The 55,411-nt window shown below is 65.0% G+C and carries 45 protein-coding genes, 4 tRNA genes and 2 pseudogenes; 19 read left to right on the top strand and 32 right to left on the bottom strand.

Going from position 1 to position 55,411, the window contains the following annotated elements; genetic code table 11:
• The 3 genes and pseudogenes from AB5Y72_RS12110 to aguA form a co-directional block, all read right to left on the bottom strand.
• Window positions 1-132, bottom strand: a pseudogene (locus AB5Y72_RS12110) (IS481 family transposase); the annotation flags it as partial.
• 195 nt (window positions 133-327) lie between these two features.
• The gene (locus AB5Y72_RS12105) at window positions 328-2,031 is read right to left on the bottom strand and encodes an amidase (protein ID WP_368199046.1); all 1,704 of its coding nucleotides are present in this window, start codon (window positions 2,029-2,031) and stop codon (window positions 328-330) included.
• 136 nt (window positions 2,032-2,167) lie between these two features.
• Complete coding sequence (aguA, locus tag AB5Y72_RS12100; RefSeq protein ID WP_368199045.1) at window positions 2,168-3,265, bottom strand: agmatine deiminase; 1,098 nt, start codon at window positions 3,263-3,265, stop codon at window positions 2,168-2,170.
• 144 nt (window positions 3,266-3,409) lie between these two features.
• Here aguA and AB5Y72_RS12095 point away from each other — a divergent pair, with 144 nt between their 5' ends.
• A complete protein-coding gene (locus tag AB5Y72_RS12095; protein ID WP_368199044.1) occupies window positions 3,410-4,321 on the top strand; it encodes a LysR family transcriptional regulator in 912 nt (303 codons plus the stop codon).
• A 241-nt stretch (window positions 4,322-4,562) separates the two neighbouring features.
• On the opposite strand, the gene AB5Y72_RS12090 is transcribed toward AB5Y72_RS12095, so the two are convergent.
• Together AB5Y72_RS12090 and AB5Y72_RS12085 are read right to left on the bottom strand one after the other, a co-directional pair.
• Window positions 4,563-5,975 (bottom strand): DUF2252 domain-containing protein, encoded by a 1,413-nt coding sequence (locus AB5Y72_RS12090; protein ID WP_042077752.1) that lies wholly within the window; start codon window positions 5,973-5,975, stop codon window positions 4,563-4,565.
• A 102-nt stretch (window positions 5,976-6,077) separates the two neighbouring features.
• Entirely contained in the window at window positions 6,078-6,647 is a 570-nt protein-coding gene (locus AB5Y72_RS12085) for a TetR/AcrR family transcriptional regulator (RefSeq protein WP_209794694.1), read from the bottom strand.
• A gap of 164 nt (window positions 6,648-6,811) precedes the next feature.
• Here AB5Y72_RS12085 and AB5Y72_RS12080 point away from each other — a divergent pair, with 164 nt between their 5' ends.
• Together AB5Y72_RS12080 and AB5Y72_RS12075 are read left to right on the top strand one after the other, a co-directional pair.
• Entirely contained in the window at window positions 6,812-7,849 is a 1,038-nt protein-coding gene (locus AB5Y72_RS12080) for an alkene reductase (protein WP_368199043.1), read from the top strand.
• 265 nt (window positions 7,850-8,114) lie between these two features.
• Complete coding sequence (locus AB5Y72_RS12075; RefSeq protein ID WP_368199042.1) at window positions 8,115-9,026, top strand: GNAT family N-acetyltransferase; 912 nt, start codon at window positions 8,115-8,117, stop codon at window positions 9,024-9,026.
• Window positions 9,027-9,165: 139 nt separating this feature from the next.
• Here the strand turns inward: AB5Y72_RS12075 and AB5Y72_RS12070 are convergent, their stop codons facing one another.
• The 3 genes from AB5Y72_RS12070 to AB5Y72_RS12060 form a co-directional block, all read right to left on the bottom strand.
• Complete coding sequence (locus tag AB5Y72_RS12070; RefSeq protein WP_368199041.1) at window positions 9,166-9,504, bottom strand: nuclear transport factor 2 family protein; 339 nt, start codon at window positions 9,502-9,504, stop codon at window positions 9,166-9,168.
• A gap of 170 nt (window positions 9,505-9,674) precedes the next feature.
• A complete protein-coding gene (gene prfC / locus AB5Y72_RS12065; protein WP_219144403.1) occupies window positions 9,675-11,264 on the bottom strand; it encodes a peptide chain release factor 3 in 1,590 nt (529 codons plus the stop codon).
• A gap of 244 nt (window positions 11,265-11,508) precedes the next feature.
• On the bottom strand, window positions 11,509-13,383 hold the full coding sequence (locus AB5Y72_RS12060; protein ID WP_368199040.1) for a diguanylate cyclase: 1,875 nt from the start codon (window positions 13,381-13,383) through the stop codon (window positions 11,509-11,511).
• Between the two features lie 196 nt (window positions 13,384-13,579).
• Here AB5Y72_RS12060 and AB5Y72_RS12055 point away from each other — a divergent pair, with 196 nt between their 5' ends.
• A complete protein-coding gene (locus AB5Y72_RS12055) occupies window positions 13,580-14,584 on the top strand; it encodes a sensor domain-containing diguanylate cyclase (RefSeq protein ID WP_209794698.1) in 1,005 nt (334 codons plus the stop codon).
• Window positions 14,585-14,608: 24 nt separating this feature from the next.
• Here the strand turns inward: AB5Y72_RS12055 and viaA are convergent, their stop codons facing one another.
• Window positions 14,609-16,063 carry an ATPase RavA stimulator ViaA gene (gene viaA, locus AB5Y72_RS12050; protein ID WP_368199039.1) on the bottom strand — a complete coding sequence of 485 codons (1,455 nt, stop codon included), beginning with the start codon at window positions 16,061-16,063 and terminating at the stop codon, window positions 14,609-14,611.
• A gap of 85 nt (window positions 16,064-16,148) precedes the next feature.
• A complete protein-coding gene (locus AB5Y72_RS12045; protein WP_368199038.1) occupies window positions 16,149-17,756 on the bottom strand; it encodes an ATPase RavA domain-containing protein in 1,608 nt (535 codons plus the stop codon).
• A gap of 214 nt (window positions 17,757-17,970) precedes the next feature.
• Here AB5Y72_RS12045 and AB5Y72_RS12040 point away from each other — a divergent pair, with 214 nt between their 5' ends.
• Both AB5Y72_RS12040 and rimI read left to right on the top strand, forming a co-directional pair.
• Window positions 17,971-18,405 (top strand): hypothetical protein, encoded by a 435-nt coding sequence (locus AB5Y72_RS12040; RefSeq protein WP_368199037.1) that lies wholly within the window; start codon window positions 17,971-17,973, stop codon window positions 18,403-18,405.
• Window positions 18,406-18,492: 87 nt separating this feature from the next.
• Complete coding sequence (rimI, locus tag AB5Y72_RS12035; RefSeq protein WP_368199047.1) at window positions 18,493-18,942, top strand: ribosomal protein S18-alanine N-acetyltransferase; 450 nt, start codon at window positions 18,493-18,495, stop codon at window positions 18,940-18,942.
• A gap of 114 nt (window positions 18,943-19,056) precedes the next feature.
• Here rimI and AB5Y72_RS12030 read toward each other — a convergent pair whose 3' ends face one another.
• Entirely contained in the window at window positions 19,057-19,599 is a 543-nt protein-coding gene (locus AB5Y72_RS12030) for a hypothetical protein (protein WP_325783591.1), read from the bottom strand.
• A gap of 180 nt (window positions 19,600-19,779) precedes the next feature.
• On the opposite strand from AB5Y72_RS12030, the gene AB5Y72_RS12025 reads away from it, so the two are divergent.
• Window positions 19,780-21,570 (top strand): long-chain fatty acid--CoA ligase, encoded by a 1,791-nt coding sequence (locus AB5Y72_RS12025; RefSeq protein WP_368199036.1) that lies wholly within the window; start codon window positions 19,780-19,782, stop codon window positions 21,568-21,570.
• A 60-nt stretch (window positions 21,571-21,630) separates the two neighbouring features.
• Here the strand turns inward: AB5Y72_RS12025 and AB5Y72_RS12020 are convergent, their stop codons facing one another.
• The 4 genes from AB5Y72_RS12020 to AB5Y72_RS12005 form a co-directional block, all read right to left on the bottom strand.
• The gene (locus AB5Y72_RS12020) at window positions 21,631-22,845 is read right to left on the bottom strand and encodes an aldose 1-epimerase family protein (RefSeq protein WP_325783589.1); all 1,215 of its coding nucleotides are present in this window, start codon (window positions 22,843-22,845) and stop codon (window positions 21,631-21,633) included.
• A gap of 237 nt (window positions 22,846-23,082) precedes the next feature.
• On the bottom strand, window positions 23,083-23,775 hold the full coding sequence (locus AB5Y72_RS12015; RefSeq protein WP_325783588.1) for an aspartate/glutamate racemase family protein: 693 nt from the start codon (window positions 23,773-23,775) through the stop codon (window positions 23,083-23,085).
• Between the two features lie 81 nt (window positions 23,776-23,856).
• Window positions 23,857-24,447 (bottom strand): LysE family translocator, encoded by a 591-nt coding sequence (locus AB5Y72_RS12010; RefSeq protein WP_042074154.1) that lies wholly within the window; start codon window positions 24,445-24,447, stop codon window positions 23,857-23,859.
• Between the two features lie 102 nt (window positions 24,448-24,549).
• Entirely contained in the window at window positions 24,550-25,146 is a 597-nt protein-coding gene (locus AB5Y72_RS12005) for a LysE family translocator (protein ID WP_325783587.1), read from the bottom strand.
• A 116-nt stretch (window positions 25,147-25,262) separates the two neighbouring features.
• Between AB5Y72_RS12005 and AB5Y72_RS12000 the strand changes: the two genes are divergently transcribed.
• From AB5Y72_RS12000 to AB5Y72_RS11990, 3 genes are all read left to right on the top strand, one after another.
• Window positions 25,263-26,636, top strand: coding sequence for a PLP-dependent aminotransferase family protein (locus AB5Y72_RS12000; RefSeq protein ID WP_325783586.1), 1,374 nt, complete (start codon window positions 25,263-25,265; stop codon window positions 26,634-26,636).
• A 29-nt stretch (window positions 26,637-26,665) separates the two neighbouring features.
• Entirely contained in the window at window positions 26,666-27,130 is a 465-nt protein-coding gene (locus AB5Y72_RS11995; RefSeq protein ID WP_325783585.1) for a hypothetical protein, read from the top strand.
• 121 nt (window positions 27,131-27,251) lie between these two features.
• Window positions 27,252-28,880 (top strand): hypothetical protein, encoded by a 1,629-nt coding sequence (locus AB5Y72_RS11990; protein ID WP_325783584.1) that lies wholly within the window; start codon window positions 27,252-27,254, stop codon window positions 28,878-28,880.
• Between the two features lie 29 nt (window positions 28,881-28,909).
• On the opposite strand, the gene AB5Y72_RS11985 is transcribed toward AB5Y72_RS11990, so the two are convergent.
• The 3 genes from AB5Y72_RS11985 to AB5Y72_RS11975 form a co-directional block, all read right to left on the bottom strand.
• Window positions 28,910-30,223 (bottom strand): sodium-dependent transporter, encoded by a 1,314-nt coding sequence (locus AB5Y72_RS11985; protein WP_325783583.1) that lies wholly within the window; start codon window positions 30,221-30,223, stop codon window positions 28,910-28,912.
• A gap of 408 nt (window positions 30,224-30,631) precedes the next feature.
• A complete protein-coding gene (locus tag AB5Y72_RS11980) occupies window positions 30,632-31,945 on the bottom strand; it encodes a sodium-dependent transporter (protein ID WP_257711891.1) in 1,314 nt (437 codons plus the stop codon).
• A 208-nt stretch (window positions 31,946-32,153) separates the two neighbouring features.
• Window positions 32,154-32,993, bottom strand: coding sequence for an isopenicillin N synthase family oxygenase (locus AB5Y72_RS11975; RefSeq protein ID WP_042074143.1), 840 nt, complete (start codon window positions 32,991-32,993; stop codon window positions 32,154-32,156).
• 200 nt (window positions 32,994-33,193) lie between these two features.
• Between AB5Y72_RS11975 and AB5Y72_RS11970 the strand changes: the two genes are divergently transcribed.
• On the top strand, window positions 33,194-33,757 hold the full coding sequence (locus AB5Y72_RS11970) for a DUF2799 domain-containing protein (protein WP_209794708.1): 564 nt from the start codon (window positions 33,194-33,196) through the stop codon (window positions 33,755-33,757).
• 37 nt (window positions 33,758-33,794) lie between these two features.
• Here AB5Y72_RS11970 and AB5Y72_RS11965 read toward each other — a convergent pair whose 3' ends face one another.
• Window positions 33,795-34,616, bottom strand: coding sequence for a Cof-type HAD-IIB family hydrolase (locus AB5Y72_RS11965; RefSeq protein ID WP_368199035.1), 822 nt, complete (start codon window positions 34,614-34,616; stop codon window positions 33,795-33,797).
• 303 nt (window positions 34,617-34,919) lie between these two features.
• On the bottom strand, window positions 34,920-36,161 hold the full coding sequence (locus tag AB5Y72_RS11960) for an MFS transporter (protein WP_325783579.1): 1,242 nt from the start codon (window positions 36,159-36,161) through the stop codon (window positions 34,920-34,922).
• A 166-nt stretch (window positions 36,162-36,327) separates the two neighbouring features.
• Here AB5Y72_RS11960 and AB5Y72_RS11955 point away from each other — a divergent pair, with 166 nt between their 5' ends.
• Window positions 36,328-36,948 carry a metalloregulator ArsR/SmtB family transcription factor gene (locus AB5Y72_RS11955; RefSeq protein WP_257711886.1) on the top strand — a complete coding sequence of 207 codons (621 nt, stop codon included), beginning with the start codon at window positions 36,328-36,330 and terminating at the stop codon, window positions 36,946-36,948.
• Between the two features lie 308 nt (window positions 36,949-37,256).
• On the top strand, window positions 37,257-37,733 hold the full coding sequence (locus tag AB5Y72_RS11950; RefSeq protein ID WP_042074137.1) for an Lrp/AsnC family transcriptional regulator: 477 nt from the start codon (window positions 37,257-37,259) through the stop codon (window positions 37,731-37,733).
• A gap of 94 nt (window positions 37,734-37,827) precedes the next feature.
• Here the strand turns inward: AB5Y72_RS11950 and AB5Y72_RS11945 are convergent, their stop codons facing one another.
• From AB5Y72_RS11945 to AB5Y72_RS11935, 3 genes are all read right to left on the bottom strand, one after another.
• Entirely contained in the window at window positions 37,828-38,145 is a 318-nt protein-coding gene (locus AB5Y72_RS11945) for a hypothetical protein (RefSeq protein WP_042074135.1), read from the bottom strand.
• Window positions 38,146-38,293: 148 nt separating this feature from the next.
• Window positions 38,294-38,524 (bottom strand): hypothetical protein, encoded by a 231-nt coding sequence (locus AB5Y72_RS11940; protein WP_209794712.1) that lies wholly within the window; start codon window positions 38,522-38,524, stop codon window positions 38,294-38,296.
• Window positions 38,525-38,551: 27 nt separating this feature from the next.
• On the bottom strand, window positions 38,552-38,977 hold the full coding sequence (locus AB5Y72_RS11935) for a MarR family winged helix-turn-helix transcriptional regulator (protein ID WP_042074132.1): 426 nt from the start codon (window positions 38,975-38,977) through the stop codon (window positions 38,552-38,554).
• A 176-nt stretch (window positions 38,978-39,153) separates the two neighbouring features.
• On the opposite strand from AB5Y72_RS11935, the gene AB5Y72_RS11930 reads away from it, so the two are divergent.
• The 3 genes from AB5Y72_RS11930 (at window position 39,154) to chrA (ending at window position 42,102) form a co-directional block, all read left to right on the top strand.
• Window positions 39,154-40,152, top strand: coding sequence for an NADP-dependent oxidoreductase (locus tag AB5Y72_RS11930; RefSeq protein ID WP_325783578.1), 999 nt, complete (start codon window positions 39,154-39,156; stop codon window positions 40,150-40,152).
• 112 nt (window positions 40,153-40,264) lie between these two features.
• Window positions 40,265-40,708, top strand: coding sequence for an NUDIX hydrolase (locus tag AB5Y72_RS11925; protein WP_318162000.1), 444 nt, complete (start codon window positions 40,265-40,267; stop codon window positions 40,706-40,708).
• Between the two features lie 251 nt (window positions 40,709-40,959).
• Window positions 40,960-42,102 (top strand): chromate efflux transporter, encoded by a 1,143-nt coding sequence (gene chrA, locus AB5Y72_RS11920; protein ID WP_325783577.1) that lies wholly within the window; start codon window positions 40,960-40,962, stop codon window positions 42,100-42,102.
• Window positions 42,103-42,174: 72 nt separating this feature from the next.
• Here chrA and msrB read toward each other — a convergent pair whose 3' ends face one another.
• The 4 genes and pseudogenes from msrB to malQ form a co-directional block, all read right to left on the bottom strand.
• The gene (msrB, locus tag AB5Y72_RS11915; protein ID WP_042074125.1) at window positions 42,175-42,561 is read right to left on the bottom strand and encodes a peptide-methionine (R)-S-oxide reductase MsrB; all 387 of its coding nucleotides are present in this window, start codon (window positions 42,559-42,561) and stop codon (window positions 42,175-42,177) included.
• A gap of 145 nt (window positions 42,562-42,706) precedes the next feature.
• Window positions 42,707-44,847: pseudogene (gene glgX / locus AB5Y72_RS11910) on the bottom strand (glycogen debranching protein GlgX).
• On the bottom strand, window positions 44,847-47,024 hold the full coding sequence (gene glgB / locus AB5Y72_RS11905) for a 1,4-alpha-glucan branching protein GlgB (RefSeq protein WP_325783576.1): 2,178 nt from the start codon (window positions 47,022-47,024) through the stop codon (window positions 44,847-44,849). Before glgB ends, glgX begins: the two are co-directional and overlap by 1 nt.
• Window positions 47,025-47,106: 82 nt before the next feature.
• Window positions 47,107-49,296 (bottom strand): 4-alpha-glucanotransferase, encoded by a 2,190-nt coding sequence (malQ, locus tag AB5Y72_RS11900; RefSeq protein ID WP_209794718.1) that lies wholly within the window; start codon window positions 49,294-49,296, stop codon window positions 47,107-47,109.
• Window positions 49,297-49,641: 345 nt separating this feature from the next.
• Between malQ and gap the strand changes: the two genes are divergently transcribed.
• On the top strand, window positions 49,642-50,637 hold the full coding sequence (gene gap / locus AB5Y72_RS11895) for a type I glyceraldehyde-3-phosphate dehydrogenase (RefSeq protein WP_010672882.1): 996 nt from the start codon (window positions 49,642-49,644) through the stop codon (window positions 50,635-50,637).
• A 105-nt stretch (window positions 50,638-50,742) separates the two neighbouring features.
• Window positions 50,743-51,603 carry a D-hexose-6-phosphate mutarotase gene (locus AB5Y72_RS11890; protein WP_368199034.1) on the top strand — a complete coding sequence of 287 codons (861 nt, stop codon included), beginning with the start codon at window positions 50,743-50,745 and terminating at the stop codon, window positions 51,601-51,603.
• A gap of 70 nt (window positions 51,604-51,673) precedes the next feature.
• On the opposite strand, the gene nadA is transcribed toward AB5Y72_RS11890, so the two are convergent.
• Window positions 51,674-52,747 (bottom strand): quinolinate synthase NadA, encoded by a 1,074-nt coding sequence (gene nadA / locus AB5Y72_RS11885; RefSeq protein WP_368199033.1) that lies wholly within the window; start codon window positions 52,745-52,747, stop codon window positions 51,674-51,676.
• Window positions 52,748-52,888: 141 nt separating this feature from the next.
• Here nadA and AB5Y72_RS11880 point away from each other — a divergent pair, with 141 nt between their 5' ends.
• Window positions 52,889-54,994, top strand: coding sequence for a methyl-accepting chemotaxis protein (locus AB5Y72_RS11880; protein ID WP_325783575.1), 2,106 nt, complete (start codon window positions 52,889-52,891; stop codon window positions 54,992-54,994).
• Between the two features lie 47 nt (window positions 54,995-55,041).
• On the opposite strand, the gene AB5Y72_RS11875 is transcribed toward AB5Y72_RS11880, so the two are convergent.
• The 4 genes from AB5Y72_RS11875 to AB5Y72_RS11860 all read right to left on the bottom strand — a co-directional run bounded on the left by AB5Y72_RS11875 (window position 55,042) and on the right by AB5Y72_RS11860 (window position 55,400).
• Window positions 55,042-55,117: transfer RNA gene (locus AB5Y72_RS11875), tRNA-Val, on the bottom strand.
• A gap of 16 nt (window positions 55,118-55,133) precedes the next feature.
• Window positions 55,134-55,209: transfer RNA gene (locus tag AB5Y72_RS11870), tRNA-Lys, on the bottom strand.
• Window positions 55,210-55,231: 22 nt separating this feature from the next.
• A tRNA-Val gene (locus AB5Y72_RS11865) sits at window positions 55,232-55,307 on the bottom strand.
• Between the two features lie 17 nt (window positions 55,308-55,324).
• Window positions 55,325-55,400 (bottom strand) — tRNA-Lys (locus AB5Y72_RS11860).
• Window positions 55,401-55,411 lie beyond the last annotated feature (11 nt).

Here is a 55,411-nt window from a genome sequence, read left to right as displayed (position 1 = left end):
ATTACGGCGAATTTCGTAGAACTGCTGACGGCTGTAGCCGATGAGCTTGCAGGCTTTGCTGACATTATTGAGCTCTTTGGCGAGCTCTAGCAGGCTGAGTTTGCGACGTGCTACTTTCTCGTTGGTGGTCATACGGTGACTCCAGATAACACGGTAGGGGTACCGTTTTGTTATCCGGTTTGAAGCCGTATGACCACTCCCTTTTGTGGGCAACTGTCAGGTGAATACCATCTCCATACACATCACAGAAATGAAAAACCACCCGCATAATGGGTGGTTTTTTCATTATATTCGGACGAACCCGAGAGATTTAACCCACAACACCAATCACTCCAGCGGCGGCGTGCGCGGCGGCACCATACGCTTGCTGCCGGTGGACTCAAAGGCCGATGCGAAGCGCAGCAGGTTGTTGTCGTCATAGGCGCGACCGGCGAAGGTCAGGCCCACCGGCATACCGATATCGGTCATCACCCCCATGGGGACGGTGACGGTCGGCACACCGAGATGGCGAATGGCGAGGTTGCCGTTGGCGACCCAGATGCCGTTGCTCCAGGCGATATCGGCGGAGGCCGGATTCACGTCCGCGTCGGCCGGGCCCACGTCGGCCACGGTGGGGAACAGCACGGCGTCGAGCTTGAGCCCGTCCATCCAGTCTTCCAGGTCCAGCTTGCGGGTCTGCTCCAGACCGCGCAGGCCGTCCGGCACAGAGGCAATCTCGTCGAAGCGCTTGAGACCGCGCTTGGCCATCTTGACGTACTCGTCCATGCCCGCTGCCAGATCCCCTTCGCGGTTCGGCAAAGTGCCGGGATCGTGGGGGAAGATCTTCGGCCCATCCACATCGGCCAGCTTATTGAGCTTGGGATCGCCGTTGGCGCGCAGGAAGTCGTCGAACGCCCAGCCGGAGAGCTCCCACAGCTCGTCATTGAGAAACTCAGGGCTCACGATGCCGCGATTGAACACGGTCGGTGCGCCGGGTCTGTCCCCTTCACAGTTGGAAACCAGCGGGAAGTCCACTTCGATGACCTCGGCACCGGCGGCTTCCAGCGCCTTGCGCGCCTGCTCCCACAGCGCGATCACAGTCGGACGAGTATGGATGCGCTGACCGGTCGGGCCGCCGATACCGGGATTGTCGCTGGTGCCGGCCAGTTCATCCTTGTTGATAAACATGCGCGGCACGCCGAGGCGCTTGCCCTTGAGGGCGTCGGCCTTGGCGGCCAGATCCAGATAGGAAGCCGGACGCACTTCGGAGGCCTTGGGCAGCTGCACCCAGGGCTGCATGCGCCAGAGATCACCACGGGTATCGCTATCGTCGGCGACCACCACGTCCAGCACTTCCAAGAGATCGGCCATGGTGCGGGCGTAGGGCACAACGACGTCCATGGTCGGGGTCAGGGGCCAGTTGCCACGCACAGAAATCACGCCACGGGACGGGGTGTAGGCACACAGGCCGTTGTTGGAGGCGGGGCCACGGCCGCTCGACCAGGTCTCTTCCGCCAGACCGAAGGCGGCGAAGCTGGCGGCGGTGGCGGTGCCGGCCCCGTTGGAGGAACCGGAGGCAAAGGGCGCGGTCAGGTAGTCGGCGTTGTAGGGGCTCTCGGCACGGCCATAGACGCCGCGCTGCATGCCGCCATTGGCCATGGGCGGCATATTGGTCTTGCCAAGGCAGATGGCACCGGCGGCGCGCAGCCGCTCCACGGTAAAGGCGTCGCGCTGGGCCACCAGATCCTTGAAGGCCGGGCTGCCGGAGGCGGCGGTCAGCCCCTTGACCAGGTAGCTGTCCTTGGCGGTGTAGGGGATGCCGTCGAGCGGGCCCAGAGTTTCACCACGGGCGCGGCGGGCATCGGAAGCCTCGGCCTCTTTCAGGGCATCGGGATTGGGCACCACGACGGCATTGAGGCGGGTTGGTGTCTCGGGGCCGTCATAGGCTTTGATCCGCGCCTGATAGGCCTTGACCAGTTCGACCGCTGTGGTACGGCCTGATTCGAGCGCACCGCGCAGCTCGGCAATGGAAACCTCGGTCACTTCGATCATGGGGATCTCCTGTAAAAGGGTGACTGTTTGTCATGATGATCGCCGCATCGGCGCCTGCGACCATCACGTCATCAAGAGATAAAACCCCACGGCGTGGGGTTTTGAATACCAACCTCGGCTGGCTTGGAACAGGTTCTTACTTGCCAGAAGGAATTTGCTGAGTAATGCAGTGGATATTGCCACCGCCCAGCAGGATCTCGCGGGCCGGCACGCCGACCACGGTGTGATCCGGGAAGATCTCTTCCAGAATGCGCTGGGCCTGCCCATCGGTGGCGGCGTCCAGCAGCGGGTAGACGATGCGATCGTTGGTGATAAGGAAGTTCACGTAGGAACCCGCCAGACGACCCTCTGCCTCGCGCGGCACACCGCTGCCGCTCTCGACGCCGGCGGATTCCTCTTCTGTGCAGAACAGCGGGCCCGGCTGGGGCAGCTTCCACACTTTCAGCTTGCGACCCTTGGCGTCGACCGCCGCTTCCAGCACCTTGAGGGCGGCCAGGGAGCGGGCGTACTGGGGATCGGTCTCGTCGTCTGTCCAGTGCAGGGCCACTTCACCCGGGCGCACGAAGCAGCACATGTTGTCGATGTGGCCGTCGGTCTCGTCCATGTAGACGCCTTCGTCCAGCCAGATGAAGCTCTTCACGCCCAGATAGTCGCGCAGGTGAGCCTCGATCTGATCCTTGGTCAGGTGCGGGTTGCGGTTTTCGTTGAGCAGGCACTCGGCGGTGGTCAGGCAGGTGCCTTCGCCATCCACGTGGATGGAGCCCCCTTCCAGAATGAGCGGCGCGGCGTAACGATCCATACCGTGCTGCTCCAGCATCCGGGCCGCCACTTTCTCGTCCTGATCCCAGGGATAGTAGAGACCGCCCTTGTGGCCGCCCCAGGCGTTGAAGCCCCAGTCCACCCCGCGGCACTCGCCGGCGGCGTTGGTGACCACGGTGGGACCGGTGTCGCGTGCCCAGCAGTCATCGCTGGCCATCTCCACCAGGGTGACGTGGGACGGCATGAGGCCACGGGCCTGCTCCATAAACTGGGCCGGCACCCCCATAAAGACCGGGGTGGCTTGCCCGATGGCATCGGCCACCTTGGCGAAGGTGGCTTGCGCGAAGCGACCGGCGACGCGCCAGTTGTCCGGGCGGAACGGCCAGATCATCCAGACGGCCTGCTGGTGCGCCCACTCGGCGGGCATGGTGAAGCCGTCGGCGGCCGGAATGGAGTTGATGGTCTTGATGCTCATCGCAAGGCTCCTTGCATGGATTGAGGCCCCCGGATCGACCCGGAAACCCTGGAAAAATAAGAGTGGACGCAGTGTAAGAAGTTGCGCGCCCATCCATCAAATGAATAGGATGGATTGTCCCATAAGCACGGCGAATAATCCTCCATGAAACTGCACCAGCTCGACCTCAATCTGCTGCTCGCCTTTGACGCCCTGATGACGCAGGGCAGCGTGACCCGCGCCGCCGAATCGCTCTTCATCAGCCAGCCCGCCATGAGCCACTCCCTCAACCGGCTGCGCACCTTTCTCGGCGACCCGCTGCTGGTGCGCACTCCCCAGGGGATGTTGCCGACTCCCCGGGCCCAGCGGCTGCATCTGGGGGTGCAGCAGGCACTGCGGCTGCTGGAGCAGCAGCTTTCCGAGGAGGACGAGTTCGCGCCGAGCCAGTCGAAGCGCCGCTTCGTGCTCTGCACCACGGACTACGTGGAGTGCGTGCTGATCCCGCCGCTTATCCAGCGCCTCAGGACGCTCGCGCCCGGGGTCACCATCGAGATCCGCATCCTGCGCGACACCCTGCCGGAGGCGGAGCTGGCGAGCGGCGAAATCGACCTGGTGCTGGGGTTTGACGAATACATGCAGGTGCCGGGGTATCTCGGCAAGGAGACCTGGCTCACCGAGCCCCTGGCCGGGCTGGTGCGCGCCACCCTGGAGCTGGAGGAGGAGCGCATCACCCTGGCGCAGCTTATCGAGATGCCCCATGTGTTCCACTCGCCGCTCGGCACCTCGGAGGCGAGCCTCGACCGCTATCTGAAGAGCCTGGGCCATAGCCGCACCATCTCGGTCAACAGCCAGAGCTATATGTCCGCCGCCGCCATCGTCAGCCAGAGCGACCACCTGCTGGTGCTGCCCAGCATGGTGGCCGAGCTGCTGGCCAGCCACTGGCCGCTCAGGAGCCTGCCCCTGCCCGAAGATGTGCCGGACTACCACCTCAACTGCGTCTGGCACCCGGTGCATGCCCAGCAGCCGGCGTTGATCTGGCTGAAGGCGTTGATGAAGGAGCTGGTGAATCCGGGATAAGCGCTGCGTCTGGCAGCACCTCCCCCTCATCCCCAGCCCTTTCCCGCAAGGGGAGAAGGGAGCAGATCGGCGTTAAGTGGAAAACTGGGGGCAACCGACACGCCAAGACAAAAAAGCTCAAGGCGCCAAGACTCCAAGACTCCCGCTCTTCGGCAATTTGGCCTATTTTGGGCCTCACTCTCAACGCTCCCCCGATCGGTTCCCTCTCCCTCCGGGAGAGGGCCAGGGTGAGGAAAAACGCTCACCGGGCCTCGCTGGCCACCGGCAGTTCGCCGAGGGCGATGGCGGCCTGCAGGCGGCGGTGATCCTCTCGGGTACGCTGGCCATAGGCCACCGCAAACTCGGCGATGGCCTCGTCCATCACGTCCGACTTGCCCAGGTAGCCGGCGATGCGGGCCGCGTCCCCCGACTTGGCGTGGGCCAGCGCCAGGGCCCAGCCGCAGAGCTGGCAGTATTCGACGAAGTGGCGGGGCCTGACCATGCCTGGGGTGATGTCGATGCCCCCCTTCATGTCCCGCAGCTGGCGCACGTAGAAGTGGCGTCCCCTGAGCTCGCACCAGCCGAGGAAGATGTCCGGCGAGCCCTGGATCAGGCGCTGGCCCCGCACCACCCGCCGCCCCTGGCTGCCGCTGTCATCTTCCGAGGTGAAGTAGGGCGCCAGCACCGAGGGCTGGGCCTCCTTGACTTGCAGGAAGAGGGGATCGTCGTCGTCGGCCCCGGTCAGCAGTATCACCCAGCAGCGGGTGCCCACGCTGCCCACCCCGACCACCTTGCGCACCACGTCCACGACCCGGTAGCGGCGCAGCAGGATCCGCCTGTCTTCCGGCAAGGAGGCCAGATAGGCCTCCAGCAGCTCCCCGAGCACCTCGTAGACCGGTTCCCCGTCCTCGGTGTGGGTCTCGCGGATGACGAAGGGGTGGATCTCGCGGATCCTGTGCTGATCGTCCACCAGATCCGTCATCTTGCCGAGCACCTGCAGGTGATTGCGCCCCCTCGCCTTGGCGAAGGCGGCTTCGACACTGCGGTGGGCATCCTCGGAGAAGGCGTGGAGCACTGAGGCCTGATCGATGCGATCGTACCAGACGTGCATGAAGCCCATCTTGCCGTACTCCCGCAGCCGGGTGCGGTAGCCGGCCACCGTCATTCTGGCCGCCTCCCGCTGGCGGGCGGCGCTGGCCCCGAGAAAGTCGGCCGCCACCAGGGCGCTCGCGGCGAGCCGCTTGAGATCCCACTCCCAGGGCCCGATGTGGGTCTCATCGAAGTCGTTGATGGCCAGCACCAGGTTGCGCTCTGCGCTCGCATAGAGGCCTATGTTGGCCACGTGCATGTCGCCGCAGGCCTGCACCATGAGCCCGGTGCGCGGCGTGTCGACCAGATCCGCCGCCATGATGGCCGCCGCCCCGCGCAGAAAGGCGAACGGGGACTCCTGCATCCTGGCGTGGCGCACCGGTACCAGCCGCTGCACCCGGGTGGCGGCCTGGGCCTTGAGCACGGCGATGGGATCCCGCCCGTGCGAGGGATCCGGCAGCAGGCAATGGGATTCCCGGGGCACCCGATCGCGCAGTTGCTTGCCGGCGGCGAAGCGCTCTTCGATGGAGAGACGGGGGGCGGTGAAATGCATCAGCATCGCCTGGGACTTCGATGGTTTGGCCATATTCGCTTGCTCCTGACACAGTCCCATGAAGATGGAAGAGGGGGCGGACGAGAGCAAGGCAGGACGGGGAAAAATCGGCCGAAGAAGGCCGTGCGAGAGGGGTCAGCGAAGGACGAGGGCCGCCATCAGCTGGGTGACGACCCCCTCCAGCAGCATAGGGTCGGGGTGGCACTGGGCGAAGGTGATGAGCCCCTGGATATTGACCTGCAGGAAGGCGGTCAGGGTGGGGATGTCCCGCCCGGGCGCCAGCTCCCCCAGCGCCTTTGCCCGTTGCAGCTGCTGCGCGAGATCGCGCTCCAGCTCGCCATAGATGGCCTTGCAACGCAGGTGCAGCTCCTCGTCCTGCTCCGCCAGCTCCATCAGGGTGCGGGTCACCAGGCAGGCGCCCTGCAGCGCATCGTCCACCAGCCGGGTGAAGTAGGCATGCAGCCCGGCCAGGGGGCTCGCCTGCTCGAAGCAGCGCCGGCGCAGGGCGCACTTCTCCTCCACATAGTGATCCACCGCCGCCAGCAGCAGGCCGCGCTTGTTGCCAAAGGCCGCGTAGAGGCTGCCCGGGTGCAGGCCGGTCGCCGCCACCAGCTCCTGCATGGTGGTCTTGGCATAGCCTCTGGCGCGAAACGCCTCCATGGCGCTTCGCAGGACAAGATCCCGATCAAATTCGGCAGTGCGCATGGGGTCTCCGTTGGCAAGGTGTCGCGGGGCGGGAAAACAGGGCGGCAAGTTTACCCCAGCCATTCCCTTCAATCCATGTTGAATGCTTGCTCAAAAAAGACTTGCACACAAACCAAAAAACGTCTTGAATGCCCGTTCAAGAATCATCCCCAAGGACAAGCCCCATGGATACCCTGTTTCAACCCTATCGCCTGAACGACACCCTCACCCTGGCCAATCGCTTCATGATGGCCCCCCTGACCCGCTGCATGGCGGGCCCGGGCCTAGTGCCGACCGAGCAGATGGCCGCCTACTACGGCCGCCGCGCCGACATCGGCCTCATCATCTCCGAGGCTACCATCATCCGCCCGGACGGCCAGGGCTACCCGAACACCCCGGGGCTCTACAGCGCCGAGCAGGTGGAAGGCTGGAAGAAGGTGACCGCCGCCGTGCACGCCAGGGGCGGCAAGATCTTCGCCCAGCTGTGGCACGTGGGCCGCCTCTCCCACCCCTTCTTCCACCACGCCGAAGTGCTGGCCCCCTCTGCCGTCGCCCATGAAGGCACGGTGCCGCGCATGCGCGAGCTGGTCTATCAGGTGCCCCGCGCCCTGACCGAGAGCGAGATCGCCCAGCTGGTCGAGGATTACGCCCAGGCCGCCGCCAACGCCATCGAAGCGGGCTTCGACGGGGTGGAGATCCACGGCGCCAACGGCTACCTCATCGATCAGTTCCTGCACCACGCCAGCAACCTGCGCACCGACAACTACGGCGGCAGCCCCGAGAACATGAGCCGCTTCGCCCTGGAAGTAGTGGACGCCATCAATGCCCGCATCGGCGGGGACAGGGTGGGCCTGCGCCTCTCCCCAGGCGCCTATGTGCACCTCGAAGGGGATGCCCGGGATCGCGCCGTGTTCGACCACCTGCTGGCCGAGCTGAACCAGCGCCCCCTGGCCTATGTACACCTCGGCATCTTCGATGACAGCCTCACCTTCGACTACCTGGACGGCCGCGCCTCCGACTACCTGCGTGCCCACTACGACGGCCATCTGGTGGGGGTCGGCAACTACAGCGCCGAGACCGCGGCCGAGGCCATCGAGGCCGATCGCTTCGACCTCGTCGCCATCGGTCGCCCCCTCATCGCCAACCCGGACTACCTCGCCAAGGTTAAGCAGGGGGAGGCACTGACCCCCTATGCCGACACCATGCTGGCCGAGCTGGTGTAAAACCGTGCAGCGCCCACCGCGCCGGCGGAGCGGGCATCAGCCGCCAGCCCCTGGCGATACAGGGGTCTGGCCGCCGCAGCCTGCCTTTTCCTGACCAAGGATGGAGTCCGCGCCCTGGCGCGGGTTTCCAATGTTTGGGCCCCTCTCCCGGGCCCTTTTTTCTGCCCGCTCCCCCCCTTTTTTCCGCAAAATGGTTGTCATCAACAACCAAAGGATGTTATTGGTTGCGTGCGACAACCAAAACCCTCAGAAGGAAACTGAATCCATGGATCCCCGCCCCCTGCGCGCCCTGTCACGGGAACTGGTACGCGAACTCGGCATGCTCTCCCAGCAGTGCGGCTCCCTGGCCCTGAGCCCCCTGGAGGCCCACCTGCTCATCGAGCTGGAGAACGGCCCCGCCACCAACCAGCAGCTCGCCGAGCGCCTTCGCATCGACAAGTCCAACGCCAGCCGCCCCCTGGCCCGCCTCGCCGAGCGGGAGCTCATCGCCTGGCAGCCCCACCCCTCGGACGGGCGCAGCAAGGAGGCGAGCCTCACCGAACAGGGCAAGGGGCAACTTGAGGAGCTGCACCGGCAGATGGACGAGACCATGGCCGGGGCCCTGGCCCAGCTCTCCCCCGCCGAGTGCGAGCGGATCTGGGAGGGAATGCGGCTCTATCGCAGCGCCCTCTCCCGGGCCCGCCGCCAGCAGGGCCATCGCATCCGTCCCATAGCGGCGGCCGACAACCCCCATATCGCCGCCGTGGTGCGCACCGTCTCCGCCGAGTACGGCCTCACCGCCGACAAGGGCTACGGGGTGGCGGATCCCAATCTCGACTTCCTCCACGAGACCTACCAGGGGGAGCGCAGCCGCTACTGGGTGATCGAGGGGCCGGACGGCGCCATTCTCGGCGGCGGCGGCATAGCGCCGCTGGCGGGAGATCCGGAGATCTGCGAGCTGCAGAAGATGTACTTCCTCCCCGCCCTGCGCGGGTTGGGGCTGGGACGGCGGCTGGTGCTGCAGGCCCTGGCCGAGGCGCGCGCCCTGGGTTACCAACGCTGCTACCTGGAGACCACGGCCGTGCTGCGGGAAGCCACCGCGCTCTACGAATCTCTGGGCTTCGAACACCTGCCGGGGCCGCTCGGCTGCACCGGCCACGACGCCTGCGAGATCTGCATGGTGCTTGAGCTGGAGTAGATCCCCTATCCCCCCAACCCCTTGGCTTCGCCCCCTCATCCCCGCCCCTTCTCCCGCAAGGGGAGAAGGGAGCAAAACAGGATTCCGCGATTTTTCCGGCAGACGTCGGATGGTGTCCTCTCCCTGCGGGAGAGGACATTCAGGAAGGGAAATAGAACCAGGCGGTCTTGATCAGGCCAGCCTCCACCTCGAACACCGCCACGCTCTCGATGGGCTCGGGGAAGAGGCCATGGATCTTCTCGTGATCGAACACCTTGTTGCCCATGACAGTGCGTGACAGCAGCTCGGCCTTGAGCTGCGGGTTGTTGAATCTGTGCTCCGCATAGAAGGCCCGCAGCGCCCCCTTGCCGACCGTGCTCGGCGTCTCGGTCGGCATGCGATAGCCTTTGAAATCCGGGACAAAGCAGGCCACGAAGGCGTCGAGGTCGTGGGCATTGTAGGCGGCAAACTGCGCCTCCACGGGTTGGGTGACGGACATGTCTCTCTCCACGAGTGAAATTTGAATCACTTATCCGCAATGTTCATTCCATCATCAAGCCCCGGATGGGGAGCGTCTCCCCCTCCCAACAAACGCCCCATAACAAAAGACCCCGCCGAAGCGGGGTCTCTCTTATTTCGTCAGCCACTCACAAGGCACGGCCGGGGTGATCAGTGCTCGCGGGTCTGGCGGAACTGGACGTCGGGGTGACGCTCCTGAGCCAGGCGCAGATTGACCATGGTCGGCGCGATATAGGTGAGGTTGTCACCGCCATCCAGCGCCAGGTTGACCTCGTTCTTGCGCTTGAACTCCTCGAACTTCTTGACGTCGGTCCCTTCCACCCAGCGGGCGGTGGCGACGTTGACCGCCTCGTAGATGGCCTCGACGTTGTACTCGCTCTTGAGGCGGGACACCACAACATCGAACTGCAGCACACCGACCGCACCGACGATGAGGTCGTTGCTGATGAGCGGGCGGAACACCTGCACCGCGCCCTCTTCGGAGAGCTGCACCAGTCCCTTGAGCAGCTGCTTCTGCTTGAGCGGGTCGCGCAGGCGGATGCGGCGGAACAGCTCGGGGGCGAAGTTCGGGATGCCGGTGAACTTCAGATCCTCACCCTGGGTGAAGGTGTCGCCGATCTGGATGGTGCCGTGGTTGTGCAGACCGATGATGTCGCCGGCGAAGGCGTCTTCCGCCTGCTCCCGGTCACCGGCCATGAAGGTCACGGCGTCGGAGATGTTCACGTCCTTGCCGATGCGCACATGGCGCATCTTCATGCCCTTGCTGTAAGTCCCTGACACGATGCGCATAAAGGCGATGCGGTCGCGGTGTTTCGGATCCATGTTTGCCTGGATCTTGAACACGAAGCCGGAGAACTTCTCCTCGGTGGCCACCACCTCGCGGCTCTCGGCCTTGCGCGGCATGGGAGACGGCGCCCAGTCGGTCAGGCCGTCCAGCATGTGGTCGACGCCGAAGTTGCCGAGCGCGGTCCCGAAGAAGACCGGGGTCATCTCGCCGGCGATGAAGGCGTCGTGATCGAACTCGGGGGAGGCGCCCTGCACCAGCTCCAGCTCGCCGCGCAGCTGGGCCGCCAGATCTTCACCGATGGCGGCATCCAGCTCGGGGTTGTTCAACCCCTTGACCACCCGCTTCTCCTGGATGGTGTGGCCCTGACCGCTCTGATACAGATAGGTCTCGTCCTTGTAGAGGTGATAGACCCCCTTGAAGGACTTGCCGCAGCCGATGGGCCAGGTGATGGGGGCGCACATGATGTTGAGCTCGCGCTCCACCTCGTCCATCACTTCCATCGGATCGCGCACTTCGCGGTCCAGCTTGTTCATGAAGGTGAGGATGGGGGTATCCCGCAGCCGGGTGACTTCCATCAGCTTGCGGGTCCGGTCTTCGACGCCCTTGGCGGCGTCGATGACCATCAGGCAACAATCCACGGCTGTGAGAGTACGGTAGGTATCTTCGGAGAAGTCCTCGTGACCCGGGGTGTCGAGCAGGTTGACCAGGCAGTCGGCATAGGGGAACTGCATCACCGAGGTGGTGATGGAGATGCCGCGCTGCTTCTCCATCTCCATCCAGTCGGATTTGGCGTGCTGGCCCGAGCCACGGCCCTTGACGGTACCGGCGCGCTGGATGGCCTGTCCGAACAGCAGGACCTTTTCGGTGATGGTGGTCTTACCCGCATCCGGGTGCGAGATGATCGCGAAAGTGCGTCTCTTGGAGACTTCACTCAGAAATTCAGCTGACATAATTCGACGTTCTTCTATTGGGCGGCGGCGCGGGCCACCGTGGGAATAAATGCGGGACAGCACCTTGGGGTCAGGGCGCCCATGCATGCAACAACGCCACGCGGGCGGGTCGGGGACCGGCCGGTGGAAACGGGGAGGAGCGTTGCGCTACATGGGTCTGGCCTTGAGTCAAAGCAAAATTGCGCGGCATTATACCCGCGCGAGTGAAAAATACCCAGCCCGGCATCACGGGGGCCCGGGGTCGGCCTCACCGGGCCTTCACCACCCGGTTGCGCCCCGCCAGCTTGGCCTCGTACATGGCCTCGTCGGCCCGGCGCACCAGCTCGCCCAGGTTGTCATCCTCGGGCTTGTACTGGGCGCAGCCGATGCTGATTCGGATGGGATGATCCGCCGGCACCCCCTCGATGGCGAGGCGGGAGACGGCGAGCCGGATCCGCTCCGCCACCTCGGCGGCCTCGTCGAGACGGGTGTCCGGCAGCAGCACCAGAAACTCCTCGCCGCCGTTGCGCCCCACCCTGTCCAGGCTGCGCAACTGCTCCTCGATGCACTGGGCCACGGCGGTGAGCACCCTGTCCCCCACCTGGTGGCCAAGCTGGTCGTTGACCCTCTTGAAGTGATCCACGTCCAGCAGCAGCACGCTCAGTGGCTTGCCCTCCTCCCGCGCCTGGGTGAACCACTTGCGCCCCTTGGCCTGGATCTGGCGCCGGTTGTGGATGCCGGTCAGCTCGTCCGTCATGGCGAGGCGCTGCATCTTGCGGGTGCGGCCGCGCTGGTGCACCACCAGTATGCCCATCACCAGCAGCAGCAGGGTCACCACCAGGTATTGCCAGTAGCGGCGCTCCTGCAGTTGCTTGAGCTTCTCCTCCTGCAACTGCTGCCGGGATCTCAGGGTCTGGTTCTCCAGCTCCTTGCGGGCGAGATCGAACTCGAAGCGCATCTGCAGGGAGCGCTGCTCCCGCAGCCGCAGCTCCAGGGCCTGCCGGGTCTGCACGAAAGTCTTGAGGCTGGCCAGGGCCTCCTGGATGCGGCCCTGGCGCTCCAGCACCCGGGCCCGCACCTCGTGGACCCGGGCGAGGAAGCGCAGATTCTGCTCCCTGGCGAAGATGGGCTCGGCCTCGTCCAGGTGCCGCTGCGCCTCGGCCGGCCTGTCCATGGCGTCCAGGGCGGTGGCCATGATGAGGTGCCAGTGGCCCAGGGTCACGCTGTCGGCCCCCTTCCCTCGCAGCAGCTGGGTCTTGACCTGTTCCAGCTTGGCCATGGCCTGCGCCGTCTTGCCCTGCTTGAGCAAGAGGGTGGCCATCTCGACCCGGCTCCAGGCCAGCATCCCCTCCTGCTGCTGCCCCAGGTAGTAGATCTCGGCCTCCGCCATCAGGGGCAGCGCCTTGTCGTACTCCTCGGTCTCGATATAGAGCAGCCCCTGCTGGCTGTGGATGTCCACCAGATGCTCCCGATCCCCCAGGACCCGGTAGTCGTGCTCCAGCTCCTTGAAGTAGCTCTCGGCCCGCTCATAGAGCCCCATCCTGCGGTAGGCGTTGGCGATCCGGGTCAGCACCTCGCGCCCCTTGCCCTCCAGTCCGAGCCCCTCGTAGCGGCGATGGGCATCGATCAGTTCCATCAGCCCCTCGGCCAGCTCCCCCTGGTAGGCGAACATCTCACCCCGCAGGCTGAGGATGTCGGCCCGCTGGCGCTCATCCCCCAGCCGGCGGGCCAGGGTCAGGGCCGCGTCGTAATCCTGCCTGGCCTCGGCCATGTTGCCGAGCAGCTGCCTGTGGTAACCGCGACAGGCGAGCAGGCCGGCCTCGGTGACCCTGTCCTTGCGTGCCCGGGCCCGGTCCAGCCCCTGATCGGCAAACTGCACGGCGCGCAGGAAGTCGTCATCCCGCTCGCTCGGCTGGGCCCAGCACTGCAGGCGGGCGATGCGTCCCTGCACCTCCTCCGGATACACCTGCTTCTTGTCCGCCAGCACGGCGACGCGGTCGCGAAAGATCCGCTCCGGCAGCCCGCCGTCTTCCAGCTGCTGCAGCTCGCGCAGCAGCTCGGGCTCGGAGAGCCGCGGTGGCTGTGCCAGGGCCGGCGTCATCCCCAGCCACAGCAGCAGGCCACACCCCATCAGGATCTTCATGCAGATTCACTCTCCCCGTTTACCGGCCCGGATGCCGCGCTCACCGCTGTCATCATATTCCCACCGTCTCCGGGCGCACAGCCGCCGGAGGGCGAGAAAATTCCTCATGTCAGACGGGAGCCCCCGCTATCCCCTTCTTTACAGAAGGAAAGTCTGCATCGACTATATAGGCTTTCAAACAGGGAAGGGATGAGGAATGACCTACGAGGAGCTGCGGGAGGCTTACGACAGGTTGTTGCTGGAGAACGAGCGTCTGAAGCGCATCGCCGAGGACGCGCGGGAGAAGCTGGATGCCGCCATGGACGGCACCGGCCTGTGCATCTGGCAGAACCATGTGCCGACCGGCAAGCTCATCATCTTCAACCGGCGCTGGGGATCCATGCTCGGCTATCAGCCCAAGGAACTGTCGGCCCACTTCGACGTCTGGCGCGAACACCTGCATCCGGAGGACAGGGAGCAGGTGCTGCAGGCCTTCTTCGACCATCTGGAGGGCAAGAGCCCGTTTTACCAGGTGATGCACCGGATGATCGCCAAGGACGGCAAGACCACCTGGGTGCTGGACCGCGGCCGGGTGGTGGAGCGGGATGCCCAGGGCAATCCCATCCGGGTGATGGGCACCCACATCGACATCACCCACGAGAAGGAGTACGAGCAGCAGCTCGCCCAGCTCGCCCACCGGGATCCCCTCACCGGCCTGCTCAACCGCACCGCCCTGCACCGTCAGTTCCCCGGGGAGTACCAGGCCATCTGCTTCATCGATCTCGACGACTTCAAGCAGGTCAACGACAACCTGGGCCACCGGGCCGGCGACGAGCTGCTGATCGCCCTCACCCGCCGGCTGCGCGACTGCTGCGAGGAGGGGGTGAAGATAGGCCGGCTCGGCGGCGACGAATTCGTGCTACTGCTGCCCTGGCCGAGCGAGGATCCCCGCACCAGCCACCTGGCCCGCCAGTGCATCGACGCCATCGCCACCCCGTTCGAGCTGCCCAACGGCGAGGCGGCGGTGGGGCTGAGCATGGGGATTGCGGCCATCCGGCCCCAGGACGACTTCAGCACGGCGCTGGCCAGGGCCGATCAGGCCATGTACCGGGTCAAGCGCGCCGGCAAGCGCGGCTTCCACATCGCCCAGCCGAGCGGCCAGCCCCTGCTGGATCAGGAGCAGGTCAACGAACGGGGCCTCTGCCACAGGCCCGGCGTCTGACCCCCAGACAGTGCCGGCCTGCCCCTAGCTGCGCTGCCAGCGCCTGAGCAGGCGTCCGCGCAGGCCGCAATCCAGCAACCAGCTGTTGTCGAACACCCGCAGTATGGCCGTCTTGGCGTGACGGGACATGGCGACGGCGTGGAACCGGGTCTGCTGCGCCCGCCGCCCGTTCATCCGATCGAGCAAGGCGTGGGGCAGGCTCTGGGCGATGAAGTCGGAGACCACCAGCACATCGGCCTTGGCAAACGCCGGCTCCTCCAGCTGGGTCAGGGCCTGCTCCAGACAGGGCACCAGATCGGTGCCGCCGTGGAAACTCATGGAGAGGAAGCGCTCCGCCTTCTCCAGCCCGGTCTCGGCGGTGATCTCCAGGGTCGCCACCTCGGTGGAGAAGAGCATCAGATAGCAGCCCCGCTTCTCGTTCATCGCCACCTTGAGCAGGGCCAGGAAGAGCGCCTTGGCGCACTCCTCCGGGTAGCCCCCCATGGAACCGGACGTATCGACGCAGACGATGAAGGGGCCTCGAGGTTGCACCTCCTGGCCCCCCTGCTCCGGGGAGCGCTGCATCAGGCGCTGCCGTGGCAGCGTGCCCCGAGACTGATAGCTCAGCAGGCGCCGCTCCAGATAGCGGCGATAGAACTCCAGCTCCAGCTCAGGCAGCGCCAGCATCACCGCCTCGCTCGGCAGCAGGCGCATCAGATCGCTGGCCGGGTGCACCCCCACCAGATCGTCAGGCACGTCGTCGCTCTGCACCTCCTCCAGCTCGTGCACCGGCACAGGCGGCAGCGTCCTGGCCTCGCTGCGCTGCTCCCGCTCGCTGCGCCCCAGCAGGGCGGCGATCTCCGCCAGCAGGGGCTCCTGCTGCAACATGCGGGCATATTGCTTGATCAGCACCAGGCTGCGCTTGTGCCAGCTGCCCTGGGCCAGATCCCAGAGGCCGCCCGCGGAGATCTGGTGCGGATCCAGGGCATCGGCCAGGGTCCGGTTCGCCAGCAGCTGATCCTCTATCTCCTGGCGCTGCTTCTCCCGCTCCGCCTCGGCGATCTGCTGCTGCAACTGCAGCAGGCTGCCCACCAGGCTGGAGCGCCACTTCTCGATGAAGAGCTGGCGCAGCCCCTCGGTGGGCTGGGCCAGCATCTGGCGCACTAGGCTGCGGGCATCCCCCGCGAAGGGGCTGTGCTGCTCCAGGGCCTCCAGCAGGGCCGGCAGTCGCCCCACCAGCTCCGGCAGGGGCAGCAGGCGGTGCGCCTGATAGAGCAGGTACTCCTGCTCCAGCGCCACCGGCACCGGCTTGTGGCGCATCTCCTCGCCGAGCTGCTCGCCCCAGCGCTGGATCCGCTTCCTGAGCAGCTTGCCCTGCAGGGGCGAGCGCTTGATGAACTCGGAGATCTTCGGAGTGGAGGCCAGCAGCAGCGCCATCTCCCCCGCCAGCTCCCCCTCGCCGATGAGGAGCCCCAGATCCATCATGCCGATCTCTAGCATGGCCACTCCCTGTGCAGGGGACGCAGGGCGCCATCCCGCAACGGCAGGCGGCTCGTGTTAGGGGTCAGCGCCACGTCGAACACCATCAGGCATCCAGCCTGGGCAGGCGATCCCGCCACTGTTGCAGCTCGGTGCCGAGCCGCTCCAGATCCCGGTTCAGCACGAAGAAGCTGTCCTCCACCTGGCGCAGCCAGTTGTCCCCCACGAACAGATGGGGCTGGTGGCGATCGAACAGGCTGCGCTGCCCCTTGAGGCTCTGCTGCACCCGGACCACCTGGCTCGCCAGCTCCTCCAGCTCCGCCAGCCAGGGGCTCATCACCACCTCGGGGATGGGGGTCCGCTCCACCAGCACCAGGGGCACGGGCTGGCGCTGGATATCCAGCACGTGCAGCCGCAGCTGCTCGTCCAGCACCAGCTCGTAGTGCCCCTCCTTGGGGTTGCCGAGCTGCCAGCCCACCAGGGCCTCCCCGGTGGGGTGCCAGTGGGAGAGCAGGGTGCGATCGAAGGTGAGGGTCTCGGTCAGGCGGTCGGGATCGCTGCCGTCCAGGGGTGCCGGGGTGAGCAGGTGGAAGTGCACCTGCTTGCCGAACGCCCTGGCGTTGGCTAGCGGCAGCTCGGTGCCGCGGGCGCGGCGACCGAACCACTGCTTGCGCTTGACCGCCTTGCTGCCGATGCGCTGGGCGACGGCCCCCTTCAACTGCTTGAACCGCTCGCGCAGGGCCAGCAGTTGCCGGGTCAGCGCCAGCTGCTGGTAGCCGTAGAGGCGGGAAAACTCGCCGATCATCTCCAGCAGCGCGGTGCGGGAGGCCTCGTCGTGCCAGAGGCAATCCTTGAACAGCAGCAGATCCAGCGGGGCCACCTCGTCGCGGCCGTTGAAGAAGGCGCTAGCCTTGATGAGCCTGACGGCCTTCTTCCAGCGCCGATCCGAGACATAGCAGCCGTGCCCGAGCTGGCTGTCGAGCTGCTGGCGCAACTGGTAGATGAGCTCGAAACAGGCATCGGGCAGGCGCACCTGCTCTATCTGCTCCTGCCAGGCGGCGTACTCCTCCCCCCGGATCTGCACCGAGGGGGTCAGGTTCTGGTGGGACTGGCCATCGCTCGCCAGCATGGCCTGGAAGTTGGATTTCTCCTGCACCCTGTCCATCCAGACCCGCACCAGCATGCGGTCGTAGAGCGCCTCCAGCCCGCTGTCCGGGGCCGGCAGCTCGTTGGAGGCGGTGACCAGCAGCCGCATGGGGATGGGGTGCTGGCTGTCGCCGTTGCGAAACTGCCGCTCGTTGATGGCGGTGAGCAGGGTGTTGAGGATGGCCGGGCCCGCCTTCCAGATCTCGTCGAGGAAGACCACCTCGGCCTCCGGCAGGTAGCCGGCGGTGAGCCGTAGATACTTGCCGTCCTCCTTGAGCGCCTGGATGGAGAGGGGGCCGAACACCTCCTCCGGCGTGCTGAAGCGGGTCATCAGGTATTCGAAGTGACGGGCATCGTGAAACGCCAGCTTGAGCCGGCGGGCGATCAGGCTCTTGGCGATGCCCGGGGGGCCCAGCAGGAAGACGCTCTCGCCGCACAGGGCCGCCAGCAGGCCGAGCCGCAGGGCGTCCTGGCGCTCATACAGCCCCTCCCCGAGGGCGGCCAGGAGCCGTGGCAGGCGCTCATGGATGGGGGTGGCACGAACAGTATTCTGGGCTAAAGGCGGCATAGGCACAGTTCCGAAGCTGGTATGGTCATAGGGATTCGGGGTCCGGCCTCTGGCCCCCTCCCGTCGTCATTGTCTCGCATCTCTGCCCCCGGCCGGCGTTCATCCGCCATCGCCGCACGGCGAAAAGGCAACGTCCGGGGTGCAGCAAAACCCGCGAGAGTGTACTCTGCGCATCAGAATTTACCCCAACGCAGATCAAGAGTGAGCCTTCGCCATGCAAGATCCCCTGCTGGACCCGCTGCGCCAGCGCATTCTGGCCCGGATGGGCATCACCCTCTGGCAACAGAGAGGCCAGGCCCTGCCGGGCCAGGCGGCAGGGGCGACGCCGGTGACGGCTGAACGCCCGGCGCAGGATGCGAAGAACGGGCATCCGGCCCCCTCGCTGCCGACCGGCAGGCTGTGGCTGCAGGCCGACACCCTGCCCGCCCCCGCCCTGCTCGGGGATCTCTGCCAGTGGCTCGGCATCGGCACGGACGAGGTCTCCCTGCTGGCCAGGATCCCCGAGCTGCCAGAGGGGACACCGCCGCCCCTGATCTGGCTGACGGCCCCGGATGCCCGCTGGCCCGACGCCCTGGTCTGCCCGCTCAAGCCCGGCGGGGCGCACAAGCGCGCCCTGTGGCAGCAGTGCCGGCACCGCCAGCCCGGTTGAACCGGGCTCCCTGACGCAACGACCATGGCACGGCCATGGCCTCCCTCGCAAGCCCGAATCCCGCCCGGAGTCACCATGTCTGACCTTTTGCCCCTCTTCCGCCCCCTGCTCGAATCCGATTTCGAGGCCATCTACCCCATAGAGCAGGCCGCCCACCAGGAGCCCTGGAGCCGGGCCAACCTGCTCTCCTGCTTCGGGCCACGCTATCTCAACGGCCTGATGCTGGTGGGTGAGCGCCCCGCCGGTTTCTACATCTCGGATCTGGTGGCCGGGGACAGCTCCCTGATGAACCTCTGCGTGCACCCCGATTTTCAGGGCAAGGGGCTGGGGCGGGCGCTGCTCAAGGAGTACCTGGCTCGCAGCAAGGTCGGCGGGGCCGAGGCCTGGTTTCTCGAGGTCAGGGCCGGCAACCGCACCGCCATCAACCTCTACGAGAGCGAGGGGTTTGCCGAGTATTGCCGCCGCGCCGACTACTACGGCACCGGCCAGGATCGGGAGGACGCTGTGCTGATGTCCCGCCTGTTCGACTTCGGCTGATCCCAGGCCGCTCGGCTCAGGCTAACAGGCCGCCCGCAACAGAGCCGCCCGTAACAGACAAGGGGCATGCCGCCCCCTTGTCGTTTCTATCCTCATCCCGACTCCCACTCGCCCTCAGGGCAGGGGGGCATTGTCGATGGCGGGATCCTCCAGGCTCAGGGTCACCCTCAGCACGGCCTCGAAGGCGGCGCCCGAGATCGGCATGAAGAAGCCGCGGCCATAGGTAACCCCGGGCATCCAGATCTCCTCGGTATCCGGCACGACCCTGATGGGGCGCAGGGGTTCCCCCGGTCGCTGGACATAGATGCCTGGGGCCGTCGCCACCCTGGGGAAGCGGCGCAGAATATGCTCGCTGCCATCCCCCGCATCCGGGTTGAGCCGCACCTTGGCCAGCCCCGCCAGGGCGGACTCCATCTCGGGGGCACGCCACATCCTGTTGTCGAGCGCCTTGCAGCGCCGGCACTTGGCGCGCTCGATCACATAGAGCAGGGGATATCCCTCCTTCAGTGCCAGCCGCTGCGCCTGCTCGTACCCCTCGGCGCCACTCAGCCAGGGATTCTCCTGCCCCGCAGTTCCGCCCAACGCAAACCAGAGGGCACCGGCCCCCGCCAGCAGCAGCAAGGCGCCGGTCAACAGACTCTTGATCCCGATATTCATGGCTCTACTCCCTGAATGAATCCGACCCTTGCCCTTATCATGCCTGACTCTCCCCAAGTTGACGACTTTGTGATCCAGGACAAATGGCGAACACTTGTAAGCCGTAATCTTAGAGTTTAAACTCCAGCCCCGATTTTGGTGCCCCTGCGGGCGCACAACTGTTACTTGAGGATGAGTGAGATGTCGCAGTTTCATCTGGTTAGAGTGATGCGTGAGCGTATTGCCCGCCTTGGCAACAAGGCCGCCCTGCGCGTCCAGCAGGATGGCCAGTGGCGCGCCATCGGCTGGCGCACCCTGGGTCAGGCCATGGATTATTGCGCCCAGGGGCTGATCCGCGCCGGCCACCAGTCCGGCGAGATGGTCGGCATCTACGCCCGCAACATGCCGGAGTGGACCCAGGCCGATCTCGGCATCCTGGCCGCCCGTGGCGTCAGCGTGCCCATCTACCCCACCAGCACCCTCGATCAGCTGCGCTACATCGTCAAGGATGCCGGCATCAGGATGCTGTTCGTGGGGGAACAGCCCCAGTTCGATCAGGCGCTGCAGCTCATCGACAGCGGCGAGATCCGCCATATCGTCGCCCTGGACGGCACCGTCGATCTGCGCGGCTGCGCCGCTGCCAGCCACTTCCAGACCTTCCTCGCCTCCGGCAACCACCCACCCAGCGAGCAGGTGCTGCGCGAGCGCGAGCGCCACTACCGCATGGACGACCTGCTGACCCTGATCTACACCTCGGGCACCACGGGCGAACCCAAGGGGGTCATGCTCGACTTCGCCAACATGGCCGCCTGCTTCGAGATGCATGACGCTCGCCTCGACCTCAGCGAGCAGGATGTCTCCCTCTGCATGCTGCCGCTCAGCCACGTGTTCGAGCGCGCCTGGAGCTACTACGTGCTCTACTGCGGCGCCGAGAACGTCTACATTCGCGACCCGCAGAAGGTGATGGATGTCATCGGCGAGGTGAAGCCCACCGTGATGTGCGCCGTGCCCCGCCTCTACGAGAAGGCCTACGCCATGATCCAGGCCAAGGTCGCCCAGGCCCCTCGCCTGCGCCGCGCCCTGTTCGGCTGGGCCACCCGGGTGGGCAAGCAGATGGTCGCCACCCGTCAGGCGGGCAAGTCCACCTCTCCCCTGCTCTATGGCCAGCTCTGGCTCGCCGAGCGCCTGGTGTTTCGCAAGCTGCGCGCCCGCTTCGGCGGCCGTACCCGCTTCCTGCCGGTGGCGGGCGCTCGCCTCGCGGACGAGGTGAACCTCTTCTTCCAGGCCATGGGGCTCAACCTCAAGTACGGCTACGGCATGACCGAGACCACCGCCACCGTCTGCTGCTACGAGGACACCCGGTTCAGGCTGGGCTCCATCGGCACGGCGCTCAGCGGCATCGAGGTGAAGCTCGGCGAGAACAACGAACTGCTGGTGCGCGCCCCCACCGTGATGCGCGGTTACTACAACAAGCCGGAGGCCACCGCCGAGGTGATGACCGAGGATGGCTTCCTGCGCACCGGCGATGCGGGCGAGCTGGATGGCGAGGGCAACATCTACTTCATCGAGCGCTTGAAGGAGCTGATGAAGACCTCCAACGGCAAGTACGTGGCCCCCCAGCTGGTGGAAGGGACCCTGGGCAAGGATCGCTTCATCGAGCAGATCGCCATCGTCGCCGATGCCCGCCACTTCGTGTCGGCGCTCATCGTCCCCTGCTTCGAGTCCCTGGAGGAGTACGCCCGCTCCATCAACCTGCAGTACCAGTGCAAGACCGAGCTGCTGCGCCACTCCCGGGTAATGGAGTTCTTCGAGGCTCGCATCCAGGATCTGCAAAAGGAGCTGGCAAAGTTCGAGCAGGTGAAGAAGTTCACCCTGCTGCCGAGCGCCTTCTCCATGGAGCTCGGGGAAATCACCCCCACCATGAAGCTGCGCCGCAAGATCATCGAGGCCAAGTACCAGCGCGAGATAGAAGCCATGTACAGCCACGTCTGACCGACGGGCCAGACATGAAAAAGCCGCTCATGGAGCGGCTTTTTGCTGGGCATCTGCCCCTTATGGCAGCTTGACCAGGGGTTGCTCGCGCAGCTCGGTGGCCCGACCGGCCTGGATCTTCTCCACCTGGGCCAGGGCCTGCTTCACCTCGTCGGCATTTTGCAGCAGGCGATAGGTCAGATCGAAGGTCTTGGTCTCCCCCGGCTGGATCTTGGGGACCAGCCCCAGCGGGCGCTGGTACTTGGTGCTGTAGGCATAGCTGGTGCCGGGCTCGATGCCGGTCACATAGCCCTGGGCCCTGGTGTCTGTGTTCTTCCACAGGGTCAGCACCGGCAACTGCCTGGTGTTGTAGCCCACCGCCACCCCGGCGTTGCCGGCCTTGTTGTTCAGCACCGCCAGGGTGTTGCCGTCGGCATCGCCGTAGGGCACCAGGTTGAACACTATCTCGTCGAAGCCCTTGGTGGGCCCCAGGTAGGTTTGCCAGCTCTTGAGCCCGGCCTTGGCGTAGTCGTTGAACGGGGAGATCTGCTTCACCGGGGTGCTGACGCGCGCGCCCTCCTCCAGGATGGGGGCCCCGAAGTTGCCGTGGTAGATGATCTGGTACTCGTTCTCGTAGTCGGCGTGGTTGGTCAGCTTGTCCTGTAGGGCAAACTCCCCCTGACCGGGCACTACGCTCAGCTGGGTCCAGGTGACCAGCTCGCTCATCTTGAAGGTGCGCTCGTCCACCCGGCCCCGCACGTGGATGGCGTAGGGCGGCTCTTCGTCCACGGTCACGCTGACCACGGAGGCAGGAATGTTCTGCACCCGACCGTGCAGGCTCTTGAGGCGGCCGTCGTCATCCACCCCGGGGTGACCCGTCCACTCGTAGCCGCAGCGCACCAGCATCTCGTTGAAGCCGTCGAGCCAGCCGAGCCCGCCACGGCTCTCCAGATCGATGAAGGCCGGGTTGACCACCTCCTTGACCGGTGAATCCCAGCCGAGGCGCAGATCCGCCGCCTTGACCTCCTGGATCCCCATGCCGCGGGTCGGCACCAGGGTGATCTTCATGACGCCGTTGTCGACGATGAGCAGATCCACCCCCTCCTGGCGGCCGCCGTGTAGGCGCTTCTTCTCGATGGTGAAGGGAACCGGGCTCTTGATGCCGAGCTTCTCGCTGGTGATCTTCCAGTCGCCCACATCCAGCCCCTGCTGGGAATCGGTCAGCAGGAATTCGGCGGCATGACCCGCGGTGGTACCCAGGGCGAGCAGCACGGAAAGGGAGAGTTTCTTCAACATGGATGTATCCTCGTGTCTCTTGTTTTTGTGAAGCTGAATCGTTTCAGTGATCGAGAAACTAGGCGGCCGACGTGCCGGACTCAAGAGACAAAAGGGGGAAATGTGAGCCGATTGACAATAAAAGCGCCCCCTACCCTGCTGAAGTGAAGGCTGACTCACAGTTATGCGGAGGGAAAACCAGGCACGCCGGCGGGGAGCCGAGAGGGGCCGCTCCCTCTCACTCCGCCGGCATCAGATTCACGACAGCGCCAGCGCTACGGCGGCCTCGGCGTGGATGGCGGTGGTGTCGTAGAGCGGCACGGCGGCCTGGCACGCCCCCACCAGCAGGGCGATCTCGGTGCAACCCAGGATCACCGCCTGGGCACCGGCCTCGGCCAGCCCGGCGATGATGGCCAGATACTCGGCCTGCGACGACTCGCGAATGTCGCCGAGGCAGAGTTCGTCATAGATGATGCGGTGCACCCGCTCCCGTGCAGCGTCACCAGGCACCAGCACCTCCAGCCCGAACCGCTCCTGGAGCCGCCCCTTGTAGAAATCCTGCTCCATGGTGAAGCGGGTGCCGAGCAGGCCGACCCGGGTCACCCCGTCTGCCAGCAGGCGGCGCGCCGTGGCATCGGCGATGTGGAGCAGGGGGATGTCGATGGCGGCCTCGATCTCCGGCGCCACCTTGTGCATGGTGTTGGTGCCGATCAGCAGGAAATCGGCGCCACCGGCCTGGACGGCCCTGGCCTCGGCCGCCAGCAGGCGGGCGGTGGCGGGCCAGTCGCCGGCGTGCTGCAACCGCTCAATCTCGGCGAAGTCGACGCTGCTCAGCAGTACCCGCGCCGAGTGCAGGCCGCCGAGCCGCTCGCGCACGCCCCGGTTGAGGGCCTGGTAATAGCTGACGGTGGACTCCCAGCTCATGCCACCCAGCAGACCGATACATTTCATGGCACCTCCTTGCCAGCTCAGGTGAAACAAAAAAGGCCCCGAAGGGCCAACAAGACAGCCGGTAAAGGCTCAGGCCTATGCCTAAACCCAGATCATCAGCACGCAGGCCGCGGTGGCGAACCCCATGCCCAGATTGAAGCGACGCCAGCCCCTGGCGGTGCGGATGAGGCGGCGCACCTGGGCACCGAACAGCACCCAGAAGGCCCCGGTATAGAGGCCGGTCACGAAGAAGATGCCGAGCACCCAGCCGGCGGACGGCCAGTAAGCCTCCCCCGCCAGGGTGAAGCCACTGATGGCGGAGAGCGCCATCATCCAGGCCTTGGGGTTGAGCAGTTGCAGCATGGCCCCCTGATGGGCCGGGATCAGCGGCCGGTTTCCCTCCGCCGGACCGCTGGCATTGGCCACCTTCCAGGCCAGCCAGAGCAGGTAGGCCGAGCCGACGAGCTTGAGCCCGTCGTGCAGCAGCGGCACCTTCTCGAACACCACCCCGAGCCCCAGGGCCATGGCCAGGATCATCAGGTTGATGCCCCCCACCACCCCCACCAGCAGGGGAACGGAGCGGCGAAAACCCTGGGCGGCCCCGGCGCTGGTCAGCAGCATGTTGTTGGGGCCCGGCGTGCCACAGGTGATGAGGGCAAAGCCCGCCAGGGGGAGCAACCAGTTCAGATCCATCTCAACCTCGTTCGGATACGGCAAGCCTCCTAATATGCAGAGCCGGCGCCAGGACGACAAGGCCGGCAATGCATTTTCTTTGCATGAATAATCAGGCGGCCATTAATACCAGAGCATCACCACGCACAGGGCGGTGAGCGCCCCCAGGCTGCCATTGAGGCGGCGCCACCCCTTGTCCGAGTTGATCCAGCGGCTGAGCTGATGGCCGAACAGCACCCAGGCGAAGCAGACCGGCAGCCCCGCCATGGGGAAGACGGACATGATGCCCCACAGGCTCGGCCAGTAGTCGCTCCCCGGCAGGCTGAACAGGCTGATGGCGGAGATCCCCATCATCCACGCCTTGGGATTGAGGAACTGGAAGCCCAGCCCCTCCAGCAGGGTCAGGGGGCGGGCACGGCTGGCGGGATCCCCGGGGGCACCGGCCACCGCGATGCGCCAGGCCAGCCACAGCAGATAGAGGCTGCCCAGCACCTGCAGGCTCAGCTTGAGCAGGGGCCAGCGTTCGAACAGCGGATAGAAGCCCAGCGCCAGCACCAGTTGCAGCACGGGCTGGCCCACCGTCACCCCGATCAGGTGTGGCAGGGTGCGACGCACCCCGAAGTTGGCGCCGGACGCCGTCAACATGAGATTGTTGGGGCCCGGGGTGCCGCAGGTGAGCAGGGCAAAGCCAAACAGGGTGGCATACCATTCGATGGTCATGGGGAGACTCCTTTCTTGCCACATTGTATCGATACAATGTGAGTTTTCCGGTTGTTCAAAGGTTGATATTCACGCTATATTGCGGACAAACTTGGATCAATGGATTTATTGTCACCATGACAATCTGGACGCCCGACCTCAGCCTCTTCGAGGGGCCCCTCTATCTCAAGCTGGTCAAGGCCATCGAGCAGGCCATCGCCTGTGGTGCCCTGCCCCCCGAGACCCGGCTGCCGACCCACAGGGCCCTGGCAGACCGGCTGGGGGTGACGGTGGGCACAGTCACCCGCGCCTACGCCGAGGCCGAGCGGCGCGGCCTGCTGGCGGCCAGGGTGGGGCATGGCACCTGGGTCAGGGGGGCGACGGATCCCGCCAACGAGTGGGTGATCCGCAACGAGGACAATCACCGCATCGAGCTGTGGCAGAACCTGCCGGTCCAGCTGGACAGGGGGGCCATCATCAGGCCCCTGCTCACCGAACTGGCACAGGGGGATCTCAACGGTCTGCTCGGCTACGACAAGGAGGCGGGGCGCGCCTCGCAGCGCCAGCTGTTCGTCGACTGGCTAGCCGAGCAGGGCATAGAGGGCAGCGAGGATCGCCTGCTGTTCAGCCACGGCGCCCAGCACGGCATCCTGCTGGCCCTGCTGGCCACCGGCTGCGTGGGGGAGACCCTGCTGTGCGAGGGGCTGAGCTATCCCGGCATGCTGGGCAACGCGCGCCAGCTCAAGAACCAGGTAGTGGGGCTGGCGATGGACGAGGAGGGGCTGCTGCCCGAGGCGCTGGAGGCGGCCTGCCGCACCCGCCGGGCCAAGCTGCTCTACCTCACCCCCACCCTGCAGAACCCCACCACGGCCACCATGAGCCTGGCGCGGCGCGAGGCCATCATCGCCATCGCCCGCCGCCACGATCTGTTGATCGTCGAGGATGACGTCAACGGCCTGCTGCCCGAGAGCGCACTCCCGCCCCTGGTCAACCTGGCGCCGGAGCGGGTCATCTACCTGGGCAGCCTGGCCAAGATCGCCTGCGGCGGCCTGCGGGTCGGCTTCGTCTTGGCGCCGCCAGCCCTTCGCAACGGCTTCGCCCAGGCGATGCGACTGTCGAGCTGGATGGTGAGTCCGCTGCTCATCGAGCTGGCCTGCAAGCTGGTGAGCCAGCGCCAGATCATGCCGCTCATCGAGCAGCAGAGACGGATCCTGGCGCGTCGGGGGGAGCTCTTGCGCCACCTGCTGCCGGGCGCCCGCTGGCAGCCGGGCTCCATGCACGCCTGGCTGCCGCTGCCCGAGCCCTGGCGTAGCCAGGAGTTCGCGGAGGCGGCCAACGCCCTTGACGTCGGGGTCGCGAGCGGGGAACACTTCGCAGCCGGCCAGTTTGCCGCCCCGCAAGGGGTGCGTCTGAGCCTGAGCCAGCCCGCCACCGACGCCCGCGTCGCCGAGGGGCTGGAGCGACTCGCCGGCCTGCTGCGCGCCGCGCCGCCCACCAATCCCCTGTTATAGTCATCGGCCCAGGCCCCCAAGGAGCTCCCATGTCTGCCGTCCGTCCCGCCCTGCTGCTCTCGACCCTGCTGCTGGGAGGCTGTGCCTCTCCCGCCCATCAACAGCTGGGTGCAGCCCTGAGCGGGCTGGAGGGGGAGCTGACGCGGCTGGAAGAGGAGCTGGCGGCCATGAACGGGCTTCACTACCAGAAGGCCATAGATGCGCCTGTGACCCTGCGCCGCCACCTCAGGTCCCCCGCCCCGACGGCGGAAGGGCTGGTGCCCGTGCAGAGCCGGCTGCAGGACGGCCCCCTGCTGCGCTACGACTACCGCCTGCCGGCCGGCATGGCCAGCCTGCCCACCGACAACCCCTGCCTGCGCTATGAATTCGAGCTGCGCCGGCTCGGGCGACTGGGCCAGCTCGAGCTCGTCTGGCTGGGGGAGGGTCACCGGGACAGCCGCCTCATCCGGCAGGCCGACTGCCCCTTCTCGGCCAAGGGCCCGGGCCTGCAGTAAGATCGACCCGCCGATCCAGCTGGGGGATTGACCCCGGCCTCCGCCCGGACGACAGTGGAGCCAGACCGGTGAACCATTGGCTCGGGCACCCCGCCCCCGAACCGGCGAAGGAGCGTCAAGGATGCAGATCCTCCTGATCGAAGACGATGCCATGATGATCTCGGCCCTCACTCAGGGGCTGAGCGACCAGGGGATGGCCCCCTCCAGACTGCACCATTGCAAAGAGATCTCGGCCCTGCCCGCCCTGCTGCGTCAGCAGTCGTTCGATGCCATTCTCTGTCGCCAGTATCACCATCAGGCCCGCGAAGGGGTTCGCCTGCTGCAGGAGGCCCACCACCTGGGGCTGCTCGCGCCGGGTTGCGTGCTCCTGCTGCTGGATCACGACGAGGAGACGGGCCAGTACCCGCCCTCCGACCTCTATTTCCCGCTGCGCCTGGCCGTCCCCTTCACCACGGAGCAGCTGGCGCACAGCCTGCAAGCGCTGCTGGTACTGACCGCGGTGACGCGCCCCCTGGCCACGCCCATGGCTCTCAGGGAGTGGCGCAGCGCCTGCGCCCAGTGCGAGGATCTGCTCTACCGGCACGCCAGGAACAAGGCACTGGGGCCCCAGATGGACAGGGTCAAGGGCTACATGCTGCTGCAGGCCGGGGAGCTCGTCCAGGCGACCCAGCACTACGCCATGTGCACCACGGAACACGACGCCTGGTGGCCACGCACCGGGTTGATCCACGCCCTGCTCGGGCTGGACCGGGTGGAGAGTGCCCACAAGGATCTGGACCGCAACCAGGCACGGTTGCCCCCCGTCATTCATCAGGAGCTCACCCTCGCCTGCCTGCTGCATCAGGGGCAGTGGGAACCGGCCTGGGCCCTGTTGTCAGGCTTGCTGCAACGCTGCCCCTGGCAACCTGAATGGCGCCAGACGGCCATTCTGCTGGCCCTGCTGCGAAGAGACGAAGCCCAGGTACTGGCCCAGGCCACCGCCGTCGGCCTGCGCTTCTTCCCCAGGCAGAAGTTTCATCAGTCCATCGAGCACTGCGTTCTGGATGCCACCCTGGCGGTGCTCTGGCATCCCCCGGTCGAGGCCAGGGTCCATGGGCTGCAGCAGGCCCTCGAGGATCTCGGCCGGCAGGCGGTCACCCTGAGGGCCCACGAGGAGGCCCTGATGCGCGCCCTGATGCTGGCGCTGGACTACCGCTTCGACGACGCCCTGATGCTGCTGGCCAAGCATCCACCGGAGGCGGCGCGGGACAACCACCTCAACCAGCTGCTCGGCTTTGCCGTGAGCCAGTTCTGCGGTCTGCCCCAGCATGCCCAGCGTTACCTGGCCCGGCTCGGCCAGTATCGGGGCCCGGTGGCGCAGAGCCCGCAGCTGCAGCGGCTGATCCAGCGGGTGGTCGGCGATCTCCAGGGCCAGCTGGAACTGCGCGAGCAGCGCCTGAGCCAGCTGCGCCAGGAGCGGCAGCGGGCGCTGACCGCGGGCCAGCACCAGCTCGCCGTGCAGTGCGCGCTGACGCTGCAGGAGACATTTCCGGCCCAGGCGGGGGATGCCTGGCAGTTGCTGACGCTGCTGACCCACTGCTGGCCGACCGGCATGGCCGCCCCGGCGGTGGCGCAGCTGGTGGACAGGCTGGAGCGGCGCCTCGACCACAGTGCCGCCTTCCAGGGACAGCATGCCGAGGCCTACCGGGAGACGCTGCGGCGGATCAGAAGCCACCTGGCTCCCAGGTTGCCGCCACTCCCAGCCCAATAGGGGCGGCCCAAGCCGCCCCGGCAGGCGGGTCAGAACAGGCCCCGCACCAGGATCCCCGCGATCAGCAGCGGCGCCACCAGCCGCCAGCACCAGAGCAGGCAGCGGCGCATCAGCGGCGAGAGATCCGCCGGTACCATGCTGTCGCCGAGCCGCCATCCCAGCAGCAGGGTCAGCACCAGGCCGAACAGGGGCATCATCAGGTTGGAGGTGAGGTAGTCCAGCAGATCGAACAGGGTCTTGCCAAACAGGGTGTACTCGGCCCAGGGGCCGAACGACAGGCTCACCGGGATACCGCAGGCCATGATGAGCAGGGTCAGCACCCGGCAGGCACTGCGGCGCGACCAGCCCCACTCCTCGGTGGTAAAGCGCACCAGGTGCTCCAGCATGGAGATGGAGGAGGAGAGCGCCGCCACCAGCAGCAGCAGGAAGAAGACCACGGCCAGCACCTGGCCGAACGGCAGGTGATGGAACACCGCCGGCATGGTCATGAAGGTGAGCCCAGGCCCGGCGGTCGGGTCAATCCCCGTGGACGCCAGCACCGGGAAGATCATCAGCCCCGCCAGCACCGAGATCAGGCTCGCCAGGGTCACCACCCAGACCCCGGAGCGCAGCGCACCGTCGCTATTGGGCAGATAGGCGCCATAGGTGGTGTGGACCCCCAGGCCGATGGAGAGGGAGAAGAACGCCAGCCCCAGGGCGTCCAGCACCCCCTGTCCGGTCAGCATGGAGAAGTCCGGCAACAGGAACTGGCGCACCCCGGCCAGGGAGCCCGGCATGGAGAGCCCGGTCACCACCAGCAGCAGCATCATCACGAACAGGGCCGGCATCATCCAGCGCAGCGCCCGCTCCACCCCCTGCTGCAACCCGCCCTGCACGAACCACCAGGTGAGCCCGGCGAAGACGAGATGGGTGAGGACAGGCCAGAGGGGGTCGCTCACATAGCCGTTGAACAGGGCGGTGAGGGCGCTCCCCTCGCCGAGGTTCAGCTCACCGCCGAGGGCCAGGGCCGCATAGCCCACGGTCCAGCCCCCCACCACGCTGTAAAAGCTGTAGATGAAGAAACCGCACAGGATCCCCATGTAGCCCATCCAGCGCCAGTTCGGCCCCACCAGCCTGTGGAAGGCACCGAGCACGCCGCGCTGGCTGCGGCTGCCGAGCAGGGTCTCTCCCACCAGCACCGCCACTCCCAGGGTGAAGCTGAACAGCAGAAACACCAGCAGGAAGGCACCGCCGCCATTGGTGGCGGTCACATAGGGAAACTTCCAGATGGCACCAAGGCCGATGGCCGAGCCGGCGGCTGCCAGCACATGACCGAGACGGGAAGACCACTGAACCTGGCTCATACAACCTCCGGGCAAGACAACATCAGATCGATACTCCATGGCTGGACGCGCGCGGCGTCGCAATAAAAAAGGCCGCCTGGTGGCGACCTTTGCAATGAACTGTCAGACAAACGGCACGTGCAAGGTCACCTCTCTTGCGAGCGGAAAAATCGGCCAAAGAGGGCGATGAGGGGTGACATGAAACGGCGTCGCCTGCACGGGGAAAAGGGGCCACAGCCTAAACCATGGCAAGATAAGTTGACAGACACTAGTCATGAATACCCTCCAAAACAGAATATAACCAAACAAAAACACGCATCTGCGGATAAATATTTCGAATTGTTGGATATTACAGGTTTTGATGCAGAGTCAATCCTGCCGACTCCACATCGGGGTCCGTGGCGGACCTGAGGACCCACCCGCCCCGGCCTACACCAGGCCCCGCACCAGGATGCCGCCGATGAGCAGGGGTGCCAGCCAGCGCCAGCAGCCCATCAGCAGGGTGCGCCAGTGCGGCGCCAGTCCGACGGGCAGCGCCCGGCGACCGAGCTGCCAGCCCAGCAGCAGGGTGAGGGCCAGACCGAACAGGGGCATCATCAGGTTGGAGGTGACAAAATCCAGCAGCTCGAAGATGTTCTTGCCAAACAGGGTGATGCTCGCCCAGGGGCCGAACGACAGGCTGACCGGGATGCCTCCCGCCATCACCAGGGCGGTGATGAGGTTGCACGCCGCACGCCGCGACCAGCCCAGGCTCTCGCACAGGAAACATTGCAGATGCTCCAGCAGGGAGATGGAAGACGACAGCGCCGCCACCACCAGCAGGGCGAAGAACACCACCGCCAGCCCCTGGCCGAACGGCAGCTGCTGGAACACCGCCGGCATGGTCATGAAGGTGAGACCCGGGCCGGAGGCGGGATCGATGCCGGTCGCCGCCAGCACGGGGAAGATCATCAGCCCCGCCAGCACGGCGATGAGGCTTGCCAGCAACACCACCCAGAGGCTGGAGCGGCCCACCCCCTCGCTGGAGACCAGGTAGGCGCCATAGGTGGTGTGGATGCCCAGGCCGATGGAGAGGGAGAAGAAGGCCAACCCCAGGGCGTCCAGCACACCGGACATGCCGAGCTTGCTGAAGTCCGGCATCAGGAAGTGGCGCACCCCGGCCATGGCGCCCGGCAGGGTCAGCCCGAAGGCCACCAGCAGCAGGATCATGATGAAGAGTGCCGGCATCATCCAGCGCAGGGTGCGCTCCACCCCCTGCTGCACGCCTCCTTGCACGAACCACCAGGTGAGGCCGGCGAACAGCAGGTGGGTCAGCACCGGCCAGAGCGGATCGCCGACGTAGTCGTTGAAACGGGCGGTGAGCGCCGCCCCGTCGCCGTGCTGCAGACTGCCCGCCAGGGCCATGCCGGTGTAGCCCAGGGTCCAGCCCCCCACCACGCTGTAGAAGCTGTAGATGAGCAGGCTGCACAAGAGCCCCATGGCGCCGACCCAGCGCCAGCGTCTGCCCATCAACTCACCGAAGGCTCCCACCACCCCGCGCCGGGTCAGGCTGCCGATCAGGGTCTCCCCCATCAGCACCGCCACCCCCAGGGTGAAGCTGAACAGCAGAAACACCAGCAGGAAGGCGCCGCCGCCGTTGGCGGCGGTCACATAGGGGAACTTCCAGATGGCGCCGAGACCGACCGCGGAACCCGCGGCGGCTAGGATGTAACCGAGCCGGGATGACCATTGGGACTGCTTCATGGGAACTCCAAACGAGGGGCCCGCCCACGGGGCCCGAAAGGCGCTCAGATTACCCCTTGGGCTCCGCAATCACTCGTCGTATATCCGGCATAAAACCACTTTATTGGCAGCATTCACTAATAATATTCGAATTACCACACAATAGTGCTAATAAAGAAAAACCGGAGCGGGTATGCTCCGGTTTGTTGTCTGCCTGGGTCTGGCGGGACTAGATGACCCCCAGCTCCCGCAGCCGCTCCATCAGATAGCTGTGGGCGGTGTGGCGCTCGGAGAGCACCACGTCCGGGCGCGGGTGCAGGAAGAGCGGCAAGGAGATGCGGGACTTGGCGGCGCTGCCGCCGGTCGGGTTGATGACGCGGTGGGTGGTGGAGGGGTAGTAGCCGCGGGAGGCCTCCTGCAGCATGTCACCTATGTTGATGATCAGGGTGCCGAAGTCGCAGGGCACGTCCATCCACTCCCCGTCCGAGCCCTTCACCTGCAGGCCCGGCTCGTTGGCGGCGGGCAGTATGGTCAGCAGGTTGATGTCCTCGTGGGCGGCGGCGCGGATGGCCCCCGGTTCCTCGGTGCCATCGAAGGGCGGGTAGTGCAGCACTCGCAGCAGGGTCTTCTGGCTCTCTTCGATCATGGAGGAGAGCGGGCAGCTGTAGCGGGCAGCGATGTCGCTCGGGGTGTATTGCTCCACCCAGCCCAGCAGCTCGGCGGCGAGATCGTTGGCGAGGCGGTAGTACTCCATCGCCTGCGCTTTCAGCTCGGCCGGCATCTGACCCCAGGGGTAGATGTGGAAGTACTCCTTGATGTCCTTCTGGCTGTGGCCCTTGGCGACTTCGGAGACAGACGGCGGGAAGTAGCCGTCCTGGGTCTCGCGATTGAACAGGAAGTCGTGCTTCTGCTCGCTCAGGAAGAAGCGGTACCAGTTCTCATAGATGGACTGCACCAGCTCTTTCGGGATGGGGTGATGGGTCAGCACCCCGAAGCCGGTGGTGCGCAGGGACTCGGTGAAGCGCTCGGCCGCATCGGGGGAGCGATAATCGACGGTCAGGACTTTCATTGTTTTTTTGTTACGTGCCAGTTAAAAGTAGGCGCAGTTTACCCTGCCTCCCCCGGCATGAAAAGGCTGCCGGAAGCCCGTCTGCAACGGCTTGAAAATACTGATAAAAACATCATGACGCAGGCACCTCGCCCGGTGCTTGTCCAGGGCAGGCCTCCTCTTCTAGAATGCCCCTCCATCTTCCCTGTCGGAGCCCCTTCATGTTCCCCAAGATCCTGCTGTTGACCCTCCCCTTGCTGCTCGCCGGGTGCAGTTCCCTGTCTGAGGAGGAGTGCCGCGCCATGAGCTGGTACAACCTGGGTTATCAGGACGGGGAGCAGGGCAAGACCCGGACCGCCACCCGTGACTACAAGCAGACCTGCGGTGAGTACGGTCTCAGGGTGGACGAAGACGAGTGGCAGCGGGGCTACGCCAAGGGGCTGGAACTCTACTGCATTCCCGAGCTTGCCTACAGCAAGGGACGGGAGGGGCACGAATACCTGGGGGTCTGCCCCAACGACACCAGCTTCCTCACCCAGTTCGAGCGCGGCCGCCAGGAGTACCTGCTGGAGCAGCGCCTCGGCGAACTGCAGCAGGAGCTGGAGCGCACCGAGCGGGACATCTATCAGCTCGACCAGCAGATCCGCAGCGAGAACGACAGCAAGCAGCGGGACTACTACCGGGCCCAGCGCGAGCGCGCCATCCGCCACTACGAGGGGGTGCGCCGGGAGTACAACCGGATCCGCTTCCCGGACCGGGTGATCCAGTTCTCCTTCGGGAGCTGACAGCAAAGGGGCCGGTCTGGCCCCGTTCTGCTGCCGCTCAGGCGGTCAGGATCCAGCGCTGCAGCGCCAGGGCGATGCCATCCTCGTTGTGATCCGCGGTGACCCGGTCCGCATGGGCCTGGATCTGGGGCGCCGCGTTACCCATGGCCACCGCCAGCCCCACCTGCTCGAACATGCTGATGTCGTTGTTGTTGTCGCCAAACGCCACCACATTCTCCATGGCGATCCCCTCGCTCGCCGCCCACTGGGCCAGCCGGTTGCCCTTGCTGCAACCGGGCTGCACCAGCTCCACCGCATAGGGCGCCGCCCAATCACGGGTGAAGGGCAGCGTCTCCACCACCTCCCCCACGAAACGGTGCAATCGGCCAGGATCCTGGTTGAACAGCTCCAGCTTCCAGATGGGGGCTTGCAGCCAGGCGCCGAGATCCTCGGCCGGCAGCAGGGAGACCTTGAGGTGGTCCGGCTGGCTCGCCGACCAGCGCCGCATCCGGCCCACGTGCTCCTCGCAGCCAAGGTAGCCGATGCCGCCCCCCAGGTGGAAGAGCGCCCCCATCTGCTGGGCCTGCACCTCGGCCAGCAGGGCGGTGAGCGGCGCTACCGCCAGGGGATCCCCGGCAAGGATCCGATCCTGCCCCGGATCATAGAGGTAGGCGCCGTTGCTGCAGATGATGGGGGTATCGAGGGCCAGTGCGTGGTGGAAGGGACGGGCCGTCATGAAGTGGCGACCCGTCACCAGCAGCACCTTGATGCCCTGGGCCCGGGCCTCGGCCAGGGCCGCCCGGGTGGCGGACGAGATCTTGTGATCCCGGGTCAGCAGGGTGCCATCCATATCCAATGCAATGGCCTGATAATGACTCATATCACCTCCAGGAATGTTGAGGTCAGTGGGGTGCCATGCAATCCCGCGTCCAGTGCAATGGCCTGAAAACGACGCATACCACCTCCAGGAATGTTGAGGTCAGTCGGGTGCCATGCAATCCCGCGTCCAGTACCATGGCCTGAAAACGACGCCTATCACCTCCAAAGACTGAGCATCGCGAGGCGCAAGGGTAGAGAGGTTCACCGGGCGACGGAGTTGAACGAGGCAAGGAGTCATACCGTCCCAGAGTCGGCGCCACGATGCAAGCGCCGGTTACCCCCTTCGCGTCGTTCTGTGATCCCGTCAGCCGGCTTCCACCTGAACGCCGAGCCGCTGCCGCCGATCTGCCGCCCGGCGCAGGCCATAGAAGCCGACAGCACAGAGCAGGCTGTACAGCGCGGCCAGATAGAAGGGCCACTCGGTGCCCGCCAGCAGCACCAGACTGCCGACCACCACCGCCAGGATCTCGCTGCCCACCGCCAGCCCGCGATAGAGCCCCATCGCCTGCCCCTGCTGCTCGGCATGGCTGCGGTTGGAGACCGCCACCGAGGTTGCCAGCTCCCCCAGACTCATGCCGATGCCGGCGGGGATAAAGGTGAGTGCCAGCCCCCACCAGTGGCCGGGCAGCACGAACATCAGCATGCCCGCCGCCATCACCAGATGACCGACCACCCCCAGACTGCTGCCGCGCCAATGGCGAGCCAGGCGGGAGCCCAGCCAGGATCCCAAGATCATGGGCACGCTCACCATTACGGCGGCCTGCGCCAGCTGCACCGGATCCCAGGCCAGCCGCTCCACCAGCCAGACGTTGAAGTAGGTGAAGTAGAGCTGCACCGCGCCGTAGCTGAGCAGGGTCAGCACGAAGTAGGGCAGCAGCGCCGCTTGCAGCAGCAGCTGGCGGGAAGAGAGGGCAGGTGCCGGCTGCTCACTGCGGGCCACTGCCGGCCGATTGGGCAGCAGCCAGAGCACCAGCAGCAGGTTGACCAGGGTCATGGCCACCGCCAGCCAGGCCGCCAGGCTGTAATCGCCGGACACCACGGCGGCATAACCGCCGATCATGGGGCCCACCACCCAGCCCAGGTTCATGCCGATGTTGATCCAGGCGAAGCTGCGCGCCTTGGTTTTGGCGGTGCTCATGTCGGCCGCCATGGCCTGCACGATGGCGATGTCACCGTTGAAGAAGCCCTCTACCACCCGGCTCAACAGCAGCAGCGGCAAGGATCGCCAGGCGATCCCCAGCGCCATCAGGGCGTAGCCCACCAACACACCCACCAGACAGAGGGTCAGCACCGGCTTGCGGCCATGGCGATCGGAGAGCTTGCCGAGCCAGGGGGCCCCTACCAGTTGAAACAGTGGATAGACCCCCATGATGACCCCCAGCCACACCTTGCGGCTCCAGTCCGACGCTTCCGGCGTCAGCATGCCCTGGGCCGGATCCAGCAACAGCGGCGCCAGCACCGGGGATGGCAGGCTGAAGCCCGCCACCGCCAGCGTCACCGTCATCACCAATACCCACAGGCTGGCCTGCCCCTTGATCCCTTCCATGTCCGCCCCATTAAATAAAGTCATTGGTTTATTTATGTTGGCAATCAAACCAGATTAAGTAAAGCAAATTGTTGATTTAAAAGTTCCCCCTTCCCATAATGCTCTTATCCATGCCAGAACCGCTGCCGCGCAAGCGGCCGCACCTGCCGACGATGAGAGCCTTGCCATGAATGCCAGCACCGACAAGATACTGTTTCTGCTCAAGAGCCACGGGCCACAGAGCGCCGCCGAGCTGGGAGAGCAGTTGCAGATGACCTCCATGGGGGCCCGCCAGCACCTGATGACGCTGGAGACCGACGGCTGGGTGAGTTTCAAGGACGAAGCCCGCGGGCGCGGTCGACCGGTACGGTTGTGGCACCTGACCGAGCAGGCCTGGCAACGCTTCCCCGACAGCCACAGCGAACTGACGCTGCAGCTTATCGACAACATCCAGCAGCTGTTTGGCGAGGTGGGCATGGAGCGGTTGATCGCCCAGCGGGAGCAGCAACAACTGGCCCGCTATCAGACCGAGCTGACCCAGCCGGCGCTGGCAGACAGGCTGGCGGCACTGACGGCGCAGCGCACGCGAGAGGGCTATATGGCGGATTTTTGTCAGGAGGAGGATGGCAGCTGGCTGCTGTGGGAGAGCCACTGCCCCATCTGCGCGGCGGCGCGGGCCTGCCGGGGCTTCTGTCGCAGCGAACTGGAGATGTTTCGCCGCTTGCTGGCGCCGGCCGGGGTGGAGCGGGAGCAGTATCTGCTGGAGGGGGATCACCGCTGCCTCTATCGCATCAGGCCGCAGCCCTGATCCGCAAACGTCAGAAACAACAAAGCAGGCGCCGGGATGCCTGCTTTGTTGCCTTCGGGGAGAGGGTGCTCTCGTTCCAGCCCGTCGCTTCCCGGTTGGGTCGAACGGCTGATGGGGCTCTTGACCCGGTAAGGTCCTTCACCACAGAGACCGGGTTGGGTTTCTGTCTTGCCACCGGAAGATGACACCATAGTACCCCTAGCCGTGCGGTGAGTGGTTGTGAAGTAGCAGGTATTTTCAGTTGTTTTTGCAATAGTTCACCCTTAATCTAGGAAAAGTGGATTAGTAATTGCAACGAGGAACGGAGAATGCTGAAACTTGATCGTATAGACAGGCATATTCTGGAGTTGATGCAGGAGAATGGCCGCATCAGCAACCTAGAGCTGGCCGAGCTGGTCGGGCTCTCTCCCTCCCCTTGTTCGCGCCGGGTCAAGGCGCTGGAGGATGCCGGTCTCATCGATACCCACGTGACCCTGCTCAATGCCCGACAGCTGGGGCTGACTCTCACCGCCTACATTCACATCTCCATGGACAGGCACACCCCGGAGCGGTTCGAGAACTTTGACAACGCGGTCAAGGATCTGCCCGAGGTGCTGGAGTGCGATCTCATCACCGGCAACGACGCCGACTACCAGCTCAAGGTGGTGGTGCGGGACATGGAACACTACCAGCACTTCCTGCTGGACAAGCTGACCCACATCCCGGGGGTGACCGGGGTGCGCTCCAGCTTCGTGCTGCGCCGCATCAAGCACAAGACGGCGCTGCCCCTCAATCACCTGGGCTGAGGGCCAGGGCCGGAAAAAACGAGAGGAGGCCGGGGCCTCCTCTTCTTGTCTCTGCGTGCCGCTGCTTCACGCTCACGCCTGGCGAGGGTGCAGATCAGGCCTCGACCTGGCTGACGTCCTGCACCTGCAACAACCAGCCGCTCTGCTCCTGCTGGGGCTCACCGCTCAATCGCAACCGCTCCCCCGTGGAAACCCACTGCCCCTCTGGCAGGACGACCTCCAGGCTCTCGCTGCCATTGTCGAACACCCAGCGATCGGCGCCCAATGACTCAATCAAGTACCCTTCCATCTCCACTCTGGACTCGGCTTGCCAAGACGGCGCAACGGCATCACGGCTCTCGATGAAATCCCCCTGAACGCCAAAACTGGCCAGCCCCCACAGAATGGAGAGACCGACGATGGATGACTGCATCTCACTCTCCTCTTTGTCTGGCATCTTGAAGGCCAGTATGGGAACAGAAAAATGAGTGCACCATGAACAAGGCGCCAAAGTGCAGGCAAGATCGCGAAAAAAACCGACCAAGGGGTCGGTTTTGTCATTTTATGGTGCCTTGATCACACTATTTGGCGGCTTGCTCTGCCATTCGCACGGCCCTTGGTTTATTCATCCACATGGCCACACCGCGATGATCCGCGCAGATCCCCTCGTCGCTGACGGCCCTGACGCGGACGCCGTCCTTGCAGACTGCCTGCCAGGCATCGGCATCGTCGATCTGCAGTTCCGAGGGAGGCTGGGTATTGCCGGCGCAGGCGCCAAGCAGGAGCGCAAACAGGGGGAAGAGAGCTTTCATCGGGTCACTCCGGATGGGAAGAAGGGGTCAGCGTCCCAGCTGTGCCGACACGCGATCGCAGAGCACCTTGAGCTGGGCCAGCTCAGCATCGGCCAGATCCACCTGATTGCGCAAGTTGTCCGCCAGGCAGCACTCCCTGACCTCCTGCTGCAATTGGCGACCCGCCTCGGTCAGGCTGATGCATTTTTGCCGCTCGTCCTCGCGGGAGACGGTGCGCGTCAGCCAGCCCTTGCTCTCCAGCCGCTTGACGATGGGGGTCAGGGTGCCCGCATCCAGCCCGGTCTCCTGGCCGATTTCCTTGAGGCTCACCTCGTCCCGCGCCCAGAGCGACAGCATCACCAGGTACTGGGTGTAGGTCAGATCCAGCTTGTCCAGAAGCGGCCGATAGGCGCGCATCACCGCATTGGAGGCGCTGTAGAGGGCAAAACAGACCTGCTTTTTCAATTCACTCATGGGGCACCTCGCTGACGACTGGGGGCAGTATACCCCATGAAAAGTGAGGGCTGAATAGTTTGCACACAAAACAGTTGCCAGCCCGGCCGTTCGGGATTAACCTGATTTTAGTTTGCACGCAAACAAAATTGCCAGGCCGCCATCCCAGCGCGCGGCCCCACTGCCGGAGAATGCCCATGAATGCCATCAGCCATCAGATCCAACTGCTGCGCCGTCCCACCGGCCTCCCCACCCCGGACGACTTCGCCCTCAGGGAAGTGCCCCTGCACGCCCTGCAGGAGGGCGAGGTGCTGGTGACCAACCAGTGGCTGTCGGTGGATCCCTACATGCGAGGCCGCATGAGCGAGGCCAAGAGCTATGTGCCTCCCTTCCCCCTGAACGGCCCCCTCGATGGCGGCGCCATCGGCGTGGTGGAAGCCTCGCGTCACCCGGACTTTGCGGTGGGTGACCGGGTGAGCAGCATGCAGGGCTGGCGCGATCGCTTCGTCGCCAACGGCGCTCAGCTGACCAGACTGCCCGACACCCGCTTGCCGCCCCAACTCTTTCTCGGCGCCCTCGGCATGCCGGGTATGACCGCCTGGGCCGGGCTGCACAAGGTGGCCCGCCTGCAGGCGGGCGAGACCCTGCTGGTCTCGGCGGCGTCGGGGGCGGTCGGCACCATGGCGGTTCAGCTCGCCAAGCAGGCCGGCGCCAGGGTCATCGGCTCTACCGGCTCGGCCGACAAGGTCGCCTATCTCAAGACGCTCGGCGCCGATGCGGTGATCAACTACCGGGAGACGCCGGATCTCGATGCCGAGCTGGCACGCCTCGCCCCGGAGGGCATCCACGTCTACTTCGAGAACGTGGGCGGCGCCATGCTGGACGCAGCCCTCAATCACATGGCGCTGCACGGTCGCATCGTGCTGTGCGGCCTCATCGAGCAGTACAACGGCCAGGGGAGCGGGCCGCGCAACCTCGCCCAGGTGATCCGCACGCGCATCCTGATCCAGGGGCTGCTGGTCTCCGATCACTGGCAGCACTACGGGGAGTTCCTGGCCGAGGCCATCCCGGCCTTCGAGGCCGGCGCCCTGCAGGCCGAGGAGACCGTCAGCACTGGGCTGGCCAGCATGCCGCAGGCCTTTATCGGGCTGTTCGAGGGGCGCAACACCGGCAAGATGCTGGTCAAGCTGGACTGATCCGCAGAACTGGCGCCTCAGGCCGCAGACTGCTTGCATGACGGGCCCATCCGCCCTAAGGTGGGCCCGTTTTCCCTGGCGCACCCCGCCGTTTCAGCAAGGAGCCTCCCCTATGTCTACCCCCTATCCCCGCGTCGGTGTCGGCGTCATTCTCACCAATGGCCAGGGCCAGGTACTGCTCGGCAAGCGCAAGGGCAGCCATGCCCCCTACTGGTCCATCGCCGGCGGCCATCTGGAGCTGGGGGAGACCTTCGAGTCGGCGGCCATCCGGGAGGTGGAAGAGGAGACCGGCTTCGTCATCCGGCAGCCTCGCGTCATCGCCGTCACCAACAACCTGGAGACCTGGCGAGAGAGCGGGCTGCACTACGTCTCTGTCACCCTGCTGGCCGAGGTGGAAGGGGAGCCGCAACTGCTGGAGCCGGAGAAGTGCGAGGGCTGGATCTGGTGCGATCCCAAGGCCCTGCCAGAGCCTCACTTCGACGCCAGCCGCCAGTCCATCGCCTGCTGGCTGGCCAATCGTTGCTACCTGCCGACCTCGAACCAGCCCACCCCATAAACCATCGCCTGCTGGCTGGCCAATCGTTGCTACCTGCCGACCTTGAACCAGCCCACCCCATAAGCCATCGCCTGCTGGCTCGCGAGATGCTGCTATCTGCCGGTGTCGAGCCAGCCCACCCCATAAGCCATCGCCTGCTGGCTGGCGGGGACTGCTATCTGCCATCTTGGTCGCCCGAATAGTCATAAAACCTTCATCGCTTTGTCATATCATCCCGCCACTGCCTTTGATGACGGAACAGGAGTGGTGGCGTGGGACAGGTATTCATTCAATTTCTGTGGCTGGGATGTGTCAGCTTTGGCGGGCCGGCCGCCCATATCGGCTATTTTCAGCGCACCTTCGTCGAGCGACTGGGGTGGCTGACCCAGGCCGAATTCGCTCAGTTGCTGGCCCTCTGCCAGCTGCTGCCCGGCCCCGCCTCCAGCCAGCTCGGCTTTGCCATCGGCCGCCACCGGGCCGGGCTCGGCGGCGCCCTGGCCGCCTTCATCGGCTTTACCCTCCCCTCCTTCCTGCTGTTGCTGGCTGCCGCCGTCGGCGTGGGTCTGCTCAGCAACAACCTCTGGCTGGAGGCCGCCCTGCACGGTCTCAAGCTGCTGGCGCTCATCGTGGTGGCCGATGCCGTGCTCACCATGAGCCGCCAGTTCTGCAAGACGACGCTGCAACAGGGGGTCATGGTAGTGACAGCCGCCGCCCTCTGGTGGCAGCCCGGCCTGCTGACCCAGCTCGTCCTGCTGCTCGGGGCGGCCCTGCTCTGCGCCTATCGTGAGCAGGACGAGGCGGCGCAGGCCCCATCAAAGGACTTGGCGAGCCAGCCTCACTGGCCGACCCTGCTGCTGTTCGCCCTGCTGTTTGTCGGCCTGCCCCTGGTGGCCAGCGGCCCCACCAGCCAGCTGATCGCCGACTTCTACCGGGCGGGCAGCCTGGTGTTTGGCGGTGGCCACGTGGTGCTGCCCCTGTTGCAGGAGAGCGTGGGGCACAGCCTCAGCCAGCAGCAGTTCCTGACCGGCTACAGCCTGGCCCAGCTGGTGCCCGGCCCCATGTTCACCCTGGCTACCTACCTCGGAGCCATGCTGCTGCCGGCGACCCCGCTGGCGGGCGCCCTGCTGGCCACCCTGGCCCTCTTCCTCCCGGGCTTCCTGCTGCTGTGGGCCATGGGCCCCTGCTGGCAACGCTGGCTGGTCCAGCCTCACCTGGCGGGGGCCGTGGCGGGGATCAACGCCGCCGTGGTGGGCCTGCTGCTGGCCGCCCTCTATCAGCCGGTGTGGCAGAGCGCCGTGCTGGCCCCAACCGATCTGGCGCTGGCCGCCGTCGGCTTCTACCTGCTGCGCGTGCAGAAGCTGCCCATACTGGCGCTGGCCTCCCTGCTGGTAGGCGCCGCCCTGTTGCAGGCCTGAGGCTGAGACGGCAAAAGAAAACGGCGCCCCTGCTGGCAGGGGCGCCGTTTTTTGCATTCGAGGCGGGCTGCGTCAGGCGTCGGGATCGAAGTCCAGGCTCAGGCTGTTGACGCAGTAGCGCTGGCCGGTCTCGGTCGGCCCGTCCGGGAAGACGTGACCCAGGTGGGAGCCGCACTGGCGACAGGTGATCTCCACCCGTTTCATGCCGTGGCTGTTGTCCTCTGTGTAGGTTACTGTCCCCTCGATGGCCCGATCGAACGAGGGCCAACCGCAGCCCGAATCGAATTTGGCATCCGAGTGAAACAGCACGCTCTTGCAGCAGACGCACAGGTAGTCGCCGCTCTTGCGATTGTGCAGCAGGGCGCCGCTGTAGGGCCGCTCCGTCCCCTTCTCCCAGCAGACGTGAAACTGCTCGGCGCTCAACTTGCTGCGCCACTGCTCGGGATTGTTACCGCTCATACTGACTCCTCGTCATGCTGACCGGGCAGATATGAAACTGCGCGGTTCTCGGGATTGCTACGCAACCGTCCAGGATTATTGCCATTCATATGGACTCCTTGCCATGTGTAGCGGTGACCAGCATACCGAGTCAGGCCGTTTCACTCTACCCTGCCAGCGGGAACTGTGATCCCGTTGGCAACACGGCGGCAACATCCTGCGTGGCGACTACCCCTCCCTGGCCAGGGCCACCGCCGGCAGGGCGACCCGCTCCAGCAGCTTGAGGGAGTGGGCGCGCCCGACCGCCACCTGCCGCTTGATGTCGTCCGGCAGGAAGGGCAGGCCGTCGTTGGTGGCGGTGTCTATGGTCTGGATCCACTCCATCCCCTCCCCCGGCGGTGGCAGGCGGAACTGGATGTCGTAATCGCTGGCGTTGAACAGCACGAACCAGCGCTCGCCGGTGCAGCCGATCATGCCGATGTCCATGGCGAACGCCTGACCCATGGGGGCATGCCAGTCCTGATCGGTGAGCTGGTGGCCGTCCGGGTGGTACCAGTTGACCTGGTGGCAGCTGGTCGCCTTGCCATTCCAGCTGTCGTCGCTCAGCTGCAGGTTGGAGAAGACCCCGGATTCCGCCCGCAGCGCCATCATCTGGCGAGTGAAGGCGAGCAGCCGCTCGTCCTCCGGGCGCAACTGCCAGTTGACCCAGCTGATCTGGTTGTCCTGGCAGTAGGCGTTGTTGTTGCCAAGCTGGCTGCGGCCCATCTCGTCCCCGGCGAGGAAGTGCGGCGTCCCCTGGGAGAGCAGCAGGGTGGCGATCAGGTTGCGCTTCTGCTGCTGGCGCAGGTTGTTCACCCTGGGGTCGAGCGTCGGCCCCTCCACCCCGTGGTTATGGGAGAGGTTGTGACCGTGGCCGTCTCTATTGTCCTCGCCGTTGGCCTGGTTGTGGCGCTGGTTGTAGGAGACCAGATCCTCCAGGGTGAAGCCGTCGTGATAGCAGAGGTAGTTGACGCTGGTGTGGGGGGCGCGCCAGTTCTTCGGGAAGAGATCCCGCGAGCCCACCAGCCGGGTGGCGAAGTCCCCCATCTTGCCCGCGTCGCCGCGCCAGAAGGCGCGCACCGTGTCGCGATAGCGATCGTTGATCTCCAGCCACTGGCTCGGGAACTGGCCGAGACGATAGCCAAAGGGGCCTATGTCCCAGGGCTCGGCGATGAGCCTGACCCGCGCCAGCACGGGATCCGCCATCATGGCCTTGAAGAAGGCGCTCATGGGATCGAACTCCCCCGCCTCCCGCGCCAGAGTCACCGCCAGATCGAAGCGGAAACCGTCCACCTGCATCTCGGTGACCCAGTAGCGCAGGGCGTCGAGCACCAGCCGCAGGGTGTTGGGATGATCCAGATTGACGCTGTTGCCACAGCCGGTGACGTTGGCGTGACGGTGGTAGTCCGGCCCGTGGGCCCCCGACTCGAAGGCGTAGTAGCCCGCGTTGTCGAACCCCTTGAACGACAGCATGGGGCCGTCGAAGCCGGATTCCGCGGTGTGGTTGTAGACCACGTCCAGGATCACCTCGATCCCGGCCCGGTGCAGCTCCCGCACCATGGTCTTGAACTCGGTTACCGCCTCCTTCGCCGCGTAGCGCGGCTCGGGGGCGAAGAAGGCGATGGGGTTGTAGCCCCAGTAATTGGTGAGCCCGAGCTGCTCGAGCCTGGGCTCGGACATGAAGGCCGCCACCGGCATCAGCTGCACCGAGGTGACCCCCAGCGACTGCAGGTGCTCGATCATCAGCGGGTGGCTGATGCCCAGATAGGTGCCCTGCAGCTCCTTGGGGATCCCGGGGTGCTGGCGGGTGAAGCCCTTGACGTGGGTCTCGTAGAGCACGACCCGCTCGGGCGGGATGCCGGGCTTGCCGACCCCCTGCCAGTCGAAGGCATCGTCCACCACCACGGACTTGGCCACCATGGCCGCGCTGTCCCCCTGATAGAGGGCGTCGTCCCAGTAGGTAGGACGGCTCAGTGCCCTGGCATAGGGGTCGATCAGCAGCTTGTCCGGGTCGAACAACAGGCCGTCCTGGGGGCTGCCATGGACCCGATAACCGTAGCGCTGACCGGCCTTGACGCCGCGCACATGGCCGAACCAGTACTGGCCTCGCCGGCCGGGCAGGGCCAGCCGGGCCTGCTCCTGCTCCTGTTCGTCGAACAGGCAGAGCTCCACCTTGTCCGATTGCGGTGCCCAGACGCAGAAGTGGCAGCCCGTCTCGTCGAGCCGGGCGCCCAGCGGGTGATCCACCCCGTTTTCCATTGCGAACATCAAGACTCCTGTTTGATGAACAAGGTCGCGAGCGGCGGCAGATCCAGCACTATGCTGTGCGCCATGCCCTGCCAGGGCGTCGGCTCGGCGACGAAGACCAGACCCACATCATAGTTGCTGCCCCAGTAATGCTCGCTGTCGGTGTTGAGCACCACCCGATAGTGGCCGGCCGCCGGCACCCCGAGGCGATAGCCGACCCGAGGCACCGGGGTGAAGTTGCAGGCCACCATCAGGGGATGCGCCCCCAGCTTGTCCGCCCGTAGCCAAGCGAAGATGCTGTTGTCGGCGTCGTTGTGATCCAGCCAGCGGAAACCGGCCTGTTCATAATCGGCCTGATACAAGGCAGCCTCGTGACGATAGAGGTGGTTGAGATCCCGGATCAACCGCTGCTGGCCGCCGTGCTTGGGATACTGCAACAGGTGCCAGGGCAGCTGGGCGTCGTGGTTCCACTCGTTGCTCTGGGCGATCTCGGTGCCCATGAAGTTCAGCTTCTTGCCGGGGTGGGCATACATGAAGCCCATGTAGGCGCGCAGGTTCGCGGCCTGCTGCCACTCGTCGCCCGGCATCTTGTAGAGCAGGGAGTGCTTGCCGTGGACCACCTCGTCGTGGGAGAGGGACAAAATGAAGTTCTCGTCATAGTGGTACACCATGGAGAAGGTCATCTCGTTGTGGTGGTAACGGCGGTGGATGGGCTCCTTCTGCATGTAGCTGAGGGTGTCGTGCATCCAGCCCATATTCCACTTGAAGCCAAAACCCAGGCCGCCGAGGAAGGTGGGACGGGAGACCCCGGCGAAGGCGGTGGACTCCTCGGCGATGGTCATGGCGTGGGGGTACTTGCCGTACACCTCCTCGTTGGTCCACTTCAAGAGGCTGATCGCCTCGTAGTTGTGGTTGCCGCCATCGACGTTCGGCACCCACTCGCCGGCGTTGCGCGAATAGTCCAGATAGAGCATGGAGGCGACCGCATCCACCCGCAGGCCGTCGACGTGGAACTTGTCGAGCCAGAACAGGGCGCTCGCCACCAGGAACTGGCGCACGGTATCGCGACCGAAGTCATAGATGTAGGAGTTCCAGTCCGGGTGCCAGCCACGGCGCGGATCCTCGTACTCGTAGAGCGGGGTGCCGTCGAAGCGGGCCAGGCCGTGGGCGTCGGACGGGAAGTGGGCGGGCACCCAGTCGAGGATGACGCCGATCCCGGCCTGGTGGCACTGGTCCACGAAGTATTTGAAGTCGTCGGCGCTGCCGTAGCGGCTGGTGGGGGAGAACATGCCCACCGGCTGGTAGCCCCAGGAGCCGCTGAACGGGTGCTCGGAGACCGGCAGCAACTCGATGTGGGTGTACTCCATCTCCTTGATGTAGCTCACCAGCTCCACCGCCAGCTCGCGCCAGTTCAGGCTGTCGCCGTTGGGGTGGCGCTTCCAGGAGCCCACGTGCAGCTCGTAGATGGAGAGCGGCTGCTCCCGCTTGTCGTTGCGTTGGCTCTCGCGCCAGGCGGCATCCTGCCACTGGTACTGATCGTGGTCATAGACCACGGAGGCGAACGAGGGGTACTGCTCGCAGTAGAAACCCACCGGGTCGCTCTTGTGGGGCAGCCGGTTGCCCATGGGGTCTTTGAGCTCGAACTTGTAGCGATCCCCGGCCTTGAGCCCCGGCACGAACAGCACCCAGTGACCGCACTGGCTGCGCTGCATGGGGTGGCGACGGCCATCCCAGAAGTTGAAGTCGCCGATGAGGCTCACCGCGGTGGCGCTCGGCGCATAGACGGCGAAGCGCACCCCCTCCACCTGCTGGCCGAGGTGTTCCACTGTGCGCAGTTGTGCACCTAGGGTGTGGTAGAGGTTTTCCGGTTGCCAGGTCAGCTCCGCCAACCCTTCCCAGGCGGCGGCCTGGAACTGGTAGGGGTCTATGATGTCGGCACTGGCGTCGGCGTAGCTGGCGATGAGCTGGTAGGGAAAGGGATTCTTGCGGCGGGTGAAAACAGTTTCAAAGAGGCCCGCTTCGTCAGCGGCGGTCAGGGTGGCAACTATCTTGCCTGACTTGAGGTCTCTGACCCGGACCTCGAGCGCATCGGGCAACCAGGCGGTGAGTTTCAGGCCTGGCCCATCCGGATTGGCCAGCAGGCCTAGATGGGAGAAGGGATCGGCACAGCGGGCGGCAACCAAACGTTCAACGGGCATCGACATTTCCTTTGATGGCTGAACATCCGCTTCGGCCTGGGCCGAAGCGGATGAAAGTGAGTCACATGTTGGCAATTAAGGCTCAACGGCTGGCCTCGTCACGGGCCCGGCTCATCTTGCCCGCCAGATTCTTGAGCGCCTCATCGGCGAAAATATCCTCCAGATCCCGGGAGAGCTTGCGACGCCAGTTGGGGTATTCGTAACTGGTGCCCGGCACGTTGACCGGCTTGTCCATCTCCAGCCAGTCTTCCAGCTGGGTGCTGAACAGGGCACAGCTGCCGCGGGACATGTGCAGTTGCAGACCGTGGTTGAGCTCGGTGTTCATGCCGACCCAGTTCACGTCGTGGCTGATATTGCCAGAGATGACCCCATGGGCATGCAGGCTGTCAAGGATCCGCTGCTTGGCCTGGTGGCGATCAGCATACAGGGTCTTGAGCACCTCTTCATCCGGATACAGGCCCAGTTCGCGTCCCAACGCCAGATCGTCGCAGTGCCAGAAGCCCTTGAGGGTCGGCATGTCGTGGGTGGTCAGGGCGGACATCGCCTGCTCGGCGTAATGCGCCGGGGAGATGAAGCCGCCATCGTCCTTGGAACGCTCGAAGAAGAACACCTTGTAGGAGTGGACGCCGTTCTCTTTCAGGGTCACGTCGATCCCCTCCGGCACGGTACCGAGATCCTCGCCGATCAGCAGGCACTGGTTGCGATGAGACTCGAGGGCCAGGATCCCCAGCAGATCGTTCACCGGGTAATAGATGTAGGCCCCCTTGGCGGCGGACTCTCCGGGCGGCACCCACCACAGGCGCAGCAAGGCCATCACGTGGTCGATGCGCAGGGCGCCGCAGGAGCGCATGTTGGCGCGGAACAGATCCACCATGGGCTGGTAGGCGGCCTCGAACAGCTGGTTCGGGTTCATGGGGGGCAGGCCCCAGTTCTGGCCGAGGGGGCCGAGGATGTCGGGCGGTGCACCGACCGAGGCTTTCGGGCAGTAGAGATCCCGGTTCGCCCAGATCTCGGTGGAGCCTTCGGAGACGCCGACCGCCAGATCCCGGTAGATCCCCATCACCATGCCGGCGGCCTTGGCGCGGGCATCGGCCTGGGCCAGCTGCTCGTCGGCCAGGAACTGCAGGTAGAGGTAGAAGGCCACGTCCTGGTTGTGCTCGGCCATCCAGGCGGCAACGGCCGGGTTGTGGTAGTCACGGAACTGCTCAGGCCAGACCGGCCAGCCCCAGGCGTTGTCGCCCTTGGCATAGAAGTGGGCCTGCAGGGCATCGAACGCCGCCTGCTGTTGCAGGCTGTCGCCACCGGCGGCCACGAAGGCATCGAACGCAGCCTGGCGCTCGGCGCTGAAGCTGGCCTGGTCGAACACCTGGCGCAGCATGCCGATCTTGGTCTGGATGACGCCGGTGTAGTCCACGTTGTCCTTGACCCGCAGGGAGGTGAGGTGCTGCTGGAAGGCCGGGCTCGCCACCTCCGCCTTCAGGCGATCGTTGCCCAGGAACTCGGGCACCGCCTCCACGTCGATATAGGCGACGTTGAGCCAGCGACGGGAAGAGGGGCTGTAGGGGCTGGCGCTCTCCGGGTTGGCCGGATAGAGAGCATGAATGGGGTTGAGGCCGACGAAGTGGGCGCCCCAGGCGGCTGCTTTCTCCACCAGCTGACCGAGATCGCTGAAGTCGCCGATGCCCCAGTTGTGGCGGCTGCGCAGGCAGTAGAGCTGCACGCTCGGGCCCCACACCTTGCGACCATTGGCGATGGGCGCCTGCTTGTAGCAGGACTTGGGGGCGACGATGAGACGCATGGTGGCCAGCGGCTCGTCATTGCCCTCTTCGAGCAGGATGAGCTGGTGATAACCCAGCGCCGGCTGGACATCCAGGGTGACGCGATAGGCCTGGCACTCCATCTCCTCGAACTCGGCCACCCCGACCAGCTCACCCTCGATGGGAGTGAATTGACCGGACAGCACGGCACCCTGCTCCTGCTGGAGCTGCCAGGTGAGGGCGTCGTTGACGAATTCGATGGGCAGACGGACTTCGAGGCTGATGGGCTCGCCGCTGCGGACCACCATCACGGGATCCAGCGCGCGCAGCCAGTGCTGGCGATGCTCCTGATCCAGCTGCTCGGTCAGGGCGGCCTCGTCGTCGACGCGGTAACCCATGGCGCCCAGCATGGCGGCCTTGCTCTCTTCGGATACCAGGGCCGGCTGGCCCCAGGCATCAACATACTCACTGGCGATGCCTTTGGCGGCAGCCAGCTGTTCAATCAGGGTGGTCATAGTTTGAGAATTCCCGCTGTGGATTCTGTCTACACTATTTTGTGATTAATTTTTATGGTGGTACTTGAACAGTGGCTCTTTGGCCATGCTAAACCGCGCACATTTTTACATATCTCCCCGGCTGGATGTGTGACCGGGCAGGCACTATTGTTGTTCTCTGCACCCGACGTTGCTGATGATGCATTCAACAAAAGCTGGTAGCCAGTTACATAAACCGAAAATAAATTTCACAGTTTTTCATGATATAGCGCAATTTCGCGCAGATTGTTGGTTGACTCGCAGGTGAGTTCTAGTAAATTTACAAACGGAATTTTCTTTGACTACTGAACAGTTAGGTAACCAATTATGACTATCAAAGTAGGTATTAACGGTTTTGGCCGTATCGGTCGTTTCGTATTCCGTCTGGCCGCTGAGCGTGCTGACATCGAAGTGGTTGGTATCAACGACCTGATCGACGTTGACTACATGGCTTACATGCTGAAGTACGACTCCACCCACGGTCGCTTCAAGGGCACTGTTGAAGTCAAAGACGGCAACCTGATCGTCAACGGCAAAACCGTACGTGTTACCGCTGAGCGTGACCCGGCCAACCTGAAATGGGGCGAGATCGGTGTTGACGTTGTTGCCGAAGCCACCGGCCTGTTCCTGACCGACGAGACCGCTCGCAAGCACATCGCTGCCGGCGCCAAGAAAGTCGTACTGACCGGTCCGTCCAAGGACGCCACCCCGATGTTCGTCATGGGCGTCAACCAGGATTCCTACGCTGGCCAGGACATCGTTTCCAACGCTTCCTGCACCACCAACTGCCTGGCCCCCATCGCCAAGGTTCTGAACGATACCTTCGGTATCGAATCCGGCCTGATGACCACCGTTCACGCTACCACTGCTACCCAGAAGACCGTTGATGGTCCGTCTGCCAAAGACTGGCGCGGTGGCCGCGGCGCGGCTCAAAACATCATCCCGTCCTCTACCGGTGCTGCCAAGGCCGTTGGCGTGGTCATCCCGGAACTGAACGGCAAGCTGACCGGCATGGCCTTCCGCGTTCCGACTCCGGACGTGTCCGTTGTTGACCTGACCGTCAACCTGAAGAAAGAAGCGTCCTACGCTGAAATCTGCCAGGCCATGAAGGCTGCCTCCGAAGGCGCCATGAAGGGCGTGCTGGGCTACACCGAAGACGAAGTGGTTTCCACCGACTTCCTGGGTGAGCGTCAGACCTCCGTGTTCGATGCCAAGGCTGGTATCCAGCTGAACAAGACCTTCGTGAAAGTCGTCTCCTGGTACGACAACGAAATGGGCTACTCCAGCAAGGTTCTGGACCTGATCGCTCACATCTCCAAGTAATTTGGGATGCGCAATCGCGTAGCTTGAAAAAAGGCGGCCAATGGCCGCCTTTTTGTATTCTGAATCACGGACCCTTTCTGAATGTCCCCCAGCACTGGAGCCTTTATGACACCGACACGTACGCTGACTGCCCACTGCACCCTTAGCCAGGACGGTCTGCCCCTGCTGACCATAGACAATGAGCACGCCAGGGCCGAGATCAGCCTGTTTGGCGCCCACGTGCTGAGCTATCGGCGCCATGGCGAGCCCGCCTCCCTCTGGCTCAGCGACAAGGCCGTACTGGATGGCAGCAAGCCCATCCGCGGCGGCATCCCCCTCTGCTGGCCCTGGTTCGGCCCCTCCCCCGCCCGCGTCGGCAGCGGCAAGCCGGCCCATGGCTTCGCCCGCACCAGCCTGTGGACTCTGGACGGCGTCTCCGATCACGGGGATGGCACGCTCGTCCATCTGTCCCTGCGCGACAGCGATGCCAGCCGCACCCTCTGGCCCCATGCCTTCGAGCTGGAGCTGGACGTGCTGGTAGGCAAGGAGCTCTCCCTGGTGCTGACCACCCGCAACACCGGCAAGGCGCCGCTCACCTACAATGCCGCCCTGCACACCTATCTGCAGATCAGCGCGCCGGAAGCGGTGACCCTGACCGGCCTGGGCGAGCCTTACCTGGACAAGCTGACCGGCCAGGCCGAACGTCAGCAGGGCCCCCTGACGGTGACGACGGCCATGGATCGCATCTATCGCCAGCCCGACGCCATGGTCAGCGTGCAGGATGGCGAGCGCACCACCCGGGTGGTCAGCGGCAACCACGACAGCGTGGTGGTCTGGACCCCCTGGCAGGAAGGCTCCAGCGCCATGGCCGACATGAGCGATGACGGTTATCGCACCATGCTCTGCGTCGAGGCCGCCATCACCGATGAGGCCGGAGTCACGGTAGCACCCGACGAGGAACACAGTTTCTCCACCGTGATCCTCTGACGATACGACTGACGGATAAAGAAAGAGGGCTCCCGCGGGAGCCCTCTTTGCATCTTGTCATCAGAGACGATCAGGCGTTGCCCTGGGTCTTGAGCTTGAGCTCGGCGGCAAAATTCAGCATGCGATCTAGCGGGATCAGGGCTTTCAGGCGCAGCGCTTCATCCACCTGGATCTCGTGACGCTCGGCGCCGTCGGTCAGCGCCTCCTTGATCGCCACCAGGCCGTTCATCGCCATCCAGGGGCAGTGGGCGCAGCTGCGGCAGGTGGCGCCATCGCCACCGGTCGGTGCCTCCACCATCTCTTTCTCCGGACAGGCTTGCTGCATCTTGTAGAAGATGCCGCGATCGGTGGCCACGATGAGCTTCTGCTGGGGCAGCTCTTTGGCCGCCTTGATGAGCTGGCTGGTGGAACCCACCGCATCCGCCAGTTCGATGACGGAGGCCGGGGATTCCGGGTGCACCAGCACGGCGGCATCCGGGTTCTGGGCCTTGAGCTCACGCAGCGCCTTGGCCTTGAACTCGTCGTGGACGATGCAATGGCCCTGCCAACGCAGCATCTCGGCCCCCGTCTTCTTCTCGATATAGGCGCCCAGGTGCCTGTCCGGTCCCCAGATGATCTTGTGACCCTGGCTGTCCAGGTGCTCGACGATCTCCAGCGCGATGCTGGAGGTGACCACCCAGTCGGCTCTCGCCTTCACCGCCGCCGAGGTGTTGGCGTAGACCACCACGATATGGTCGGGATGGGCATCGCAGAAGGCGGAGAACTGATCGATGGGGCAGCCCAGATCGAGGGAACACTCCGCCTCCAGGGTCGGCATCAGCACCCGCTTGTGGGGGCTCAGTATCTTGGAGGTTTCCCCCATGAAGCGCACCCCGGCCACGATCAGGGTCTGGGCGGCGTGGTCACGGCCGAAGCGGGCCATCTCGAGAGAGTCGCCGACAAAGCCGCCGGTGGCCTCAGCCAGGGCCTGGATCTCGGGATCCGTATAATAGTGGGCAACCAGCACGGCCTGGCGCTCCTGCAGCAGCGTCTTGATCTCGGCGATCAGGGTCGCCTTCTGCTCGACGCTCAGGGGCTTCGGCTTGGCCGGGAAGGGGTAGTCCATCTCGACTACCGGCGGGACATTGTTCAGTGCATTGCTCATTGCGACTGTTCCATCAACGCTTGGAAAGGCCAAAATTATAACCAGAAGCCGCGCACAAACCCATCAACAAATCCAGTACAGTACAACTGTCAGAACCCGCCCGGATCAATCGTTGTCATTCTTGCCAAAAGGAGTTGTCGAATGAAACAACGCTCTCTCAAAACCAAGTTGCTGCTGCTCACCCTTGGACTCTTTCTCACCAGTGGCGTCGCCATGACGCTGATGCAGTCATCCTCCCTGAACAACCTGCGCACCGAGATTGTGGCCCAGACTCGCGGCGCCCTGGAGCAGGAGGTCTCACGCGCCCTGCAATTCCAGGCCGAACGCTACGCTCAGCAGATTACCGACCAGTTGCAGCAGGCCTACCAGATACCCCTCGGCATGGCGGCGCAGCTCGAGGGCAGCATGGCCCAGCCTGATCGCATGCTGGGCCGCCCCCAGGTAGAGCTCCTGCTGCACAGTCGTCTGCGCCAGGCAGACGGGATCAGCTCCATCTACGCCCAGTTCGAACCCAACGGTTATGACGGACAGGACGCCGACTGGCAGGGGGGCGCGAGTCACTCGGTTGCCGGCAAGGGCAGCCTGGAGGTCTACTTCACCCGGGAACAGAACGGAAATATAACGCAGCAGACCATAGATGCCGCTACCAGTGACGCCAAGTTCGATACCTCACGCAATGAATTCGGCATCCGCAACAGCGAGTGGTACCTCTGTGGCCGCGACACCCTGCGACCCTGCCTGATGGAGCCCTACCTCTACGAGATAGGCCCGGGCCAGAAGATGCTGATGACCAGCCTGACGGTGCCCATCCTCAAGGAGGGCAAGTTTGTCGGGATCGCCGGTGTCGACATGAACCTGCCCATCTTCCAGCAACTGGCCGAGCAGCTCGGCAAGCAACTCTATGATAACCAGGCCGAGGTGACCCTGGTCAGCAAGATGGGGCTCATCGTCGGCAGCAACCGCCACGCCGGCAAGCTGGGGCGTCCCCTGACGGAGGCCGGACTGGTTGCCCCGAACGGACAACCTCAAGAGACAGACAGCGATTTCATCCTGCAGCAGCCGATCCGGATCGAGGCTGCCGACAGCCAGTGGTGGCTGATGATCAAGGTGCCCAAGGCACTGGCCCTCAGCCAGGCCGACACCATCAGCAGCCAGCTCGGCAGCCTGCTGCAAGCCACCCAGCAGCAGCAGTTGATCGCCATCGTCATCATCACCCTGCTGGCGCTGGCACTGCTCATCTGGTTCATCCAGACCATCACGGCCCCCCTCTCCCTCATCAGCCGCCACGTCTCCCACCTCGCCAGCAATGAGGGCGATCTGACCCAGCAGATGCGCATCGACACCCACCAGGAGCTCATCGAGCTTGGCAGACACCTCAATGCCTTCCTCGGCAAGCTGAGGGCCATGGTGCAGGGCAGCAAGCAAGTAGGGCAGCAGGTACATCAGCAGGCAAGAGGCATGAAGCAGACGGCCGAGACCATGCGCAGCAGCCTGGACGAGCAGAGCCTGGAGCTGGAGAGCGTGGTCAGCGCCATGCACGAGATGAGCACCACTGCGGTCAGCGTGGCGGGCTACGCCGAGCAGGCGGCGCAGGAGTCGGAGGCGGCAACCCACCATGTCAGCAGGGCCCAGCAGACCCTGAGCCAGGCCCGCAGCGAGATCCATACCCTGGTCGAGGACATGCACCAGGCGGACAAGGCGGTCGCCCAGGTGGCGCTGAGCAGCGCCAACATCAGCCGCATTCTCGACGTGATCCGGGCCATCGCCGAACAGACCAACCTGCTGGCGCTCAATGCGGCCATCGAGGCGGCGCGGGCCGGCGACATGGGGCGCGGTTTTGCCGTGGTGGCAGATGAAGTACGGGCCCTGGCCAACAAGACCCGGGCATCCACCGACGAGATTGGCCAGCTGATCGGCAGTCTGCAGACCGAGGTCACCAGCAGCCAGCAACTGATGAGCACGGGCATCACCCGCTCGGTCAGCACGGTCGAGGGGACAGATCAGGCCTTCGAGGCGCTCGGTCAGGTGGTGGTCCAGATCCAGCAGATCCACGACCACATCAGCCAGGTGGCCACGGCGGCCGAACAGCAGAGCGCCGTCAGCGACACCATCAACCAGAACCTGATGCGGATCGGGGATACCGCCACCACCCTGGGGCAGGAGGCGAACGCCAGCCATCGCCTGAGCGAGGCGCTGGAGCAGGCGGCCACCACCCTGACGAGCGAGCTCGAACGACTGCGGACCTGATGAAAGAGAGAAACGAAAAAGCCCGCATCGCTGCGGGCTTCTCAATATGGTGGTCGTTACTGGGCTCGAACCAGTGACCCCCTCCTTGTAAGGGAGGTGCTCTCCCAGCTGAGCTAAACGACCTGGGATTCTGAAATGATGGTGGGTCGTGCTGGATTCGAACCAGCGACCAATTGATTAAAAGTCAACTGCTCTACCGACTGAGCTAACGACCCATCTGTATCATTTTTTAAAGCATGGTGGTCGTTACTGGGCTCGAACCAGTGACCCCCTCCTTGTAAGGGAGGTGCTCTCCCAGCTGAGCTAAACGACCTGGGATTCTTGAAATGATGGTGGGTCGTGCTGGATTCGAACCAGCGACCAATTGATTAAAAGTCAACTGCTCTACCGACTGAGCTAACGACCCATCTGTATCAT

It is taken from the genome of Aeromonas sp. R7-4 (genome assembly GCF_040908055.1).
Classification (GTDB): Bacteria; Pseudomonadota; Gammaproteobacteria; order Enterobacterales; family Aeromonadaceae; genus Aeromonas; species Aeromonas sanarellii.
This window is presented reverse-complemented; position numbering and strand designations above follow the sequence as displayed.

Bases quoted from the DNA above. Each gene is read 5' to 3' on its own strand.
- AB5Y72_RS12060 (WP_368199040.1), bottom strand. From the start codon at position 13,383: ATGAAGATCCTGATGGGGTGTGGCCTGCTGCTGTGGCTGGGGATGACG.
- msrB (WP_042074125.1), bottom strand. From the start codon at position 42,561: ATGAGCGGTAACAATCCCGAGCAGTGGCGCAGCAAGTTGAGCGCCGAG.
- AB5Y72_RS12000 (WP_325783586.1), top strand. From the start codon at position 25,263: ATGACAATCTGGACGCCCGACCTCAGCCTCTTCGAGGGGCCCCTCTAT.
- AB5Y72_RS11980 (WP_257711891.1), bottom strand. From the start codon at position 31,945: ATGAAGCAGTCCCAATGGTCATCCCGGCTCGGTTACATCCTAGCCGCC.
- glgB (WP_325783576.1), bottom strand. From the start codon at position 47,024: ATGCCCGTTGAACGTTTGGTTGCCGCCCGCTGTGCCGATCCCTTCTCC.
- AB5Y72_RS12015 (WP_325783588.1), bottom strand. From the start codon at position 23,775: ATGAAATGTATCGGTCTGCTGGGTGGCATGAGCTGGGAGTCCACCGTC.
- AB5Y72_RS12005 (WP_325783587.1), bottom strand. From the start codon at position 25,146: ATGACCATCGAATGGTATGCCACCCTGTTTGGCTTTGCCCTGCTCACC.
- AB5Y72_RS12085 (WP_209794694.1), bottom strand. From the start codon at position 6,647: ATGCGCACTGCCGAATTTGATCGGGATCTTGTCCTGCGAAGCGCCATG.
- AB5Y72_RS11985 (WP_325783583.1), bottom strand. From the start codon at position 30,223: ATGAGCCAGGTTCAGTGGTCTTCCCGTCTCGGTCATGTGCTGGCAGCC.
- AB5Y72_RS11940 (WP_209794712.1), bottom strand. From the start codon at position 38,524: ATGAAAGCTCTCTTCCCCCTGTTTGCGCTCCTGCTTGGCGCCTGCGCC.
- AB5Y72_RS12020 (WP_325783589.1), bottom strand. From the start codon at position 22,845: ATGTTGAAGAAACTCTCCCTTTCCGTGCTGCTCGCCCTGGGTACCACC.
- gap (WP_010672882.1), top strand. From the start codon at position 49,642: ATGACTATCAAAGTAGGTATTAACGGTTTTGGCCGTATCGGTCGTTTC.
- AB5Y72_RS12080 (WP_368199043.1), top strand. From the start codon at position 6,812: ATGGATACCCTGTTTCAACCCTATCGCCTGAACGACACCCTCACCCTG.
- AB5Y72_RS12055 (WP_209794698.1), top strand. From the start codon at position 13,580: ATGACCTACGAGGAGCTGCGGGAGGCTTACGACAGGTTGTTGCTGGAG.
- malQ (WP_209794718.1), bottom strand. From the start codon at position 49,296: ATGACCACCCTGATTGAACAGCTGGCTGCCGCCAAAGGCATCGCCAGT.
- AB5Y72_RS12090 (WP_042077752.1), bottom strand. From the start codon at position 5,975: ATGGCCAAACCATCGAAGTCCCAGGCGATGCTGATGCATTTCACCGCC.
- AB5Y72_RS11970 (WP_209794708.1), top strand. From the start codon at position 33,194: ATGTTCCCCAAGATCCTGCTGTTGACCCTCCCCTTGCTGCTCGCCGGG.
- AB5Y72_RS12040 (WP_368199037.1), top strand. From the start codon at position 17,971: ATGCAAGATCCCCTGCTGGACCCGCTGCGCCAGCGCATTCTGGCCCGG.
- AB5Y72_RS11930 (WP_325783578.1), top strand. From the start codon at position 39,154: ATGAATGCCATCAGCCATCAGATCCAACTGCTGCGCCGTCCCACCGGC.
- AB5Y72_RS11880 (WP_325783575.1), top strand. From the start codon at position 52,889: ATGAAACAACGCTCTCTCAAAACCAAGTTGCTGCTGCTCACCCTTGGA.
- AB5Y72_RS11995 (WP_325783585.1), top strand. From the start codon at position 26,666: ATGTCTGCCGTCCGTCCCGCCCTGCTGCTCTCGACCCTGCTGCTGGGA.
- AB5Y72_RS11890 (WP_368199034.1), top strand. From the start codon at position 50,743: ATGACACCGACACGTACGCTGACTGCCCACTGCACCCTTAGCCAGGAC.
- AB5Y72_RS11935 (WP_042074132.1), bottom strand. From the start codon at position 38,977: ATGAGTGAATTGAAAAAGCAGGTCTGTTTTGCCCTCTACAGCGCCTCC.
- AB5Y72_RS12030 (WP_325783591.1), bottom strand. From the start codon at position 19,599: ATGAATATCGGGATCAAGAGTCTGTTGACCGGCGCCTTGCTGCTGCTG.
- AB5Y72_RS12045 (WP_368199038.1), bottom strand. From the start codon at position 17,756: ATGCCGCCTTTAGCCCAGAATACTGTTCGTGCCACCCCCATCCATGAG.
- AB5Y72_RS12025 (WP_368199036.1), top strand. From the start codon at position 19,780: ATGTCGCAGTTTCATCTGGTTAGAGTGATGCGTGAGCGTATTGCCCGC.
- nadA (WP_368199033.1), bottom strand. From the start codon at position 52,747: ATGAGCAATGCACTGAACAATGTCCCGCCGGTAGTCGAGATGGACTAC.
- AB5Y72_RS11950 (WP_042074137.1), top strand. From the start codon at position 37,257: ATGCTGAAACTTGATCGTATAGACAGGCATATTCTGGAGTTGATGCAG.
- AB5Y72_RS11990 (WP_325783584.1), top strand. From the start codon at position 27,252: ATGCAGATCCTCCTGATCGAAGACGATGCCATGATGATCTCGGCCCTC.
- AB5Y72_RS11975 (WP_042074143.1), bottom strand. From the start codon at position 32,993: ATGAAAGTCCTGACCGTCGATTATCGCTCCCCCGATGCGGCCGAGCGC.
- AB5Y72_RS12095 (WP_368199044.1), top strand. From the start codon at position 3,410: ATGAAACTGCACCAGCTCGACCTCAATCTGCTGCTCGCCTTTGACGCC.
- AB5Y72_RS11925 (WP_318162000.1), top strand. From the start codon at position 40,265: ATGTCTACCCCCTATCCCCGCGTCGGTGTCGGCGTCATTCTCACCAAT.
- AB5Y72_RS11965 (WP_368199035.1), bottom strand. From the start codon at position 34,616: ATGAGTCATTATCAGGCCATTGCATTGGATATGGATGGCACCCTGCTG.
- viaA (WP_368199039.1), bottom strand. From the start codon at position 16,063: ATGCTAGAGATCGGCATGATGGATCTGGGGCTCCTCATCGGCGAGGGG.
- AB5Y72_RS12070 (WP_368199041.1), bottom strand. From the start codon at position 9,504: ATGTCCGTCACCCAACCCGTGGAGGCGCAGTTTGCCGCCTACAATGCC.
- AB5Y72_RS12010 (WP_042074154.1), bottom strand. From the start codon at position 24,447: ATGGATCTGAACTGGTTGCTCCCCCTGGCGGGCTTTGCCCTCATCACC.
- AB5Y72_RS12075 (WP_368199042.1), top strand. From the start codon at position 8,115: ATGGATCCCCGCCCCCTGCGCGCCCTGTCACGGGAACTGGTACGCGAA.
- AB5Y72_RS12105 (WP_368199046.1), bottom strand. From the start codon at position 2,031: ATGATCGAAGTGACCGAGGTTTCCATTGCCGAGCTGCGCGGTGCGCTC.
- AB5Y72_RS11945 (WP_042074135.1), bottom strand. From the start codon at position 38,145: ATGCAGTCATCCATCGTCGGTCTCTCCATTCTGTGGGGGCTGGCCAGT.
- aguA (WP_368199045.1), bottom strand. From the start codon at position 3,265: ATGAGCATCAAGACCATCAACTCCATTCCGGCCGCCGACGGCTTCACC.
- AB5Y72_RS11955 (WP_257711886.1), top strand. From the start codon at position 36,328: ATGAATGCCAGCACCGACAAGATACTGTTTCTGCTCAAGAGCCACGGG.
- AB5Y72_RS11960 (WP_325783579.1), bottom strand. From the start codon at position 36,161: ATGGAAGGGATCAAGGGGCAGGCCAGCCTGTGGGTATTGGTGATGACG.